The following is a 44767-nucleotide window of genomic DNA, read 5'->3' as shown; positions in this document are numbered from 1 at the left end:
TTTATAAAATAAATAAATTTTTATTAAAAACTTGACAGTTTATTTGGTATGTTATACAATTACATTATCTTGAAGTAGAATTGAGGTGAAATAGTATGGAGCCAGAAATCATTCAGTTAATCGACGAACATGGCCATGAAGTAGACTTCGAACTTATAGCATCATTTGACCTTGACGACACCAGGTATGCTGTGGTAGTCCCTGTGGATAGCGATGGGGAAGATGCTTATATTTTGAGAGTGGAACAAGATGAAAATGGCAATGATATCTTTGTAGGAATTGAAGACGATGATGAGTTCAATGATGCTGTCGAAGCATACAATGAGCTGATGGAAGAATATGAAGAGTATTATGATGATGGGTTTGATGAGGAAGAGTAAAATAAATTAGAGTGAAATTAGATTAAGATATACCGTTTTGGTATATCTTAATTTTATATATTCCCCAAATTGGGTGTAAAAAGCAAACTAGATTCTCAATTGAAATATCTTTATCTACTATGAAAATTCGATTTTGCTAAAAAATCAAAAAAAGTGGTTGACAATTGAAAATGAATATCATAAACTAATATTAGTTATGTTATTTGGCGGTGATATAGATGAATGAAATTGAAAAATTCAAAGAAAGATTAAAAGATAAGGGATATAAGTTGACAACTCAAAGGCGCGCTATATTGGATGTGATTTTAGAAAATCGGGATAAACATCTTTCCTCTGAGGAAATATATGACTTGGTAAGGTTAAAATATCCTGAAATAGGTCTTGCCACTGTTTATAGGACTCTTCAGGTATTTGAAGAATTAGATATTGTTTATAAATTAAATTTTGACGATGGTCGAAATCGATACGAGCTTAATCATAATGAAAACCATCAGCATCATCATTTGATTTGTTTAAAATGTGGAGCAGTTATAGAAATGGAAGGAGACCTTTTGGAGGAGTTGGAAAAGGCTATAGAAGAAACTAAAGATTTTGAAATAATAGACCACAACGTTAAATTCTTTGGTTATTGTAGCAAATGCAGGAAAAGTTATAGTTAACTTTAGGAGCCGGGGTTCAATGCCGAGGGCTAATTTGGTCCGTAAGCCTACAAATTCTTGAACGGACAATTTACCTTCTCAGGGTTGAAGTATTTTTTTAAATAAAGTATAATTTATATTAACTAGGGTAAGGTACGGGTAAGTGTTTTTGTTGTTTCTGGTAAAATAAAAGCTAAAAATATCTAATGAAAGGAGATAAGTATTTGGCACACAAGGCAAAACTCAAAATAATACCGTTGGGCGGATTGAATGAGATCGGCAAAAACATGACGGTTTTTGAATTCGGGAATGACATTATAGTTGTGGATTGTGGCCTTGCTTTTCCAGATGATGAAATGTTGGGAATAGACCTTGTTATTCCCGACATTACTTATTTATTGAAAAATAGAGAAAAAGTGAAAGCAATTATATTAACTCATGGTCACGAAGACCATATTGGGGCACTTCCCTATGTCTTAAAACAACTTAATGTTCCAGTGTATGGAACCCGTTTGACTATAGGTTTGGTAGAATATAAGTTAAAGGAGCAGGGCCTTTTAAAAGATAGTAAATTAATAACTGTAAAGCCAAGAGAGATCATCGAAATTGGCCAGTTTAAAGTTGAGTTTATAAGGACTTCTCATAGCATTGCAGATTCTGCGGCTTTAGCTATTCATACTGCTGTTGGGACGGTTTTCCACTCAGGTGATTTCAAAATAGACTTTACCCCTATAGGAGGAGAAGTACCAGACTTACACCGCTTTGCCCAGTTGGGGGAAAAAGGGGTACTTGTGATGTTATGCGATAGTACCAATATTGAAAGACCGGGCTATACCATGTCAGAAAGGACAGTAGGAGAGACTTTTGATAATCTTTTTAGAAAAGCAGAACGGCGAATTATAGTGGCGACTTTTGCTTCTAATATCCACAGAGTGCAGCAGATTATAAATTCTGCTCACAAGTACGGAAGAAAGGTTGCTATTTCAGGTAGAAGCATGTTAAATGTAGTCAATGTAGCGATGGAATTAGGGTATTTAATAGTTCCTGATGGCCTTTTAGTTGATATTGATGAAGCCAATAAATTACCATATGATAAAGTTGTCATTATAACGACAGGCAGCCAAGGTGAACCTATGTCAGCTCTTACCAGAATGGCTTCTTCTGAACATAAAAAACTAGAGATTGTACCAGGAGATACAGTGATTATTTCTGCTTCTGCTATTCCAGGGAATGAGAAACTTATTTCTCGCGTTATCAACCAATTATTTAAAAAAGGGGCTGATGTAATTTATGAAACATTGGCAGATATACACGTATCGGGGCATGCTTGTCAAGAAGAGATTAAACTACTTCACACATTAATAAAACCCAAATTTTTTATCCCTGTTCACGGGGAATACAGACATTTAGTTCAACATGCTAAGCTTGCAGAATCTTTAGGAATGCCTCCTCAAAATATTTTTGTAGTAGATAATGGGACAGTATTAGAGTTTACCAGAAATTCCGGAAGAATTGCAGGTACAGTTACAGCAGGGAAAGTGTTAGTAGATGGCTTGGGGGTTGGGGATGTAGGTAATATTGTTTTAAGAGATAGAAAACATTTAGCTCAAGATGGCTTGTTAGTAGTAGTGGTTACTATTTCTAAAGAAACGGGAGGAATTATAGCGGGGCCCGACATAATTTCCAGAGGATTTGTATATGTAAGAGAATCTGAAGATTTAATGGAGGATTCCAAAAATATTGTAAGAGATGTATTGTCAAAGTGTGAAAAAGAGGAAATTAGTGAATGGGCTACTATCAAATCGATGATAAAAGACAATTTAAGTAGTTTTTTATATGAAAAAACGAAGAGAAATCCTATGATATTACCAATCATAATGGAAATTTAGTCAGGAGGAGCTTAAAACATGAATGTCTACGATAAAGCTTATGAACTGGCTAATGCTATAAAACAGTTGCCAGAGTACAAAGCTTTAAAAGAGGCGTATCGAAAAATAAATGAAAATGAGCAAAACAAGAAGATGCTGGAGGATTTTAAAAAAAAGCAACTAGAAATCCAAGCTAAAGAGTTATCAGGTGAAAAAGTGGAGCCTAAAGAAAAAGAAGTTTTAGAAAAGCTGTGGGAGATATTGAACCTTAATCCTGATATAAGTTCTTACTTGTCTTTAGAATACACTTTTAGCAAAATGATGAATGATATATTAAAAATAATTACAGAACCAATGGAGATGAATTAAATGAAAAAGATAGATACTGGTTACATTGTAAAAGCAGGAGTTATTGCAGCTATTTACTTTGTGGTGACTATTCTTTTAGGAAACTTTTCTTATGGACCTATTCAATTTAGAATATCTGAAGCATTAGTTGTATTACCCATGGTAGAACCGGCAGCGATATGGGGGGTTTTTTTAGGATGTTTATTAGCTAATATAGGAAGCCCCTTTGGACTTATTGATATTTTAGGGGGAAGTTTAGTTACATTGGCTGCTGCCTACCTTACATCAAAGGCTAAAACTTTTTACAAAGCTATATTGCCTCCTATAATATTAAACGCTCTTAGTGTTTCAATATGGGTAAGTTATTTTACAAAAATGCCTTATTATCTTGTAGCTTTGTATATTGCTTTAAGCGAAGCTATTGTAACAGGTGTATTTGGGTATGTAGTGATTACAGTATACAAAAGATTAAAAGATAAGTATTCTTTATAAAAACAGGTAAGCGAAAAGCTACTTGTTTTATTTTTAATTAATTATATAATTTAGGTAAACCTACAAAGGAGAAGAAATGTAATGAACAATGTCGAATACAAAAGAAAAAGTAAATTTGCTGTGGTAGTAGTTGTTATACTTTTTTTCATTTTCTCTGCTCTTGTGTACTACCAAAGCCTTTTACAACCAGTAACTACCAAAAGTGATGCAACTTTAAAGATTGTAAATATTCCAAAAGGATATTCTACTGTTGAAATAGCCAAAGTGTTAAAAAAGAATAACTTAATTAAAAATGAGTGGTTTTTTATATGGCGAGCAAAAGTTTTAGGTGCTGATGGAAAATTACAAGCAGGAAAATACCTTTTAAGTCCTAACATGACTCCTGATGACATAATCAAAAAAATATTTGAAGGCAAAGCTCAAAAAGATACAATAAAAGTAACTATTCCTGAGGGTTATACTGTTAAAGATATTGCTAATAAATTATCCCAATTAGGTCTTGTAAATAAAGATAAATTTTTGGAAATTTCCAGAATGATACTTTTAACTACGATTTTTTAAAAGACGTGCCTAAAGATAGACCAAACAGATTAGAAGGGTATCTTTTTCCCGATACCTATCAAATACCTATAGAGGCTGACGAAAAAGAAATAATAAATATCATGCTTAAAAGATTTCAAGAGGTTTATAATAGTAATATAAAAGATATTGCAAAAAATATAGGAATGACTCCCGATCAGATTGTAATAATAGCTTCTATGATAGAAAAAGAAGCTGTGGTAGATAAGGACAGGCCTTTAATTGCAGGTGTTATATACAATCGTTTGGAAAAACATATGAAACTACAAATAGATGCAACTGTGCAGTATGCGTTAGGAAAACACAAAGATAAGCTTTTGTACAAGGATTTAGAAGTAGATTCCCCTTACAATACCTACCAACATTATGGACTTCCTATAGGTCCTATTTGCAATCCTGGACTTAAATCTATTAAAGCAGCTCTTTTTCCAGCTGAGCATGACTTTTACTATTATGTTGCAAAAAAAGATGGGTCTCATATTTTCAGTGTAACTTATGAAGACCATTTAAAAGCCCAAAGAGAAATTGAAGCAAGTGAAAATAATAATGTTAAATGAAAGGGTTGAGTTATGGAATTAACTGTAAATGATATAAAATTTATAAGAGAGACGGTTCATAAATTTGGTTATCCTTTAAATGAGATAGAAAAATACGCGAAAGAAAATTTTATTCCAATTGCAAAACCGGAAGTCGCTGATTTTTTAAGTTTTATTGTGAGGCTAAAAAAGCCTAATAATATATTAGAGATAGGAACTGCGATTGGCTATTCTACTATAATAATGGCGAAAGCTTGTTCTAAAGTTAGAATAGTCACTATTGAAAGAAATATAAATTTGGCTGAGATAGCTAAAGAAAATTTTAAAAAAGCAAAAGTAGAAGATAGAATAGAACTTATTTGTGGAGAAGCACAGCAGGTTTTTCCGAATTTGACTAAAAACTATGATTTGATATTTGTAGATGCAGCGAAAGGTCAGTATATAGAGTTTTACAAAGAAGTAAAAAGACTTTTAAGCAAAGAGGGCGTAGTCTTATGGGACAATATTTTGTACAAAGGATATGTTGTAAATGAGAAAAATGTAAAGCATAAAAGAAGGACGATTGTTTACAGAATGAGAGAATTTATAGAAATATTGCATCAAGATAAAACTTTGTACACAGTAATTTTGCCTTTAGGAGATGGATTAGCGGTAAGTTTTAAGGAGGAATAATTATGCTGGAACTTTTGGCACCAGTTGGAGATTTGGAAAGATTAAAAATAGCAATAAATTATGGAGCGGATGCAGTATACTTTGGAGGGAAACACTATAGTTTAAGAGCTTCTGTTGGTTTGACACTTGATGAGATAAAAGAAGCAATAAGGTATGTGAGGAAGAATGGAAAAAAAGCTTATATTACTATAAATATCTTTCCCCACAATGAGGATTTGGAAGGATTACCTGAATATATTAAATCAGTCGTTGACCTTGGCATAGATGCTATTATTCTTTCCGATCTAGGGATTTTTTCTATTGTAAAAGAAGTAGCACCTGAAGTAGATGTTCATATAAGTACACAAGCAAATAATGTGAATTATAAAAGCGCTCTGTTTTGGCATAATTTAGGTGCGAAAAGAATAATTTTGGCAAGAGAGCTTTCCTTAAAAGAGATAAAAGAGATTAGAGAGAAGACGCCAAAAACTTTGGAATTAGAGGCATTTGTCCACGGAGCTATGTGTATTTCTTACTCAGGAAGGTGCCTTTTAAGCAATTACCTTACAGGAAGGGATTCTAATAAAGGAGAGTGTGCACAACCTTGCCGGTGGAAATATTATCTTGTGGAAGAAAAAAGGCCAGGAGAGTATATGCCCATTTTTGAAGATGAAAGAGGAACCTATATTCTGAATTCTAAAGACCTATGCATGATAGAGTACCTCCCAGAACTTGTGGAGGCTGGAGTTAAAAGCTTTAAAATTGAGGGAAGAAATAAAAGTGCCTATTATGTAGCTGTAGTCACAAGAGCGTATAGAAAGGCAATTGACGATTACCTTGAAAAAGGAAAAGATTATGTTTTTGACAAAAAACTTCTCGAAGAGGTTTCTAAAGCGAGTCACAGAGGATTTACTACAGGGTTTTATTTTGGCAAACCAGGCCATGAGGCTCAAAATTATGAGTCTTCAAAATATATAAGGACTTATGATTTTGTAGGGATTGTAAAAAGATATGACCCAGATAGTAAAATTGCTGTTGTAGAGCAAAGGAATAGGATGTTTGTAGGTGACAAAATTGAAATTATAGGCCCTAAAGTACAGTTTGAGCAGCAAATTGAAAAAATGTGGGACGAGAAAGGAAATGAGATTGAAGTAGCCCCCCATCCTCAAATGATAGTGAAAATTCCAGTAAAATATCCTGTAGAAGAGTTTTTTTATTCTGCGAAGAGAAATTAAAAATATTAAAAATTAGCTTAAAATCTGCTCCTTTTGGGAATACTTTTTCCTGAAAGGAGCAAAGTTTTTATGGAAAAAAGAAATTATAGGATTGTTTTTTTGAGAATGGCTTTGTCAATATTAATGGTAACTTTGATTTTTAGACTTTTTTACATACAAGTAATCAAAGGAGATTTTTATTCTCAAAAGCGGTGGAACAAAAAATTAGAAGTTTTAAGATTTCTGAAAAAAGAGGAGAAATTTACGACAGAAATATGATTCCTTTTACAAATAGAGAATACAAAGAATATATATTTGCTATACCTAAAATGTTGACTGACAAAGAAAAAGCGGCAAAAATTATAAGTGAAATTGCTGCGGTAAATTATGAGAATGTGTTAGAGACCCTTCAAAGTGAAAAGGATTATGTGAAATACGAGGTTAAGGTTAATTTAAATGGCAAATTGCCTGCAGGGATTTTTAAGTTAGCATTGTCACAAAGGTATTCGCAAAATTCTTTAGCAAGGCATGTAATAGGATATGTAGGAGATAAAAAAATGGGTTTAGAAGATACTTTTGATGGAATTCTAAATAGCAAAAATGAAGACAGCATTGCAGTATTTACAGATGGGAATAATACAGATTATATAAAAGGATTGGGAGTAAGGTTAAAAACTTCTGAAAAAGAAGTTTTGGGGATAAAAACTACATTAGATTATCATATACAAAAAACAGTAGAGGATGTTCTTGACAAGAATAAGGTAGATGGAGCTGCAGTGGTAATAGATATAAAAACAGGTGATATACTTGCAATGGCAAGTAGACCTAATTTTGACCAAAATAATATTCAAGCTTATTTAAATAGCTCTAATGAAGAATTTATAAACAAGGCTGTCTCTCAATATCCTCCTGGTTCTATTTTTAAAATTGTAGTAGCTTCTGCAGCATTAGAATATGATAAAGTAGATTTGCAAGATACTTTTTATTGCAGTGGCGGGTATGATATAAATGGGGTAGTATTTCACGATTACAAAAGAGAGAGTCATGGAGTAATAAACATGGTAAAGGGCTTTGCAGTTTCCTGCAATACTACTTTTATAAAAATTGGGCAAATAACAGGAGCCAAAAATATTTTAGAGATGGCGAGAAAATTTGGAATTGAAAGTGATGACAGCCTGCCAATACCTGAGCAGATAGGGAAATTACCTACACTATCTGATACTTACGGAGCCGGAATAGGTAATTTGTCAATAGGGCAAGGGGATGTGCTGATTACTCCTCTTCAAGCAGCCGATGTTGTAGCCACAATAGCTAATGATGGAGTTAGAAATATACCGCGTTTAGTAACTGCAATAGTTGATGAAAATGGAAAAGAAATTAAAAAATTATCACAGAAAAAGTCTTACAGGGTGATAAGCAAAAACAACGCCAAAATTTTAAAAGAAATGATGAGACAAGTGGTTATTGATCCAGAAGGGACGGGGAAAAGGGCGGAGACTATTTATGGCAGTGCTGGTAAGACAGGTTCCGCAGAAGTCAGTAAAGAACTAAATATATACCATGCTTGGTTTACAGGTTTTGTTCCTTTTGATGAACCTAAATATGCAATTTCGATTTTTGTAAAAAATGGAGATACTGGAGGAACTAAAGCTGCCCCTCTTTTTAAAGAAATAGCGGAGGAAATAATGAAATATTGATGTACGTGCACCATTTTAAATAAAACACATATAATAGATGTGTAATGTTAAAAAAGGGGGTGGCAGCGATGTGGGAAGTTGTTGTTGCAATTTTGGCTTCAATTGTAAAGGAAATCTTAAATCTTGGCTACTTGACAAACACCAACTCTTTTCCCAATCCACTTACTCCAGAAGAAGAAAAGAAATATCTAGAAGCTTATAAAAACGGAGACGAGGAAGCTAGAAATATTTTGATAGAAAGAAACTTGAGGTTAGTAGCTCATGTTGTTAAAAAGTACAGTGGAACAGGTAAAGATATAGATGATTTAATATCTATTGGGACAATAGGGCTTATAAAAGCAATTTCTACTTTTGATTCCTCTAAAGGTACACATCTTGCCACATATGCAGCCAGATGTATAGAAAATGAAATACTTATGTCTATACGTGCGGAAAAAAAGATGAAAGGAGAGGTTTTTTTACAGGATCCTATTGGTGTTGATAAAGAAGGCAATGAAATATCTTTAATGGATGTCCTCGGCACAGAAGAAAATGAAATATCCGAACAGGTAGAGAAAAAAATTCAAATTAAAAAGTTATACAACAAAATGAACAACGTTTTAAAAAATAGAGAAAAGTTAATTATAGAAATGAGGTACGGGTTATATAATGGTAAAGTGAGAACACAAAGAGAAATAGCAAAGATGCTGGGTATATCTCGGTCATATGTTTCAAGGATTGAGAAAAGGGCTTTAAATAAGCTTTTTAAAGAGCTTACTATGTAAAACTGTTTGTATTGACAGTTTATTTTTTTTTATTATATAATTTTAACTAAATGAGGTGAAGATATGTATAAAAAGTTAATTCCTGATATTATCGTGGAAAATATCTATGATATCAATTTAGACTTTTTAAAAGAAAAAAGAATTACCAGTCTTGTCTTAGATATTGACAACACTTTAGTACCTCAAAAATCAAAATTTCCCGACAAAATGACTATTGAATGGCTTGAAAAAGTAAAAAAAGAGGGGTTTAAAATTTGCCTCATTTCAAATAACACTAAAAGAAGAGTGAATGAATTTAAAGAAAAGGTTGGTGTACCTGGAATAGCTTGGGCTATTAAACCGAGAAAAGGAGCTTTTAAAAAGGCTTTAAAGATTTTAGATGCTAAGCCTAATGAGACTGCTTTAATAGGGGACCAAATATTTACAGATATTCTTGGAGGAAAAAGAGCGGGCTTATATACTATTTTGGTTAAGCCTTTATCAAAAGACGAATTAGGATGGACTAAACTGATGAGAAAAGCAGAACAACATGTACTTAAAAGGGTTGAAAGATATGGAAATTAATTCAAAGACTAAATTGTTTGGTCTTATAGGTCATCCTGTGGAACATAGTTTATCACCTTTAATACATAACTACGCTTTTAAATCTTTAAATTTAAATTATGTCTACACTGTTTTTGATGTTTTTCCAGAAAAGCTTGAAGATGCAGTAAAAGGAATAAAAGCTTTGGGAATAAAAGGGGTTAATGTGACTATTCCTCATAAAGAAAAAATAATTAAATACTTAGATGTGGTTTCAGAAGAAGCACTTAAAATTGGCGCAGTCAATACTTTAGTCAATGAAGAAGGAATATTAAAAGGATATAATACGGACGTTTACGGCTTTATAGATTCATTGACAGAAGTAGAAGAAAAAATTAAAGGTAAAAAAGCTGTTGTGTTAGGAGCTGGAGGAGCGTCTAAAGCAGTTTGTGTTGCCCTAGCTTTAGAAAAAATAAATGAAATAGTAATTGCCAATAGAAATGTTGAAAAGGCAAAAGAATTGTCAGAATATATTAAAAGGGAATTTAAGGTTTCGTGTAATTACTGCAGTATAAATGAAGTAGAGAAAATACCTGAAATGGACATACTTGTTAACACTACAAGTGTAGGAATGTATCCTAATGTTGAAGATTCACCTGTTTGCGAAAAAGTGGTTTCACGGGCTAAATTTGTCTATGATGTTATATATAATCCTTTTGAAACTGTTTTTTTAAAATATGCTAAAAGAAATGGAATAAAGTATTCTAATGGACTTTCTATGTTGGTAAATCAGGCTAATTATTCTTTTAAATTATGGACGGGGGGATTTTTCGACAAAAATTTAGTATACAGGCGTTTAAAAGAAGGAATTACGAATAATTTGTAGAATATTTTATAAAGAGAGATGAAGTGAGGCTATAGGTGGCACTTTACGCCTCATGGATTGAATGGTGCAACCGGCTTTATGTCGGCTTTATTATTTTTGGAGGTATATTTTATGGTCAGGAAAAAGCTGGGAGAACTTTTGGTTGAGGCAGGGCTTATAACAGAAGAACAACTGAAACACGCAATAGAAGTTCAGAGTAAAACAGGAGAAAAATTAGGAAAAGTTCTTATTAAATCGGGGTATGTTACAGAAAGCCAAATACTAGAAGCTTTGGAGTTTCAATTGGGTATTCCCCATGTTGATTTGCACAAATATTATATTGACCCAGAGGTGGCAAAATTAATTCCCGAAGCTGTTGCTAAAAGACATACTATTATTCCTATAAAAAAAGATAAAGATGGTATATTGGTAGCAATGGCAGACCCTCTAAATATTTTTGCTATTGACGATGTGAAAATTATTACAAAGCAAAATGTAAAACCGTTAATTGCTTCTGAAAGTAGCATTCTAAAAGCTATCGATAGAATATACGGGAAAGAACAGGCAGAGAAAGCAGTACAGGATTTTAAAAAGGAATTCCAAAGTGAAGCTTCAAATGAGCTACCAAGTGAAATACTTGAGGAAGTGCAAAACGCGCCTGCTGTCCGCTTTGTAAATTCTATAATTGAACAGGCAATAAAAAATAGAGCTTCAGATATTCACTTTGAACCTACAGAAAAAGATCTGCGGATTCGATTTAGGATAGATGGTCAATTGACAGAAGCTATGAGAACTATAAAAAGCACTCATGCACCTGTTGTGACGAGGGTAAAAATAATGGCAAACATGAATATTGCAGAAAGAAGACTTCCACAGGATGGAAGATTTGAGTTTGTTTCAAACGAAAAAAATATAGATGTAAGGGTTTCATCTTTGCCTACTGTTTTTGGCGAAAAATTGGTTTTAAGGCTTTTGGATAAAGAAAATTTCGTGATGACAAAGGAACAGTTAGGTTTTGATAAAGAGGATTTAGTGCTTTTTGATAAACTAATAAAAAGACCTTATGGTATTGTGCTTTTAACTGGACCTACAGGTAGTGGCAAAACCACTACTTTGTATGCCATGTTAAAAGAACTCAACAAACCTAATGTAAATATAATAACTGTGGAAGACCCTGTGGAGTATTCTATAGAAGGAATAAATCAGGTGCAGGTTAATGAAAAAGCAGGTCTTACTTTTGCTACTGCTCTTCGGTCTATTTTAAGACAAGATCCAGACGTAATAATGATTGGAGAAATTAGGGATACAGAGACTGCAGAGATAGCTATTCGTTCTGCGATAACGGGGCATTTGGTTCTTTCTACTTTGCACACAAATGATGCAGCAGGAGCAATGACAAGGCTTATTGATATGGGTATAGAACCTTATCTTGTTTCTTCTGCTGTGGTTGGAGTTATAGCCCAAAGACTAGCGAGAAAGATATGCGATAATTGTAAAATTTCTTATAAAGCTTCAGAGAGCGAGAAAAAAAATATTGGGAGTAGAGGAAAAGAAAGACTTTACTTTATACAGAGGAAGGGGATGTCCTGTTTGCAATAAGACAGGGTATAGAGGAAGAATTCCCATATATGAGATACTGACTGTTACTTCTAACATCAGAGAACTTATAAACGCTAAAGCTTCTTCTGATGTAATTAAAGAACAAGCGGTGAAAAATGGAATGAAAACTTTAAGAGAAAGCGCCAAAAAATTTGTATTAGAAGGAAAAACCACAATTGATGAAATGTTAAGACTAACTTATGAGGGCTGAGGCATATGGATACAAAAGAACTGTTAAAATTAGTAGTTGAAAAAAAAGCTTCTGATTTACATATAACGGTGGGAGTACCTCCGGTTCTTAGAATTAATGGCTATTTAGAAAAAGTAGAAGATGAACCTTTTACTCCTGAGCAAACAGAAGAAATAGTTAAAGATTTATTGACAAGTGATCAATTGCAAAAACTAGAGCAAAATGGAGATATTGACTTGTCTTATTCAGCTGCAGGATTAGGAAGGTTTAGAATAAATGTATACAAACAGAGGGGAAGCTATAGCCTTGCAATAAGGTCAGTAGCTTTGCAGATTCCTTCCATAGAAGAATTGGGGCTTCCTACAATTCTTAAGGACTTGGCTTTAAAGACAAGAGGGCTTATACTGGTGACAGGACCTACTGGCAGCGGCAAATCTACCACGTTAGCTTCAATGGTAGATTGGATAAATTCTAAAAGGACTTGCCATATTCTTACCCTTGAAGATCCTATAGAATATTTACATAAACACAACAAAAGCATAGTAAATCAAAGGGAAATTGGTCATGATGCGGTATCTTTCGCTTCTGCTTTAAGAGCTGCCTTAAGAGAAGATCCAGATGTTATACTAGTTGGAGAAATGAGGATTTAGAAACCATTCAAATTGCCATAACTGCTGCTGAGACAGGACACTTGGTTTTGTCGACTCTTCACACAATAGGAGCCGTTAAGACTATTGACAGGATTATCGATGTTTTCCCACCTCACCAGCAGCAACAGATAAAGATACAGCTTTCTAATGTGTTGGAAGGCATTATTTCGCAGCAACTTATTCCCAAAAAAGATAACAGCGGTAGAGTAGTTGCAACAGAAGTTATGATTGCTACTCCTGCTATAAGAAATCTTATAAGAGAAGGTAAAACTTTTCAGATACAATCGGTAGTTCAAACAGGCAGCAAGTTTGGCATGATGACAATGGATATGTCTATTTTACACTTGTTAAAAACAGGAGTTATATCATTAGAGGATGCTTTGACCTATTGCGTAGACAAAGAGAATTTTTCTCGCATGATATAGAGGTGGTTATATGCCGTTATACGCTTACAGGGCGAGGGATATGGCAGGAAATCTCATTGTGGGAACTTTAGAGGTTGATTCTAAATCTCAGTGCATTGACGTTTTAAAGCAAAAAAATTATTATATAATTGATATAAAAGAAGAAATTGTAAAACAGGACATATTAGATTTTGGGTCTTTTAAAAGGGTAAAGATAAAGGATATTGCTGTTTTTTGTAGACAGTTTGCTACCTTGATAAATGCAGGCATTCCTATAGTGACTGCTTTGGCTACTATGAAAGAACAGGTGGAGAATAAAAGATTAAAAAATGCATTAAGAGAAGTCTATGAAGAAGTTCAAAAAGGAAAGTCTCTATCTGATGCGATGAAAAAACAGGGAGATGTTTTTCCTGTGCTTTTGTACAATATGGTAGAAGTAGGGGAAGTAAGTGGAACTTTGGATAAAGTTATGAATGAAATGGCAGACCACTATGAGAAAGAGAATGAATTAAATCAAAAAGTGAAATCTGCTTTGACTTACCCTGTGATTGTATCTTTTGTTGCAGTATTAGTTGTTATTTTTCTTTTGACAAATGTTTTACCTATTTTTGTAGGTTTGTTCAAAAATGCTGGAGTCCAGTTGCCTCTTCCCACTCGAATACTAATTGCTATAAGCAGTTCTATATCTCAATATTGGTACTTTTACACAGGAGTAATTTTGGTGATTTCTTATTCGATTTCGAGTTTTTTGAAGACACCTGAAGGAAGGCGCATTTATGACAGAATGCTTTTAAACATGCCAATCTTTGGCCCTCTAAACAAAAAGATTTTAATTTCCAGGTTTACAAGGACTTTAGGAACATTGATAAGTGCTGGTGTACCGCTTATGAAGGCAATGGAAGTAGTAGAAAAAGTTGTGGGTAATACAGTAGTAGCAGAAGGTCTTGGGAAAGCTCAAGAGGATATAAAAAAAGGCTTACCCCTTTCAGAACCTTTAAAAAGAATTGGCATTTTCCCGCCAATGGTGATTCAGATGATAAGTATTGGTGAAAGTTCAGGTTCATTGGACAGCATATTAAATAAAACTGCTGATTTTTATGACGGAGAAGTGGATACAGCTGTCTCACAAATGACAACTCTTCTAGAGCCATTAATAATTGTTATGCTGGCGACAGTGGTAGGATTTATAGTTATTTCAATTGTCATGCCGCTGTTCCAATTATACAATTTCATAGGTCAGTGATATTGGGAAAGGGGGTGAAAAAGGATGGAATGGTTTGTAAAAGCATTAAACAAGGATGAGAGAGGTTTTACACTAATTGAATTGATTGTTGTCATTGCAATTTTAGGGATACTGGCAGCAATCGCTGTGCCGAGAGTGACAACGTCATTGTCAAATGCGAAAACTAATGCTGATGAGGCAAATATAAAGATATTACAAAACGCAGTGGAGCGATATTATGTTGAGAAAGGGACGTATCCTTCAGAGTTGAATGATCTTGTTCCAGACTATATTGACAAAATACCAACTCCACAGCAAGGTGGAACATTTGAGTTGGATAGTAATCATAAGGTATATATAAAAAAATAACACCCCACGGGCACATTTTTGTGCCCTCCTTACTATTTTTTAGGAGGCAATTTTAATCATGAAAATGCTAATTTACATACTCATATTTCTATTCGGCACAATTATAGGAAGTTTTTTAAATGTAGTCATATATAGAGTTCCCAGAAAAGAGTCCATAATATACCCTTCCTCCCATTGTCCCAGATGTGGTCATGAATTAAATGGTATTGATTTAATACCAATATTGAGTTATATTTTACTTAAAGGAAGATGCAGGTACTGTGGAGAAAAAATTTCAATAAGATACCCTGTTGTGGAGCTGCTTACAGGAATTGTATTTGTAATAATTTACTCTAAATTTGGGTTGGACGTGAAGGCTTTTTCTTACATGTTTCTTTCTTCTGTGCTGATTTCAGCAAGTTTTATAGATTCGGAACATAAAATCATACCCAATAGCATAATAATAGCTGGATTTATAGGCGCTTTAATTTTTAGACTACTTATGTATAGTTATGGCTTTTTAGACTATATTCTGGGATTTTTATTGGGTGGGGGAGTACTTCTTCTCATCTCTCTTCTCTCAGGAGGGAAATGGGGGGAGGGGATGTAAAATTAATGGCTCTTATAGGCTTTTTTATAGGATGGAAGCTTGTGCTTTTAAATTTGTTGCTGGGTGTTGTGTTGGGAGCTTTGGCAGGTGTTTTACTTGTACTTTTTAAGATAAAGAGCAGAAAGGACTACATACCTTTTGCACCTTATCTGTCTTTAGGATGGCTTATTTCAATCTTATACGGATATGAGATTTTAAATTACTATTTAAAACTCATAAGAGGCTAAGCTTATGAAAAAAGAAGAAGGGTTAACTTTAATAGAACTGGTGACGGTTTTAGCTATTTTATCCGTTATAGTTCTTATAGTTATTCCTTCCTCTAACTTTTTTGATACGACAAGGTCAAATGTAAGGCTTACTCTTATTGCCCATGAGGTTGTAAATGACTTAAGATACATACAGCAAAAAAGTATTTTTGAAGGCGAAATTTTATATTTTAAAAGCAAATCAGATAATACAGGATACTACATAAACAGATATAATGACAATAAAAATATTAAGACAAAAAATTTGCCTAAAGGAATCAAAATAAGTAAAAAAGATGGCGGAAAAGTAGAAATATACTTTAATCAGATGGGAACTCCTATTGGAGCTTGTACAATAACTTTAAAAAATGATAAGGGAAGCGAAATTTACATAAGTGTAGCAGTCGTTACAGGGCGCATTATGATAAGTGGGAAAAACTATTAGGAGTGATTTTATGAAGATTTTAAAGGACAATAAAGGTATGACTTTAGTAGAAGTACTTGTCTCAATAGCTATATTTGCAATAATGGCAATACCTCTTTTGGGCATTTTTAGTCAATCTGCTGTTACTTCTGCTAATTCTAAGGTAAAGACAAAAGAAGCTACTATTGCGCAAACAATTGCAGAAAATATAAAATCGGGGATTGTAAAAGATAATTCAGATTTAGCCCAAATAGTAGATGACTTTGAAAAGGAAGGCTTTTTAACTTATGTAGAACGAAAAACTTCTATAGGAGATCTTTCTCAGTATCAAATCAAAGTAGGAAAAATTGGTTCAAACACTCCTATGTATATCCTTTATGTTATGGCGCCTAAAACGGAAATTACTTCTTATGTTTCAGTAGAAATACCTTCTGAAGAAGACCATAGTGGAGATGGTAGTGGTAGTAACGATGTAATAAAGCATGTAGTAGACTGATAACAATAGTAATAATTGCAACATGGACTGCTTTATTTTTAGGCTTCGTGGTAGTCACGTTAGGTTGGAATGAGTTTACCAAAACAAAAATTTTGACTATTGCAAACACGGTTGTTAACATGGTAAAAGAGGATGTTACTAGTTTAAAAGAAATAGGGACAAAAGCTTCAGAAATTGCCGGCGTTAAGATTCCATGGTGGTTAAAATGGTGGTAAAACAAGAAGAAGGATTTACCCTCATTGAACTTATTGTGACATTGGCAATACTCGGAGTGGTAATAGGAGTTTACTCTTTGCTGTATTATTCAGGATATAAATCTTTTGTAAGCACCCAGAATAATGTAGATGTAGAGCAAAATGTTAGGATTGCAATGAATTATATAGTGTCCTTGTTAGAAAAAGGGCCTTCTGAAGTTGAGATTATTGATAATGGCTGTGGTCTGTCTATAAAAAAGGTATTAACTAAAGAAGGGTATCGCGATTATAAAATAACTCTAGAAAGTCCTATTCTTTATATTCATATCAAAGAATCTGATACAGACAGCAGAGGGAGTAAGCTTCAATTAGCTGTTAATATTTATGATTTTAAGGTGACTACAAAAAATAGCAATATGGTGAATATTGAAATAACTGGGCAAAGTGATGATAAGGGTTCCAACAGGTTTTCTCTTTCTACAGAGGTTTTTTTAAGAAAGAGTGATATAAATGTTAAGTGAAAGAGGTTCTGCCTTAATTTTTACTTTAATGGTAATTTTGATTCTCTCGGTTTTAGCTGTAGCAATCTTAGAAATAACTATTACAAATTACAAAATTTCTTACGCATATGCTAATTCCATATCAGCTACATACGCTGCTGAAGCAGGATTAGAAAAGGCAAAGAGTGAGTTTAACTCTGATTTATTAAATACTTTGTCGAATATAGCAAGGACAAAAATTAATGCAAATGCGGGCAAAGTTTCAAATGAAGTTTTGACACAAGATATCTATAGAGATATAGCTTCATACCTTCAAGAAAATGTGTTTAGTAAATATCCTCAAACATGGTATTTAGGTGATAATGGCCAGAAATATACTGTAAAAAGTATTAGTTTAGATAGTAATTATGTTAGAATGACTTATACTATACACATATACGCCGAAGGGGAATATAGAAATTTTAAAAAAGAAGGATATGCTCAATTAATTATAAACTTAGAGTCACTAAGTCCACTTACTGTTTCTAAGTGGGAAATAAAATAAGGAGAGGGTTTTTTATGCATCTTAAAAATTACATGGAAGACGCTGTTGAGCAAATGATGGATGAGGTTTTGAAAGATTTAGACGTTTGTAAATGCTTACGATGTAGGATGGACATAAAGGCTTTAGCACTTAACAATTTGCCTCCAAAATATGTTGTATCAGAAGAAGGAGAACTGTATGTAAAGACAAATGAGTTGGTAAGGCAATTTGAGGTAGACATAATAAAGGCTATAACAATGGCTGCTATTAAGGTAAACAACAATAAGCGCCATTAGGAGGTAAAAAATGCTTGGAATTGAAATAGGGAATTTTAATACAAAATTATTAATTGCAGAAAAAAACAATAAATTTTTTGGTAAAAGGTTAATGATAAATACGCCTTCTAATGTGATAACTAATGGTAAAATTATTGATATAAATTCATTGGCAGATGTAATTAATGAGACTTTGAAAAGGAATAATGCCAAAGAAAAGCAAGTGTGTTTTACTATTTCCAGCTCAAATAATATAATAAGGGATTTAGAATTGCCATTAATGAAAGAAGAGGAAGTCGAAAAGGCCTTATACTATGAGATTGAGCAATACATTCCTGACACTGAAAGTTATGTAATAGATTATAGATATTTACCTAATATTGCGGAAAAAGACAAAATGATTAGAGTGCTAATTGCTTCGTCTCCTAAAGATATAATAGAAAAATATGTTAAATTAGCAGAGATGTTAAAATTAAAATTAGAAGCCATTGATATTTATAGCAATTCAATTTATAAAGCTTGTAAAAAGGTGAATTTAGCTGAGGGAATAGTGTCAGTTGTAGATATAGGGGCAGTTGTTACCAACGTGATGGTGATTGATAACGGAAATTACATTTTTAGTAGGAGCATAGAGTTTGGTGGAAATAAAATTACACAAATAATTGCAAATGCCTTTAATATAGATTTTCAAGCAGCAGAAGAATATAAAAGGGCAAAAAAAATTATTGGTGAAGAAAGCTATAAAGACATAGAAGAAACTATACTCTTCTCCTTTTCGGAATTGTTTCAACAGTTAAGCAGGGTATTTGACTTTTATTATGCTACATATCATAAAAATATACAAAAGATTATCATGATAGGCGGTACTTCTAAACTTTTCGGGTTGAGAGAATACGTGGAAAATTATTTTAGGATACCTGCTTTTGTGCCAGAAATAGAAGATTATTTATACTTTTTACCTGTTTATGGATGCCTTTTAAGGGGGGAGTAAATTGAAGGATATAAACCTCATACCAGCTGAACTAAAAGAACAAAAAATACGAAGAAAAAAGCAAATATCCTACCTTTTTTTTGTATTTGCTTTAATTACCATTATTTTTGCCTTAATAGCCTTTCCAATGGTGTATATCAATGAATTGTATCAAGATTTAAAATACGTAAATAATGAATTAGGCAAGTTTAAAAACATTTCACAGTTGCAGCAAAATGTAAAAGATTTATCTCTTTACATAGATAAGAAGAGAAGCATAATTAAAAAATTACAAAGCCAGAAACTGGATGCAATAAATATGTTGGAGAATTTAGCCTTAAATATACCTGAGAAAGTCTCTATTGACGTTTTGAAGTATGAAAATAATATTTTAGAAATAGATGGAGAAGCATTTTCAGAATCTGATATTGCAGCTTTTATGCTTAATCTTAGAGGTCTAAATTATGTAGAAGACGTGAAAATAGAATCTATAGATTTGACTGATAGAGGCCTTTTAAAATATATTTTGCATGTAAAAATCAAGGTGGTATCGTAGATGAGGCTTACCAAGAGAGAAAGAGTATTAATTTATTTTGCTATTGTACTTGGATTTTTAGCGCTTTATTATCAATATTATTTAGCTCCCAAAATTTTAGAAATACAAAATTTATCAGTTGAATTAAAAAGTAAAAAACAAATTTTAGAACAAGTAGCTGCTTTAAACAATAAAAGTTTAAAAGAAGGTTTAAAAAAGCAACAAACTCAACTAAAGGAATTAAGCATGATTTTACCAGAGGAGAGGGATATAGAAATTTTTCTTTTTAATTTACAACAAATGGTCAATGATACAGGTGTAAAGACAAAAAGCTTAGCTTTTGGAAACCCAGATCAACCTCAAGATGAAACTAATAATAGAAAAAAAGAAGATTTTGTAACAATACCTGTAAATATTACTGTTTCAGGTAATTATGATGAGATTATAGCTTTTCTGAAAGAAATACAAAATTCTAAGAGACTTTGTAACATTCAAAGTTTCTATATTGAAAAAGATACAAATCAGAAAAATCTTCTTTTGACTCTTCAAGTTTTTATTTATTCAATGAAAGACAGTGGTGGTGCTTCAATACCGATAGATTTTTTAAAAGGTAAAAGTGACCCTTTCAAGTCTCTGTATGATGATACCAGAAGTGAACAATCAAATAATGTAGAACAGCCTTCTGCTTCTCAATCTCCTCAAAACATAGATGTGAATAAGGTAATAACTGATACTATAGAAAAAGTTTTAAAAGAGAAAATACCTTCATTGCCTTAGGGAGGAAATATTCATGAAAAACATCGTTTTAACGGGTTTTATGGCTACCGGGAAAACTACTGTTGGCAAAAAAGTAGCTACCACTATGTCCTTTGGTTTTATAGATACGGATAAAATGATTGAAAAAATGGCAAATATGACTGTTTCAGATATTTTTGAAAAATATGGAGAAGAATATTTTAGAAAATTAGAAAAAATGGCAGTTAAAAAAGCAGCCCGATTAAAAAATTTTGTCATAGCTACGGGGGGAGGAGTTGTATTAAACCCTTCAAATGTTGTACAATTAAGAAAAAATGGTATAGTTATTTGCCTTAAAGCAAGGCCAGAAATTATAATGAGAAATATAGGAAAGAATAAAGAGAGGCCTCTTCTTATGGTGGATAATCCAGAAGAGAAAATAAGACAGCTTCTAAAAGAAAGAGAGCATTTTTATAGGTTTGCCGACTACACTATTGATGTCTCTGATATGACTATAGATGAAGTAGCAGATGAGGTTATAAAAGCTTACATTAGACTTAAGAAAGGATGAGGGGATTGACAATAAAATTTGGACCTTCTGGGAATTCTGATAGGTTCTACAAAGAAGGGCATAAGTCTTCTCTAGAGATGCCTGAATGGCTCCATAACATGGGACTTGATGCGTATGAATATTCTTTTTCAAGGGGAGTAAAAATTAGCGAAAAAATGGCTAAAGAGCTGAAAGAAAGAGCAGAAAAGTTTAATATAACTATTACTGTTCATGCTCCTTATTACATAAACTTAGCTACTACGGATAAAACCAAAATGGAGAATTCCAAAAGATATTTAATAGATAGTTTAATTGCAGGAAAATGGATGGGGGCTAAAAGGGTAACTTTTCATCCTGGTTCGGGAACAGAAGGGGGGAGAAAAGAGGCTTTAGAAAGAGCAAAAAAACTTTTAAAGGAAATTTTAAAAGAGATGGAGGATAAAGAACTCACCGATGTAACCATATGTCCAGAGACAATGGGAAAGAAAAACCAATTGGGTACTTTAGAGGAAGTAATGGAACTTTGCAATGTGGATGAAAGAATTATTCCAACAATAGATTTTGCCCATTTACATGCCAGAGACAGGGGAAGATTCAAGACTATAGATGATTATGCCGAAGTTTTAGACGTTATTGAAAAATCTTTGGGAAAGGAAAGGTTAAAAAGAATACACGTCCATTTTAGTAGAATTGAATATACAGATCAGGGAGAAAAAAGGCATTGGACACTAGCTGACACTCAATACGGGCCAGAATTTGAGCCTTTGGCACAGCTTTTCTATGAAAGAAAGATGCAGCCCATTGTTATATGTGAATCGAGAGGAACTATGGCAGAAGATGCTTTAAAACTTAAAAAGATATATTTAAATGTTGCCAAAAGGATGTCGGAAATATGAGAATTGTAGTAAAAGTTGGCACAAGCACTTTGACTTATGAAAATGGTAAATTGAATTTAGAAATAATGGAAAAGTTAGTAAGACAAATCGCTAATTTATTAAATAGGGGAGAAAATGTAATATTAGTAACCTCTGGAGCAATTGGGGCAGGTATGGGAAAATTAAATTTAAAGGAAAAACCTAAAACCATTCCAGAAAAACAATCTTTAGCGGCTATAGGGCAAGGGCTTTTAATCGAAATTTATGAAAAGTTTTTTAATGAATATGGAAAAATTACCGCGCAAGTTCTTTTGACTAAGGAAGATTTTAGCGACAGAAAAAGATATTTGAATGTCAGTTATACCTTGTCAAACCTACTAAGATGGGGCGTTGTGCCAATAATAAATGAAAATGATACAGTAACTGCTGAGGAAATTAAAATTGGAGATAACGACACTTTAGCGGCGTTGCTTGCTAGTTTAGTTGAGGCTGACCTTTTAATAATTTTAACTGACATCGATGGGCTTTATGATAAAGACCCACGAATTTACAAAGATGCAAAAATTATAGAAGTCGTAGAAGAGTTTTCAGAGGAATTGTTTAAAATTGCTGGTAGTGCTGGGACAAAAAGAGGGACGGGGGGGATGTATACAAAAATTCAAGCAGCGAAAATATGTTGGAATTCAGGAGTTAAGATGATTATAGCGAACGGGAAAATTGACAATGTATTAAACCGGATAACAAATGGCGAGAAAATTGGTACTACATTTTTGCCTATGAAAAAGCCAATAAGTAGCAGGAAAGTTTGGATTGCTTTTAATGCGAAAGTGAGTGGGAGACTTTTTATTGATGAAGGCGCAGCGAAAGCAATTGTAAAGCATGGGAAAAGCCTATTGCCAAGTGGAGTTGTAAAGACTGAAGGAGATTATGATGTAGGAGACTGTGTTGTAGTGTTTGACCATCAAGAAAAAGAAATTGCCAGAGGACTTATTAATTATTCTTCAGAAGAAGTTGAAAAAATAAAAGGCTGTAAAACTTATAATATAGAAAAAATACTAGGTTATAAGTATTATGATGAAGTAATCCATAGAGATAATCTTGTAATACTTGCAAGAGGTGAGAAGTATGGAAGTTGAAGTGAAGGCGAAGCAGGCAAAAGCTGCGGCTAGAAAAATGGCTGTTGTGGATGAAAATACAAAAAATTTGGCTTTGAATCACATGGCAGATGCTTTAATAAAAGATATAGGAAAGATACTCGAAGCTAATAAAAAGGATGTTTTAGAGGCTGAAAAGAGGAATATAAAAGCTTCTCTTATAGATAGATTAAAACTTGATGAAAAAAGAATTGAAGCTATGGCAAAAGGATTAAGAGAAATTTCTACTTTTCCTGATCCCGTGGGCAGTATAGAAAAGATGTGGAAGAGACCAAATGGACTTCAAATTGGCAAAATGAGAGTGCCAATTGGGGTAATAGGGATAATTTATGAATCTCGACCAAATGTGACGGCTGATGCGGCAGGCCTTTGCTTGAAATCGGGGAATGCGGTAATTTTAAGGGGAGGAAGTGACGCGATCAATTCCAACATAGCAATTTCTTCTATTCTTGCCAAGGCTGCTTACGAAGCTGGAATTCCTGAAGGGGCAATACAACTTATAGAGAATACTGATAGAGAGGAAGTAAACCGCATGATGAAGTTAAATGGTTTAATTGACCTCATTATTCCTCGAGGGGGAGCAAGTCTTATAAAAAATGTCATTGAAAATTCTACAGTTCCTGTGATAGAGACAGGAGTAGGCAATTGCCATATTTTTGTAGATGAAACAGCTAAGTTTAATATGGCGAAAGACATCATTGTGAATGCAAAAGTTCAAAGGCCAGGGGTATGTAATGCAGTAGAGACAGTTTTGGTTCACAAATCTATTGCAAAAGAATTTTTACCTTTAATGGTAGAAGAATTGACCTCTTTGGGAGTAGAAATAAGAGGATGTCAAATTACAAAACAAATATGTCCTCAAGTTAAAGAAGCTACAGATAAGGATTGGGAAACAGAATACTTAGACCTTATACTGGCTGTAAAAGTTGTGAATAGCATAGATGAAGCTTTAGACCATATTTCAAAGTATTCCAGGGGTCATTCTGAAGCCATTATTACAGAAAATTATGAAAATGCTATGATGTTTTTAAAATGTGTAGATTCGGCTGCTGTGTATGTAAATGCTTCTACTCGCTTTACAGATGGAGGAGAATTTGGTTTCGGGGCAGAAATAGGAATAAGTACACAAAAAATGCATGCGAGAGGGCCAATGGGACTTGAGGAGCTTACCACCTATAAATATGTAATTTTAGGTAGTGGACAAATTAGGGGATAAGATATATTATAGTAAAGTGAGGTGAGATTATGAAAAGAGTTTTGATAATTCATGGCCCTAATGTAAATTTGACAGGAAAAAGAGAAAAAGAGATCTATGGAGATATAAATTACGAAGAAATAAATAATATGATAAAAAGAGAGGCTGCGAAATTAGATATAGCTGTAAAGATTCAGCAATCTAATAGTGAAGGAGAAATAATTAACCTCATTCATTCTGCAGAAAACAATTTCGACGCTATAATTATAAATCCTGCAGCTTATACTCATTACAGTTTAGCAATTATGGATGCTATTGCAGCAGTATCAGTTCCAGTAATAGAAGTCCATATTTCAAATATCTTTGGAAGGGAGGAATACAGGAAGACTTCAGTTACTGCTTCTAAATGTAAAGGTGTGATAACAGGATTTGGACCTTATAGTTATGTCCTTGCTCTCAATGCAGTTAAGTATTTAGAGGATTCAATTGGGGGGTAAAAATTTTGAATAAAAGACTGCAAAATTTAAAAGAGTTGATGAGAGAGAAAAACATAGAAGCTTTTGTTATATACAAACCTGTTAATGTTACATATATCACAGGTTTTACTGGAGATGACAGTGTAGCTTTTGTTACTCATGATAGAGCTATTTTTATTACAGATGGAAGATATACTGAACAAGCAGTGAAGGAAGTCAAAAATTTTGAAGTTATAGAACATAAAAATGGCATAAAAGAAGTTTTAAAAGAATATATTAAAACATTAGGGATAAAAAAACTGGCCTTTGAAGAAAGTGTTTCTTACAGGCAGTATAGGGAATTAAAAGAGTTTTTGGAGATTGATCTAATACCAGAGGTTAATGTGGTTGAGACTTTGAGAATGGTAAAAGATGATGAAGAAATAGAAAACATAAAAAAGGCACAAAATATAACTGATAAGGCTTTTGAGCATCTGTTAAATTTCATTAAAGTAGGAATGACAGAAAAAGAAGTAGCATTAGAATTAGAGTACTTTATGAAAAAACAAGGAGCAGAAGCTCTATCTTTTGATACGATTGTAGCATCAGGTAAAAGGTCCTCTCTTCCTCATGGAAAAGCCTCTGAAAAAGTGATAGAAAAAGGTGATTTTGTCACAATAGATTTTGGATGTAAAGTAAATGGTTATTGCTCTGATATGACAAGAACGATTGTTATGGGAAGAGCGAGTGAGAAGCAAAAAGAGATATATAACGTAGTTTTAGAAGCACAGCAGAAAGCGATAGATAATTTAAAGGCAGGACTTATGGCAAAAGAGGCGGATTTGTTAGCAAGGTCTTTAATTGAAGAAAAGGGCTATGGAAAATATTTTACTCATTCTTTAGGGCATGGTGTAGGGCTTGAAATTCATGAGGCACCTAGCTTGTCCTTCAAAAAAGAAGAAATTTTAAAAGAAAGGGTAATTGTTACAGTAGAACCGGGGATATATATTCCCGATTTTAGTGGCGTAAGAATCGAGGATATGGTATTATTAAAAGAAGATGGTGTTATAAATTTAACCAAATCACCTAAATATTTAATTGAACTAAACTAAAACAATGGAGGGATTTTTTTGATCGCAGCGGGTGATTTTAGAAAAGGAGTAACTATTGAGGTTGACGGACAGGTTTTTACAGTTGTGGATTTTATGCACGTTAAACCTGGAAAAGGTGCTGCTTTTGTAAGAACGAAACTTAAAAATGTTATGACAGGGGCTGTTATAGAAAAAACTTTTAGCCCAACGGAAAGATTTGAGGAAGCAATTATAGAACGGAAGGAAATGCAATACCTTTATAATGATGGAGACCTTTATTATTTTATGGACACAGAAACCTACGAACAAATTCCTTTAAATTATGACAAAGTAGAAGATGCAATTAAGTTTATAAAGGAAAATATGACTGTTACAGTAAAGTTCTATAAAGGTGAAGCTTTTTCCGTTGAGCCTCCTACTTTTGTTGAGCTGGAAGTCGTGGAAACAGAACCTGGGTTTAGAGGAGATACTGCAACGGGCGGTTCTAAGCCGGCAACTGTAGAAACTGGTGCTGTCATCCAAGTTCCATTGTTTATAAATGTTGGAGACAAAATAAGAATCGATACTCGAACCGGAGAATATTTAGAGAGGGTATAAACGCAGCAAATTGTCGAATACTATTTTGTAAAGGAGGGTATGTGATATGGAATATTTAAACGAAAGAGTTCCTACTTAAGAGGATTAGCAGACGGTTTAGGGATAGATGACAGCACAAAAGAAGGGAAAATAATTTTGGCAATTTTAGATACTTTAGAAGATTTTGCAGATGCGATAAATGAGCTGGAAGCTTCTCATTCTGAATTGGACGATTATGTGGGAGAAATAGATGAAGACCTTTCTGAAATCGAAAATCACATATATGGCGATGAGGACTATGAGGATGACGACTATGAGTACGATTATGACGATGATGAGGATGAAGAGGATGAAGAGGAAGATTATGAAGAGTATGTGGAAGGAGAATGTCCTAATTGCCATATGTTGATGAGTGTAGAAGAAGAGCTTTTAGATGATGAAAATGCTGAGTTGGTATGCCCTCATTGCAATGAAACCTTAAAAGTAAAAGATTTGAAAATTGTAGATGACGACGACTAATGAAAATGCCCACTAGCGAAAAGTTAGTGGGTGTTTTTTATTCATAAATATCTAACCTTACAAATATAATTTTACAAGAGGAGGGACAGGTATATGAACGCAAGAAAAAATTTTGAAGAAGTTCTTTATGCTCTTCCTCCATCAGTAAGAGAGGTAATTACAAAAATTCCTGATGCCCTATTGCAAGAAGTAGAGGAAATACGCCTTAGAGTTAATAGACCTCTTACAGTTTATTTACGAAATGAAGAAAAGTTTGTATCAAAAGAAGGGACAATGTCTTTTTCACCTTCTTTGGCCTATATCGTTACTTCTGAGGATTGTGAAAAAGCTCTTCAGTTAATATCCAAATCTTCTCTTTATGCTTTTGAAGAAGAAATAAGAAACGGATATATTACCTTAAAAGGTGGTTACAGAGTTGGTATAGTTGGAAAATGCGTTTTAGAAAATGGTTATATAAAGACTTTAAAGAATATTTCTGGATACAATTATCGAATATCAAAAGATATAATAGGAGTGGCAGAGGAAATATTAAAATATTTAATTAGTACTTCTAACGGTGTACATAACATTTTAATAATATCACCTCCTCAATGTGGCAAAACCACCCTCTTAAGAGATATTGCAAGGTGGATAAGTAATGGAATAGATTTTTTAGGCTTTACGGGTAAAAAAGTAGGTATAGTAGATGAGAGGTCAGAAATTGCCGGCTGTTACAATGGCATTCCTCAATTGGATGTTGGAATAAGGACTGATGTTTTAGACGGATGTCCTAAGGCTCATGGAATGATAATGCTTATAAGGTCAATGTCCCCGCAAGTGGTAGTAACAGATGAGATAGGCAGAAAAGAGGACATAGAAGCGATTCATGAGGTGTTGAATACTGGTGTAAAGATTATAACTACAGTTCATGCTAACGACATTGAGGACCTCATGAAAAAACCTATTTTAAAAGACGTTATTTCTTTAAGATATTTTGAGCGTTATATAATTTTAAGCAATCGTTTAGGGGCAGGTACAGTAGAAAAAATATTAGATGAGAATTTTAATACTTTGTTTAAAGGGCCATATAGGAGAGGAAGGATTGACAAATGAAATTATTGGGAATGGTTTTGGTTATTTTTTCTACCAGTAGTTTGGGGTATTTGTTTGCTTTGAAATATAAAATGAGGCGCTGGATACTTAAAAGTATGATATCTTCGTTAAACCTTTTGAAAATAGAAATAACATATTCAAAAGCCCCATTAGGAGAAATACTCATGGAGATTTCCCATTCTTTAGATAAAAGTGTAAAATTCGCTTTTTTAAAGACAGATGATACTATCACAAAATGAAGGTTACACTGCAGGAGAAGCATGGGAGATTGCCTTAAAGGAATGGGACAATGGCTATCTAAAAAAAGAAGACATAGAAATTTTGAAATCTTTTGGATATGGACTTGGCAATTCTGACGTATACAACCAAGAAAAGAATTTTGATTTAGCTATTGAGCTTTTAAAAAGGCAACTTAGTAACGCAGAAGAAGAAAGTAAAAAAAATGAAAAACTTTACAAAAATATTGGGGTTTTAGCAGGACTGGCGATAAACATATTGTTTTTATAGAGGAGGATTATAATGAACATAGATATAATTTTTAAAATTGCAGCAATTGGCATTTTGGTAACAGTATTAAATCAAGTATTAATACGTTCAGGGCGAGAAGAACAAGCAATGATGGTAACACTAGCAGGAATAGTAGTAGTGTTGATGATGGTAATAAATATGATAAACAATTTGTTTAATACAGTAAAAACAATATTTCAACTTTATTAGGTGATAGAATGGAAATATTTCAAATTGTTATTTTGGGAATAATAGTTTTAATTATTTTGACAGTTCTAAAGGAAACAAATCCTGAAATGAAAATAATTTTAAGTTTGGTAACCGGAGTCATCATCTTTATGATGATTCTTCCAAAACTTAGCGCAATCGTAGAAATATTGAATACTCTTGCTAAAAAAAGTGGCCTTGACAATATTTATTTTATGACAACCTTAAAAATCATTGGAATAGCTTACATAACGGAATTCGGAGTTCAGCTGTGTCACGACGCGAATGAAAAAAATTTAGCTTCAAAGATAGAAATAGCAGGAAAAGCAATTATAATTTTTTTATCAATACCTATAATTGTTGCATTAATTGAGACAATTCTTTCAATAATACCGTGAGGTGTAAAAGATTGAAAAAGTTACTTTTTGTAATTTTAATGATTATGAGTTTATTAACTACTGCCAAAGCGGATACAGGACAACAGGACATAGAAAGGCAATTAAGAGGTATTGATACTTATCAGATTGACCGCTTTGTAAAAGAAACTAATCAAAAAAATGGCAATATATTTCCCTACGTTGATATAAAGACTTATATAGGAGATGTTATATCAGGAAAACAATCTTTTGATATAAACAAATTTTTAAAAATTTACTAAAATTATTTTTTAAAGAATTATATTCATCTGTAAAACTTTTAACACAACTTTTAATTTTAGCTGTAATTGGCGGCATATTGATGAATTTACACGGTTCTTTTGAAAATGAAAATATAAGTGAGATTGCTTTTTTAGCTGTTTATGGAATTTTTATCGTAATAGCGGTTAAAAGCTTTATAGAAGCTTTAGGAATCGGCAAAGAAGCAATTGACAGCATGGTTGATTTTATGCAATCGATGTTGCCTGTTCTTATAACTTTGCTGGTATCGGTCGGTGCTTTTACCTCTGCAGCATTTTTTCACCCTGTTGTCATTGTAACAGTTCAGTTTATAGCACATCTTATGAGGGATTTTATATTGCCTATTATTTTGCTCATGACAGCTGTAAAAATTGTAGGAAATATTTCTGAAAAGTTTAGCTTGAATAAAATGGGGGATTTTTTAAAGACCTTATCTACTGCTTCTATTTCCATTTTATTGAGTATTTTTTTAGGAGTAATAACTATACAAGGTTTATCTTCTTCAATGGCAGATGGTGTAATATCGAGAACGGCAAAATATACAGTAGGTGCTTTCTTACCAGTGGTGGGAGGACTTTTATCTGATAGTGTGGATGCAGTTATAGGGGCATCACTACTGATAAAAGGAGCTGTAGGTATTTATGGACTTATAGCAATTGTAATAATTTCCGCAATGCCTTTAATAAAGCTTTTTTCCCTTATAATTATTTATCGTTTTACCGCAGCAGTGATTGAGCCAATTTCAGACAAAAGAATAGTAAATTGCCTTTCAGAGGTGGCAACTTCTTTAACTTATGTTTTTGGGGTATTGGCTTCTGTTACTGTGATGATGTTTTTTACAATAACTGCCATTATAGGTACGGCAAGTATTACTACTATGCTGAGGTAGGTGGAACAATGGAGTTTATAGAAAACTGGATAACACAGATAATTTATATTGCAATTCTCTCGATAGTTTTAGAACTTTTAGTTCCTTCCTCTAGTTTAAAAAAATATGCTAAAGTTGCAATAGGTTTTGTAATTATGATTACTATCTTAAATCCATTGATTAATTTTTTAAAAGGAGGAGCAAATATAGAAGCCTACGTATTTAAAAATAATTATTTTTTAAAAAACATAGATGTTGAGCAAATTTCAAAAGAAGCACAAAAGCAGAGGAATAATTTAATTGTGGCAGAATACAAGAAAAGGTTGATTGAACAGATTAAAGAAAGACTTGTAAATCTGTATGAAATTGAAGGAGTGGAAGTGGATGTCTCATTTGTAGAAGACCTAAATGACAAAGAATTTGGAAAAATAAATGAAATAACCCTATCTTTCAAAAGTACCACAATGGCTTCTCAAAACTCAGTAGAAAACAAAAAATTTAACGAAGAAATTAAAAAAGCAATAAGTGCATTCTATAATGTACCGTTAAAGAATATAACTATAAAAGAGGAATAAATTGAAAGGAGGTACTTGAGTGGATTTTAATAAACTTAAAGATAAATTTTTAAAAGATAATAAAAAGTTAATGGAAAATTTGACTGTTATCTTTTTAATAGGTTTGATTTTGTTAATAGGTGCGAGTACTTTTAAACCTCGTCCTTCAAATAACAATGAAGATAAAGAATTGGTTATGGCTCAAAAAGAAAATAATAGTGAAGATTATGCTCAAAAATTAGAAAAGGACCTAGAAAATATATTGTCAAGAATTGAAGGAGTGGGAAATATTGAAGTCCTCATTACGCTAAACTCAGATGAAGAGGTGGTAGCTGCAATGGATGTGGTAGAATCCAGTACTACTACAAATGAAAAAGATAGTAGTGGCGCCGTAAGAGAGACCATTCAAACAGAATCAAACAACAAAGTAGTTACCTCTCAAGATACCTCTGGGCAAAATAAACCTATTGTATTAAAAAGGATAATGCCTGAAATAAGGGGAGTGATTGTAGTTGCAGATGGTGCAAAAGATCCAAAATTAAGATACGAACTTTCTTTGGCTGTCCAAACTGCTTTAGGTATTCCTGCTTATAAAGTTAAGGTGATATCTTCAAAATAAAAGTGAGGAGGAGTTTTTATGGTTTTTATGAGAAAAAAGCTTATAGCAATTATATCTCTTGTCTTGCTAATAGCTATTGCTTTTGTTTTAAACTATGGGTATACCAGCAAGAAAGACGAAGCCGCTAAAAATGAATACAGCCAGAATCTGGATTCTATTCAAACAAGTACTTCTTCTGCAAAGGAAACTAGTACAGAAAAAGATAAACTTTTTACTGGAATATTTACTACTTATAGAGAAGAAAGAGAAATAAATAGAAGCAGAAGTATTGATGCTTTAAAGGAAATAGTAGAAAATAAAAATACCAGCGAAACTACAAGAGAGGAGGCTCAAAAACAAATAATAAAACTTACAGAAATAACAAACCAAGAAATGATAATAGAAAATTTGATAAAAGCTAAAGGATTTCAAGATGCAGTTGTGATGATAGACAACGGTGTAGTAAATGTAATTGTTCAGGCTGATGAACTGTCAGAGGAAGAAGTAGCTCAAATTGTAGATATTGTCTCCCGACAGACAGGAGTTTCATTAGATAATATAAAAATCATGACAAGACTGGAATAAGAAAACTTAATTGTTTTTGAGTCTACAATTATGATATAATTTATTTTGACAAATATCTGTTTTCTCTAAAAATTTATGTATTTAAGGGGGTGAAATTTATGGAAGAAAATGTAAATACAAATGAAAATCAAGAGTTAGGAACTATTAAAATCTCTGAAGAAGTAGTTAGTATCATTGCAGGCTTGGCGGCAACGGAAGTACCTGGAGTGGCTGGAATGAGTGGGGGAGTTGTAAACGGTATTTCTGAAATGTTGGGAAGAAAGAATTTGGGTAAAGGCGTAAAAGTAGAAGTAGGAGAAAAAGAAGTGTCAATAGATTTGTACTTAATTGTGGATTATGGTGTTAGAATTCCTGAAGTAGCTTGGAATGTGCAAGAAAATGTCAAAAATGCTGTGGAAAATATGACAGGATTAAAAGTTGTTGAGGTCAATATTCATGTTCAAGGGGTAAATATGGATAAAGAAAATAAAAAACAAAATGAGCAAGTTAAAGAAGATTTAAACTAACCCTCTGCTTTACAGAGGGTTAGTTTAGATAGAGTTATGGTACAATATATGCAAGAGGTAAAATTCAAGGAGTTGGGAATAATGAACAGAACAGAAGCCAGAGAATGGGTTGTAAAAATGCTTTATCAATACGATATTTCAAGGTTTCCTATAAGCAAAATATTTGACAATTTTTTATAAAGAAAAAGATCCTGGTGACCAAAAAGAATACATAGAAAATACCGTTAAAGGAGCTATTGAACACTTAGAGGAAATTGATAAAGAAATAGAAAAATATTCTCAAAATTGGGCTCTTAACCGTATGCTAGAATAGATTTGGCTATTTTAAGATGCAGCATTTATGAAATGATTTATGGAAATATTCCTGTAAATATTTCCATAAATGAAGCTGTAGAAATAGCCAAGAAATACAGTACAGAAGATTCTCATGTGTTTATAAACGGCTTGCTGGGAGCCTTTGTAAGGGATAAAGGATTGGAAGTGGGTGAATCGAATGATAATTGATGGTAAGGAAATTTCTAAAAAGATAAGGGAAGAGGTAAAAAGAGAGATAAGGGAGTTTGGCTATAAGCCTAGATTAGCAATTTTGATGGCTGGAAATGATGAGTCTTCAAAAGTTTATGCAAACTCTAAAGTTAAAGCTTGTAAAAATGTGGGGATTGAAGCAGAAATTTATTATTTTTCGGAAAACGAAGAATCTAAGTTTTTTGACATCTTAAAATTTTTAAATGAAGATAAAAACACTCATGGTATAATGATAGAAATGCCTCTTCCCAAAAGTTTTAATGCCGAATTAGTCTACGATACTATAAACCCTTATAAAGACGTGGATGGCATATCTAATTACAACATGGGAAAGTTATTTGCCGGAAAACCTCTTTTTATACCTTGTACTCCTAAAGCAATTTTATATATACTGGAAAGCATTAATACTCAATTTGTGGGAAAACATGCTGTTGTAGTAGGAAGAAGCAATATTTTAGGGAAACCAGTAGCTAAGCTTTTATTAGACAAAAATTGTACGGTTACTGTGTGCCATTCAAAAACAAAAGACTTGGCTTATTATACTAGACAGGCGGATATTTTAGTACTAGCGGCTGGTAAGATGAAGTTGGTGAAGGAAGATATGGTTAAAGAAGGAGCAATACTTATAGATGCGGGTATAAACGTTTACCAAAATAATATATATGGAGATGCAGATTTTGAAAAGGTAAAAGATAGATGCTCTTCTATAACACCGGTACCAGGTGGAGTTGGACCAGTTACTACTGCAATGATACTCAAAAACACTTTGGAGGCCTTTAAATATGCAATTGAAGGCGCTTGAAGTCAGAGAAATTACAGATTATATCAAAAAAATGATGGACAATGATATAATTTTAAGAAATGTACGGGTTAGAGGAGAAATTTCTAATTTAAAATACCACAGCACAGGAATATATTTCACTTTGAAAGACGAAATAGCCTCATTAAAATGTGTGATGTTTAACGAATATGGAAAGCTTTTAAATTTTACTTTGCAAGATGGTATGTCAGTGATTGTGACAGGTAGAATAACTGTATATGAGAAAAATGGAACTTATCAACTGTATGCTCAAAGTATACGATCTGATGGAATTGGGGCTTTATATTTTGCTTTTAATAAACTTAAAGAGAAACTGCAAAAAGAAGGACTTTTTGATTCTGACAAAAAGAAGCCTATTCCTAAACATCCTAAAAAGATTGCTGTGGTGACTTCTCCAACAGGGGCTGTAATACGAGATATAATAACAATTTCTAAAAGGAGAAATCCCACAATAGATATTTTAGTAGTTCCTGTTTTAGTACAAGGAATCTCAGCTGCCGATGAGATATGCAATGCTCTTCGAATTTTGAACAAAAGGAAAGACATTGATGTGATTATTTTAGCAAGAGGTGGAGGATCCTTAGAGGAAATTTGGCCTTTCAATGAAGAAAAAGTGGCAAGATGCATTTATGCATCTCGTATACCAGTTGTTTCTGCAGTAGGACACGAGACAGACTTTACTATTTCTGATTTTGTGGCAGATTTAAGAGCTCCTACTCCTTCTGCTGCTGCAGAAATTGTAGTGCCAGATATAAAGGTTTACCAAAGAGAGATATTTTTATTAAAAACAAGGCTTATAACATTAATGATGGCAGAGTTAAAACGTAAGAAGAAAGAGTTGGAGAGCCTTAGAAGGGCTCTTTACTTTAACAGTCCTATTAAGAGAAATGAAGTTTTAAAGCATAAAATCGAAAGTTTAAAAAGCTCTTTGTGCAAGGAAATGCTTTCTATATATAATAGGAAGAAAAACGATTTTTTGATTTTGACAGAAAAATTAAATTCTTTAAGTCCATTAAACGTGCTTACAAGAGGCTATACAGTTATTTTAGACAAGCAAGAAAAAGTTATTTCTTCTGTGAAAGACATAACACCTTATGAGGAAGTAAAAATTTTATTTAAAGACGGTAATGCTAAAGCAATTATACAAGAGGTGAAAGAAGATGCAAGAGGAGTTGAGTTTTGAGGAAGAGATGACAAAATTAGAAGAAATTTTAAATAAATTAGAAAAGGGAAATTTATTATTAGAAGAATCTTTTAACTTGTTTAAAGAAGGCATTGAAATTTCCAAGAGATTAGAAAAGAAATTAAGAGAGGTTGAAGGAAAAATAACTCTTCTTATAAACGAAAGCGAGGAAGTTGATTTTAAAGAGGAGGAAAAGGATGTTTAAAGAGCAACTAAAAGAAAAACAACAGCTTATTGAAAAAGAATTACACAGGATATTAGAAGTGGAAGAAAACCCACAAATAATCTACGAGGCCATGAAATATAGTGTATTTGCTGGTGGAAAAAGGTTAAGACCAGTATTATGCCTTTCTTCTTGTGAACTTTTTGAAGGAGACATAAAAAAAGCCCTTCCTGTAGCTTGTGCAATAGAGCTCATTCACACTTATTCCCTTATACACGATGACCTTCCAGCTATGGATAACGACGATTTGAGAAGGGGAAAGCCTACAAATCACAAGGTTTACGGTGAAGCTATAGCAATACTGGCAGGAGATGGACTTTTAAATTTGGCCTTTGAAGTCCTAATAAGGCATGCTTTAGAAAATCCCCATGATTATCAAAGGATTTTAAAAGCTACAGATGAAATTGCGCGAGCCTCAGGTTGCAAAGGAATGATTGGTGGACAAGTGGTGGATATACTTTCACAGAACACAAAGCTTACTTATGAAGAATTAAAATTTATGCATGAACATAAAACAGGTGCTTTGATAGAAGCATCTGTTTGTGCAGGAGCTTACATTGCTGGTGCTATAGAAGAAGATATTCATGCATTAAGAGAATATGCAAGTTTGATAGGTCTTGCTTTTCAAATAAAAGACGATATATTAGATGTAATTGGAGAAGAAGAAAAATTGGGCAAAAAGGTTGGTAGTGATAGAGAAAAAGGCAAAGTTACTTTTGTCAATATCTTTGGCTTAAAAAAATCCCAGCAAATGGTTGTAGAACTTACACAAAAGGCTATAGAGATTTTAGATAGATTTGGAGAAAAAGCACTCTTTCTTAAAGAATTGTCTAATTATTTAATTGAGAGAGTAAATTGAAGAATAAAGGAGTATTGACACTACTTTTTAAAAGGAATGAGTTTTTTGATACGTAAGGGAGTATAGTAGCCTTTTAATCACTTTGTATAGGTTTGATATTGATATTTTTATTATGTTATAATTAAGATACCTTGAAGAGAAAGGCAAAGTGGTGCAGTATCCTAGTCAGAGGCGCTAATCCCGAAGACGGGCCTAAAAATCCGTCAAGGGCACATCGATGAAGTTCCTGGTGCTGGCTTTCAACGCCCAGTTGGGGGCTGGTGCTGGGAGTTAAGGAGGGGGGGCGATCCACAATGGCATGTGGGCGTTGACCCTTCCTCCGCGGAGACCCACCTGCGTGGCTCTTAAGCTATGGGGTGGGATGAACCTGTCGCGCGGCCATAAAGCTGCGGACAGTGTAGCCTGCCTTGAGTGATTCGGGTGGATATCAGTTTTAATTTAAGCAGTAATTCAATGAGCTCTTGAATTACTGCTATTGCTGATGAAACCCGAATTGCAAAAGAGGATAGGGATTAGTCCCTCTGGTGAGGAAAACTCCTAGGCTGTGCCTTGCCGGCGGCATATTGGGGATTACAGTGCGGGCTAAGTGGCAATCCAGTCTTACCTTTGGCAACAAGGTAAAAGCGGGCTTAAAGGGGAACCGCTGAACGGTGACGTTCAGTGCCTGCTTGGGAAATCCTACTGGACCTAAGCCGCAAAGTTTACTCAATATGCTACCACTTTGCCTACATATACCATAGGAGGTTCTTTTTTTATTATGAAAAACAAAAGCATAAATATGGATTATAAATGGATTTTACATATATCTATTATAACCTTTTTTCTTGCTACCATATTAAATTTTTTTCTGATGTTGCATTGAAAGAAAGCAATCTCATTGTAGCCTTTTGCGTTCTTGGTTTTATAGTGTTAATTGGTATAATTTTTGATGTAATAGGTACAGCAGTGATTTCAGGCAGAGAAGAACCCTTTCATGCAATGGCAGCTAAAAAAGTATTTGGGGCAAAGGAAGGCATAAAACTTCTCAGAAATGCTAATATAGTAGCTAATTTTTGCAATGACGTTGTGGGAGATATTTCCGGGATTGTATCTGGGGCTGCTCTGATGGCGATAATTGTAAAATTTACTTTTGAGGGAGCTAAAGGCTCTATTTATACTGCAATTTTAGGAGGTCTATTATCTGCCATTACCATTGGAGGAAAGGCTGTGGGGAAGAACATAGGTATAGCTAAAAGTCAGTCTATTGTGTATGGAGTTGCTGTGATGCTGGCGTGGATTGAAAAAAAAACAGGTATAAAGATTTTGCCAGATTTTAAGAATAATAAAAGGAAGAAAAGAAAGTGAGGGTCTTTAAATGCTTGAACAAATTGATAGCCCTTATGATCTAAAAAAATTAGACAAGAAGGATTTTCTCCTGCTTTGCAGAGAAATACGCCAATTTTTAATAGAAAAGGTGTCTAAAACGGGGGGCCACTTAGCATCAAACCTTGGAATTGTTGAACTTACTATTGCACTTCATTATGTTTTTGATTCTCCGGTTGACAAAATAATTTGGGATGTTGGGCACCAATGCTACGTACATAAAATGCTTACGGGAAGGAAAGACCAATTTGACACTTTGAGAAAATTCAATGGCCTTTCTGGCTTTACTAAAAGGGCAGAAAGCGTGCACGATGTATTTGGAGCTGGTCACAGCAGTACCTCTATATCTGCAGCATTAGGTATAGCCAAGGCAAGAGATTTGAAGGGTGAAAAATACTCTGTAGTAGCAGTAATTGGGGATGGAGCTTTAACTGGTGGTATGGCTCTTGAGGCATTAAACGATGCAGGAAGGTCTGAGACAAATTTGATTGTTGTATTAAATCACAATGAAATGTCGATTTCTGAAAACGTGGGCAGTTTATCTTTGTATTTAAGCAAGCTAAGAACAGATCCTACTTATAATAAATTAAACAAGAAGTTGATAATTTACTCAATATTGCGCCTCCAATTGGGAAAAGTCTGCATAAATACATCGAAAAGATAAAAGATTCTGTAAAACAGTTAGTAGTGCCGGGAATGTTTTTTGAAGAGATGGGTTTTACATATTTAGGACCTATTGACGGACATGATGTTGGAGGCTTATAGAGGTTTTAGAAAGAGCAAAAAGAATGAAAGGACCTATTTTAATACATGTTGTTACCAAAAAAGGTAAGGGCTACAAATTTGCAGAAAAATTTCCAGAGAAATTCCATTCTGCAGCTCCTTTTGACATACAAACGGGGAAGTTTGTAAATGAGGAACAGGAGACTTATTCTGACGTATTTGGAAAGACTCTTACTGAAATGGCATTAAAAGATGACGAAATTGTTGCAATAACTGCTGCCATGCCAGAAGGAACAGGACTTATTCATTTTGCAAAATTAATACCTGAAAGATTTTTTGATGTTGGAATAGCAGAGCAACACGCTACTACCTTTGCAGCAGGAATGGCAGTGCAGGGATATAAGCCTTACTTTGCAGTGTATTCTACTTTTTTGCAAAGGGCTTATGACCAGATTATCCACGATGTATGTATACAAAAATTGCCTGTTGTTTTTGCAATTGACAGAGCAGGGATTGTAGGGGAAGATGGTGAAACCCATCAAGGAGTTTTTGATTTATCTTATTTAAGGCCAATTCCTAATATAGCGATTATGTCTCCAAAAGACGCAAATGAATTGGTTGAAATGATTAAATTATCAAGAAATCTTGACTTTCCTGTTGCTATAAGGTATCCAAGAGGAAAAGCAGGAAAATTTGATATTACAAGAGAATGCAGTATAGAGTTTGGAAAGGCAGAATTGGTTTGTGAAGGAAAAGAGATAGCGATTTTTGCATTAGGAAGAATGGTAGAAAAGGCATTAAAGGCGAAAGAAATTTTAAAAGCCTCTGATTTGCAACCATTTATTGTTAATTTGAGATTTGTCAAACCTTTAGATGAAGAGCTAATTTTGGATATTTCAAACAAAGTTAAATTTATTGTTACAGTAGAAGACAATGTAATAGTGGGTGGCGTTGGAAGTGCTATACTAGAGCTTTTGAATTCTACCGGAATACATAAGCCAGTTTTACGTTTGGGATTTCCTGATAAATTTATTGAACAGGGAGATGTGGAAAGTTTGTTTAAAAAATACAATTTGGATGCCGAGTCTATCGCAAATACTATACTACAAAAATATAAGGAAATGAGGTAAATATGGCGTCAAAAAAAGAAAGATTGGATGTTTTACTAGTTCAAAAAGGTTTTTTCTCTTCAAGAGAAAAAGCAAAAGCTTCTATTATGGCAGGAGAAGTATATGTTGATGGCAAGAAAATTGAAAAAGCTGGAGAGTTTGTCAACATAGATTCTTCAATCGAGGTAAAAACTAACTCTTTACCTTATGTAAGTAGGGGTGGACTAAAGTTACAAAAAGCGATAGAAACTTTTAATATTGATGTGACTGGGAAGATTGCCTTAGACATTGGAGCTTCTACAGGAGGTTTTACTGACTGCCTTTTGAAACATGGTGCTATAAGAGTATATGCTGTAGATGTAGGATACGGGCAATTGGATTGGAGTTTAAGAAATGACCCTCGGGTTATAAATATGGAAAAGACTAATATAAGATTTTTAAAGACATTGCCTGAAATAGTGGATATAATCACAATAGACGTCTCCTTTATTTCCCTTGAACTTGTAATACCTTCTGCAGATAAATTTTTAAAATCAGAGGGAGACTTGATAGCTTTAATAAAGCCGCAATTTGAAGCGGGGAGAGAAAAAGTAGGCAAAAAAGGTGTTGTAAAAGATCCCGCTGTTCATAAAGAAGTGATTGAAAAAATTGTGACCTTGTTTCAAAAATATAATTACGGTATAATAGGCATTACCTATTCTCCTATAAAGGGTGCAGAAGGCAATATAGAATATTTAATTTGCGGTAAAAAAGAAATTAAAAATCAATTCAACTTTGACATTGCGAAAATTATAGAAGAGGCTTTTAAAACTTTGGACAAATAAAATATTTAGCAGGAAAATTTGTTTTTTTGTAGAATATGATAAATGTGGTGATATTATGATGAAAAAAGTCGGTGTTATTCCCAATATTAATAAAGATAAAGACTTAGAAGTAACTAAATCCATTGTAAAATGGCTACTGGAGCATGATTCTGAGCCATATCTTAACGAAATAGTTGCTTCTAAAATGGGTTATGATAAATACGGTAAAAAATCCACAGATATATATAGTAAGTCCGATTTTATAATTGCACTAGGAGGAGATGGCACTATTTTAAATGTAGCGAGGCTTTGTGCACCTTTTGGCACGCCTATTTTTGCCGTAAATTTGGGTCACCTTGGATTTCTTACAGAGGTAGACATGAATGAGGCGTTTATTTCTTTAGATAAAATATATAAGGGAGAATATACAGTCGAAAAAAGGATGATGCTGGAAGCAAATATAGTTAAAAATGATATGGAAATCATTAATTTTAGAGCTTTAAATGATATTGTTATTACAAGAGGAGCTTTTTCAAGAATGGCTCGCATAAATGCCTATGTAAATAACAATTACGTAGATACCTATTTAGCAGATGGAGTAATAATTGCAACTCCTACTGGTTCAACTGCTTATTCGCTTTCGGCGGGCGGACCTATTGTATATCCTACTGTTGAAGTTATAATAATAACACCCATCTGCCCTCATACTTTGTATTCAAGGTCTATAATAGTTTTACCAGAGGATGTTATAAGATTGGAAATAAGCGAAGAAAATCACGATTTAATGATAACAACCGACGGGCAACAGGGATTTAAACTTGATTATAGAGATATAATTTACATTAAAAAGAGCAATGAATATACCAATCTTATAAAAGTAAAAAATACCAATTTTTTTGATTTGTTGAGGGACAAACTTACAGAAAGATAAAATGAGGTGATGGCTAATATGATGAAAATAGCTCGGCACGCTAAAATTCTTGAAATAATCTCTGAAAAAGAAATTGAAACACAGGAAGAGCTAGCAGCTGAACTTCAAAAGCAAGGTATTGATGTAACTCAGGCTACTGTGTCAAGAGATATAAAAGAATTAAGACTTATAAAAGTGTTAACAGAAGATGGGAAAAGATATAAATACGCACCGATGGGAAAAGTAGACAGCCATATCACAGATAGGCTAATGACTCTATTGTCTGAGTCTATAATTAGTGTTGATTATGCAGGAAATATCATAGTTATAAAAACGTTATCAGGCACAGCTCCTGCAGCAGCAGAAGCTATCGACACATTAAATTGGAATAATATAGTTGGCACATTAGCAGGAGATAATACTATTTTTGTTTTAGCGAGAAATGAAGAAGCTCTTCAAGAGTTGTTGGAGAAATTCAAAAAGTTAATTAAGTGATTTCTGGGGGTTTTGCTATGCTTTTAGCACTTAGCATTCAAAACGTTGCATTAATTGACAAGGCAGAGTTGCAATTCGAGGAAGGATTCAATGTATTAACTGGTGAGACAGGAGCAGGCAAATCTATAGTTATTGATTCGGTCTTGCTGCTTTTAGGCGGTCGGGGCAGCAAAGAGATAATACGCACAGGTGAAGAAAAAGCTATTGTAGAGGGCGTATTTTTTGTGGATTCCAATAAAGATAAAATTGTAGAAATTTTAGAAGAAATAGGTTTGGAGTTAGAAGAGGATGACACTTTAATAATAAATAGGGAAATTACAAAAAACGGAAGAAGTTATTGTAGAATAAATGGCAGAATAGTGCCTCTTTCTTTTTTGAGTAAAATAGGAGCTTTCTTAGTAGATATTTTAGGCCAACATGAGCATCAGTTTCTTTTAGACAATACTAAACATCTTTTTATCTTAGATAACTTTGGGGATGAGGAGTTTAAAGCTTTAAGAGAAAAATTTAAGGAGCTATTAAAAGAATACAACAGGATACAAAAAGAGATTTCAAGTTTTTTTAAAGATGAGAAAGAAAAAAATGAAACAATTGAGCTTTTGAAATATCAAATTGAAGAGATTGAAAGGGCAAGTTTAAGCGTAGAAGAAGAAAGTCAGTTGTTAGAAAAAAGAAATTTATTATTAAATTTCGAAAAATTATTCACCGCTATGAATTCTAGTTACAAATTTTGTACGAAGGTAGTGGGAGCTTTTCTGTTTTAGATAATTTACATGTTGCAATTAAAAATTTAGAAACTGCTCTTACTATAGATGAAAAGTTAAAAATTTTGAAAGATAAATTGGAGAATATCCTATATGAATTAGAAGACTGTGCTTTGCAGATACGGGATTACTTGAAAGGCTTAGATTTTAACCAGCAAAGTTTAGAGGAAATTGAAATGCGATTAGATCAAATAAATTTCTTGAAAAGAAAATATGGACCTACAATACAGCAGATTTTAGAATTTAAAGAAAATAAAAAAAGGGAATTAGAGGATATATTAAATTTTGAAGAAAAGCAGCAAGAATTAAAGCTTAAGCAACAAAAATTATGGGAAAAAATTTTAGAAGTTGGTGAAGCATTACATCTCAAAAGGAAGCAAATGGCAGAAAATATAGAAAAAAATATAAATCAAATTTTAGTTGAACTTAATATGCCAAATGCTTATTTTAAGGTGAATATAGAAAAAATGGGAGAACCTACTGAAACTGGATTTGATAAGATTGAATTTTTAATCTCTACAAATAGAGGAGAGCCTCTAAAGCCTTTATCTAAAATTGCTTCTGGTGGTGAACTTTCAAGAATTATGCTGGCATTAAAAACTATTCTTGCTTCGGCAGATGGAATTTCTACTTTGATTTTCGACGAAGTTGATACGGGAATAAGCGGAAAAACTGCCCAATTAGTGGCGGAAAAAATGGCATATCTTTCTAAAAAACATCAATTGATCTGTGTTACTCACCTACCTCAAATTGCTTCTATGGCAGATACTCATTATCGAATTTCCAAAATAGAAAGAAAGGAAAGGACTTATATTAATGTGGAAAAACTTGATTATCAAGGAAAAATAAATGAATTAGCCCGTATTATGGGAGGCTCCCGTGTTACTCAGACTACTTTAGACCATTCAAAAGAATTACTAGATATTGCATCTCAATTTAAAAGCAAAATTTAATATTTTGGTTTGACCTCACTTCCTTTTACTATCGGCTAATATATTGACAGTATATAAAACTTTAAAAAAGGTTAAGTTAATTTTAGATTAAATAAGCCACAAAAAAGGAAGTGAGAAAATGCCAAAAAATACAGTAAAGTTGTTACTTTTTATATCCTTAAGCTTTTTTTTAGTATTTGCAAACTATTTTACTCCTATACAAGATATAGCAAAAACCCCCTCAAGTTTTAAATTTTTTCAAGGGGAAAAAGTCAATTATAACTTTAATATACCAATAAAAGTAAGTTTTCAGGCTGATAAAAAAGGTTTTTTGAAAATTAATGATACAGAAGGTAAAAATGTTTTAAATTTAAAAAAACCAATTACAATAGAAGCTGTAAACACCGGTACAGTAAATTTGGATTTTAAGCTATTTGGAATATTTCCTATAAAACATATTAGTGTCGATATTGTTCCGCCTACAAAAGTAGTTCCAGGTGGTCAAGCAATAGGGGTTAAGCTAAACACAAAAGGCGTATTAGTAGTAGGTTATTCAGATATAATGGGAGAGGATAGTAAAATTTATAGTCCTTATAAACAAGGAAAAATACAGATAGGAGATATAATATTAGAGGTCAACGGTAAGGAAATAAAACGTGCAGAAGACATTACTAACATTGCAAATAAATTAAAGGGAAAAGCTTTAAAATTAAAAATAAACAGGAAAAACCACATTTTTTATACTAGTATTTGTCCTGTAAAATCAAAAGAGGATAAACAATACAGAATAGGTCTTTGGGTAAGAGATCACACTGCTGGTATAGGAACCTTAACCTTTTATTATCCTACGACAAAGATATATGGAGCTTTAGGCCATGCTATAACTGATGTAGACACTGGCACATGTTATCAGTAGAAAACGGTGAGATTATGAATTCTCGAATTACTTCTATTGACCAGGGAAGAAGAAGTAGGCCGGGGGAATTAAAAGGGATTTTTTTAGAAGAAGTTGATACAATCGGTAATATACTCAAAAATACTGAATTTGGAATTTATGGGAATATGTATAAAGATTTTAATAATGATTTGTATGGAGAGATTCCTATAGCATATCAAAGCCAAATAAAAGAAGGACCAGCGAAAATATTAGCTACCATTGATGGTACAGGTATACAGGAATTTGATATTGAAATTATCAAAAAGTATATCAAGAAACTCCTAGTTCTAAAAGCATGATAATTAAGATTGTTGACAAGAATTTATTAAAAAAGACTGGAGGCATAATACAAGGTATGAGCGGTAGCCCTATTATACAAGATGGGAAACTGGTTGGAGCAGTTACTCACGTTTTTGTTAATGACCCAACAAAAGGTTATGCTGTTTATGCAGAATGGATGATGAGGGAAATGAATAATCTACTTAATAATAAACAGGTCTTTACAAATAATTAAAATTTTTCGGGAAAAAGAAGGAAATTCATATATTATGTAGAATAATAAATATTATACTAATATTAGCAATGGGAGGTTAAATAATTGGTTAAGAAAGTTAGAGTAGGAATAGCGGATGATAACAA

At 33.2% G+C, this 44767-nt stretch carries 40 protein-coding genes and 15 pseudogenes (1 of these 55 running past the window's edge); all 55 read left to right on the top strand.

Annotated elements, in window-relative coordinates:
- The first annotated feature begins 95 nt into the window (after positions 1 to 95).
- A complete protein-coding gene (locus JCM7501_RS04765; protein WP_012995110.1) occupies positions 96 to 380 on the top strand; it encodes a DUF1292 domain-containing protein in 285 nt (94 codons plus the stop codon).
- Between the two features lie 218 nt (positions 381 to 598).
- Complete coding sequence (locus JCM7501_RS04760) at positions 599 to 1039, top strand: Fur family transcriptional regulator (RefSeq protein ID WP_012995111.1); 441 nt, start codon at positions 599 to 601, stop codon at positions 1037 to 1039.
- Positions 1040 to 1242: 203 nt separating this feature from the next.
- Entirely contained in the window at positions 1243 to 2907 is a 1665-nt protein-coding gene (locus JCM7501_RS04755; RefSeq protein WP_012995112.1) for a ribonuclease J, read from the top strand.
- Positions 2908 to 2925: 18 nt separating this feature from the next.
- A complete protein-coding gene (locus JCM7501_RS04750) occupies positions 2926 to 3255 on the top strand; it encodes a YlbF family regulator (RefSeq protein ID WP_012995113.1) in 330 nt (109 codons plus the stop codon).
- Positions 3256 to 3726, top strand: a complete 471-nt coding sequence (locus JCM7501_RS04745) for a QueT transporter family protein (RefSeq protein ID WP_028991955.1) — start codon at positions 3256 to 3258, stop codon at positions 3724 to 3726.
- A gap of 81 nt (positions 3727 to 3807) precedes the next feature.
- Positions 3808 to 4862: pseudogene (gene mltG, locus JCM7501_RS04740) on the top strand (endolytic transglycosylase MltG).
- 12 nt (positions 4863 to 4874) lie between these two features.
- The gene (locus tag JCM7501_RS04735; protein ID WP_028991953.1) at positions 4875 to 5513 is read left to right on the top strand and encodes an O-methyltransferase; all 639 of its coding nucleotides are present in this window, start codon (positions 4875 to 4877) and stop codon (positions 5511 to 5513) included.
- 2 nt (positions 5514 to 5515) lie between these two features.
- Positions 5516 to 6743 (top strand): annotated as a pseudogene (locus tag JCM7501_RS04730) (peptidase U32 family protein).
- Between the two features lie 53 nt (positions 6744 to 6796).
- A pseudogene (locus JCM7501_RS04725) lies at positions 6797 to 8403 on the top strand (peptidoglycan D,D-transpeptidase FtsI family protein).
- A 68-nt stretch (positions 8404 to 8471) separates the two neighbouring features.
- Positions 8472 to 9167: an RNA polymerase sporulation sigma factor SigK gene (sigK, locus tag JCM7501_RS04720; RefSeq protein ID WP_013150253.1), complete on the top strand. Its 696-nt coding sequence runs from the start codon at positions 8472 to 8474 to the stop codon at positions 9165 to 9167.
- A gap of 63 nt (positions 9168 to 9230) precedes the next feature.
- On the top strand, positions 9231 to 9731 hold the full coding sequence (locus tag JCM7501_RS04715; RefSeq protein ID WP_012995120.1) for a YqeG family HAD IIIA-type phosphatase: 501 nt from the start codon (positions 9231 to 9233) through the stop codon (positions 9729 to 9731).
- Positions 9721 to 10575, top strand: coding sequence for a shikimate dehydrogenase (gene aroE / locus JCM7501_RS04710; protein WP_028991951.1), 855 nt, complete (start codon positions 9721 to 9723; stop codon positions 10573 to 10575). The genes JCM7501_RS04715 and aroE overlap by 11 nt, the downstream gene beginning before the upstream one ends.
- 111 nt (positions 10576 to 10686) lie before the next feature.
- A pseudogene (gene gspE / locus JCM7501_RS04705) lies at positions 10687 to 12364 on the top strand (type II secretion system ATPase GspE).
- Between the two features lie 5 nt (positions 12365 to 12369).
- Positions 12370 to 13418 (top strand): annotated as a pseudogene (locus tag JCM7501_RS04700) (type IV pilus twitching motility protein PilT).
- A gap of 10 nt (positions 13419 to 13428) precedes the next feature.
- On the top strand, positions 13429 to 14640 hold the full coding sequence (locus JCM7501_RS04695; RefSeq protein WP_028991950.1) for a type II secretion system F family protein: 1212 nt from the start codon (positions 13429 to 13431) through the stop codon (positions 14638 to 14640).
- A gap of 24 nt (positions 14641 to 14664) precedes the next feature.
- A complete protein-coding gene (locus tag JCM7501_RS04690) occupies positions 14665 to 14988 on the top strand; it encodes a competence type IV pilus major pilin ComGC (RefSeq protein ID WP_028991949.1) in 324 nt (107 codons plus the stop codon).
- A 58-nt stretch (positions 14989 to 15046) separates the two neighbouring features.
- Positions 15047 to 15804: pseudogene (locus tag JCM7501_RS04685) on the top strand (prepilin peptidase).
- A 4-nt stretch (positions 15805 to 15808) separates the two neighbouring features.
- A complete protein-coding gene (locus JCM7501_RS04680; RefSeq protein WP_028991947.1) occupies positions 15809 to 16267 on the top strand; it encodes a prepilin-type N-terminal cleavage/methylation domain-containing protein in 459 nt (152 codons plus the stop codon).
- 10 nt (positions 16268 to 16277) lie between these two features.
- A pseudogene (locus tag JCM7501_RS04675) lies at positions 16278 to 16957 on the top strand (type IV pilus modification PilV family protein).
- The gene (locus tag JCM7501_RS04670) at positions 16948 to 17457 is read left to right on the top strand and encodes a PilW family protein (RefSeq protein ID WP_028991945.1); all 510 of its coding nucleotides are present in this window, start codon (positions 16948 to 16950) and stop codon (positions 17455 to 17457) included. The pseudogene JCM7501_RS04675 and the gene JCM7501_RS04670 overlap by 10 nt, the downstream one beginning before the upstream one ends.
- Entirely contained in the window at positions 17447 to 17980 is a 534-nt protein-coding gene (locus JCM7501_RS04665; RefSeq protein WP_028991944.1) for a pilus assembly PilX N-terminal domain-containing protein, read from the top strand. Before JCM7501_RS04670 ends, JCM7501_RS04665 begins: the two co-directional genes overlap by 11 nt.
- Positions 17981 to 17994: 14 nt before the next feature.
- Entirely contained in the window at positions 17995 to 18255 is a 261-nt protein-coding gene (locus JCM7501_RS04660) for a late competence development ComFB family protein (protein WP_028991943.1), read from the top strand.
- A gap of 10 nt (positions 18256 to 18265) precedes the next feature.
- Entirely contained in the window at positions 18266 to 19225 is a 960-nt protein-coding gene (gene pilM / locus JCM7501_RS04655) for a type IV pilus assembly protein PilM (protein WP_028991942.1), read from the top strand.
- Between the two features lies 1 nt (position 19226).
- A complete protein-coding gene (locus JCM7501_RS04650) occupies positions 19227 to 19760 on the top strand; it encodes a PilN domain-containing protein (RefSeq protein WP_028991941.1) in 534 nt (177 codons plus the stop codon).
- Complete coding sequence (locus tag JCM7501_RS04645; RefSeq protein WP_028991940.1) at positions 19761 to 20516, top strand: type IV pilus inner membrane component PilO; 756 nt, start codon at positions 19761 to 19763, stop codon at positions 20514 to 20516. It begins immediately after the preceding gene.
- Between the two features lie 13 nt (positions 20517 to 20529).
- Positions 20530 to 21045 (top strand): shikimate kinase, encoded by a 516-nt coding sequence (locus tag JCM7501_RS04640; RefSeq protein ID WP_028991939.1) that lies wholly within the window; start codon positions 20530 to 20532, stop codon positions 21043 to 21045.
- Positions 21042 to 21920 carry a TIM barrel protein gene (locus JCM7501_RS04635; RefSeq protein ID WP_028991938.1) on the top strand — a complete coding sequence of 293 codons (879 nt, stop codon included), beginning with the start codon at positions 21042 to 21044 and terminating at the stop codon, positions 21918 to 21920. The genes JCM7501_RS04640 and JCM7501_RS04635 overlap by 4 nt, the downstream gene beginning before the upstream one ends.
- On the top strand, positions 21917 to 23035 hold the full coding sequence (gene proB, locus JCM7501_RS04630; RefSeq protein ID WP_028991937.1) for a glutamate 5-kinase: 1119 nt from the start codon (positions 21917 to 21919) through the stop codon (positions 23033 to 23035). Before JCM7501_RS04635 ends, proB begins: the two co-directional genes overlap by 4 nt.
- On the top strand, positions 23025 to 24269 hold the full coding sequence (locus JCM7501_RS04625) for a glutamate-5-semialdehyde dehydrogenase (RefSeq protein WP_028991936.1): 1245 nt from the start codon (positions 23025 to 23027) through the stop codon (positions 24267 to 24269). Before proB ends, JCM7501_RS04625 begins: the two co-directional genes overlap by 11 nt.
- Positions 24270 to 24298: 29 nt before the next feature.
- Entirely contained in the window at positions 24299 to 24745 is a 447-nt protein-coding gene (gene aroQ / locus JCM7501_RS04620) for a type II 3-dehydroquinate dehydratase (protein WP_028991935.1), read from the top strand.
- Between the two features lie 5 nt (positions 24746 to 24750).
- Positions 24751 to 25815 carry a M24 family metallopeptidase gene (locus JCM7501_RS04615; protein WP_028991934.1) on the top strand — a complete coding sequence of 355 codons (1065 nt, stop codon included), beginning with the start codon at positions 24751 to 24753 and terminating at the stop codon, positions 25813 to 25815.
- An 18-nt stretch (positions 25816 to 25833) separates the two neighbouring features.
- The gene (efp, locus tag JCM7501_RS04610) at positions 25834 to 26391 is read left to right on the top strand and encodes an elongation factor P (protein ID WP_012995141.1); all 558 of its coding nucleotides are present in this window, start codon (positions 25834 to 25836) and stop codon (positions 26389 to 26391) included.
- Between the two features lie 46 nt (positions 26392 to 26437).
- Positions 26438 to 26889: pseudogene (locus tag JCM7501_RS04605) on the top strand (CD1247 N-terminal domain-containing protein).
- A 93-nt stretch (positions 26890 to 26982) separates the two neighbouring features.
- Positions 26983 to 27981, top strand: coding sequence for a stage III sporulation protein AA (gene spoIIIAA, locus JCM7501_RS04600; RefSeq protein WP_028991932.1), 999 nt, complete (start codon positions 26983 to 26985; stop codon positions 27979 to 27981).
- A pseudogene (gene spoIIIAB / locus JCM7501_RS15590) lies at positions 27978 to 28488 on the top strand (stage III sporulation protein SpoIIIAB). The gene spoIIIAA and the pseudogene spoIIIAB overlap by 4 nt, the downstream one beginning before the upstream one ends.
- A gap of 12 nt (positions 28489 to 28500) precedes the next feature.
- Positions 28501 to 28698 carry a stage III sporulation protein AC gene (gene spoIIIAC, locus JCM7501_RS04590; RefSeq protein WP_012995145.1) on the top strand — a complete coding sequence of 66 codons (198 nt, stop codon included), beginning with the start codon at positions 28501 to 28503 and terminating at the stop codon, positions 28696 to 28698.
- An 8-nt stretch (positions 28699 to 28706) separates the two neighbouring features.
- A complete protein-coding gene (gene spoIIIAD / locus JCM7501_RS04585) occupies positions 28707 to 29093 on the top strand; it encodes a stage III sporulation protein AD (RefSeq protein ID WP_012995146.1) in 387 nt (128 codons plus the stop codon).
- A gap of 11 nt (positions 29094 to 29104) precedes the next feature.
- Positions 29105 to 30261 (top strand): annotated as a pseudogene (gene spoIIIAE, locus JCM7501_RS04580) (stage III sporulation protein AE).
- 8 nt (positions 30262 to 30269) lie between these two features.
- The gene (spoIIIAF, locus tag JCM7501_RS04575) at positions 30270 to 30815 is read left to right on the top strand and encodes a stage III sporulation protein AF (protein ID WP_012995148.1); all 546 of its coding nucleotides are present in this window, start codon (positions 30270 to 30272) and stop codon (positions 30813 to 30815) included.
- Between the two features lie 19 nt (positions 30816 to 30834).
- Positions 30835 to 31413 carry a stage III sporulation protein AG gene (gene spoIIIAG / locus JCM7501_RS04570; RefSeq protein WP_013150269.1) on the top strand — a complete coding sequence of 193 codons (579 nt, stop codon included), beginning with the start codon at positions 30835 to 30837 and terminating at the stop codon, positions 31411 to 31413.
- Positions 31414 to 31431: 18 nt separating this feature from the next.
- Complete coding sequence (locus JCM7501_RS04565) at positions 31432 to 31977, top strand: SpoIIIAH-like family protein (RefSeq protein WP_028991930.1); 546 nt, start codon at positions 31432 to 31434, stop codon at positions 31975 to 31977.
- Between the two features lie 98 nt (positions 31978 to 32075).
- Positions 32076 to 32483, top strand: a complete 408-nt coding sequence (locus tag JCM7501_RS04560; protein WP_012995151.1) for an Asp23/Gls24 family envelope stress response protein — start codon at positions 32076 to 32078, stop codon at positions 32481 to 32483.
- 81 nt (positions 32484 to 32564) lie between these two features.
- Positions 32565 to 32987, top strand: a pseudogene (gene nusB, locus JCM7501_RS04555) (transcription antitermination factor NusB).
- A complete protein-coding gene (locus JCM7501_RS04550) occupies positions 32977 to 33810 on the top strand; it encodes a bifunctional 5,10-methylenetetrahydrofolate dehydrogenase/5,10-methenyltetrahydrofolate cyclohydrolase (RefSeq protein WP_028991929.1) in 834 nt (277 codons plus the stop codon). The pseudogene nusB and the gene JCM7501_RS04550 overlap by 11 nt, the downstream one beginning before the upstream one ends.
- A complete protein-coding gene (gene xseA / locus JCM7501_RS04545) occupies positions 33791 to 35011 on the top strand; it encodes an exodeoxyribonuclease VII large subunit (RefSeq protein WP_028991928.1) in 1221 nt (406 codons plus the stop codon). The genes JCM7501_RS04550 and xseA overlap by 20 nt, the downstream gene beginning before the upstream one ends.
- Positions 34989 to 35216: an exodeoxyribonuclease VII small subunit gene (gene xseB, locus JCM7501_RS04540; protein WP_012995155.1), complete on the top strand. Its 228-nt coding sequence runs from the start codon at positions 34989 to 34991 to the stop codon at positions 35214 to 35216. Before xseA ends, xseB begins: the two co-directional genes overlap by 23 nt.
- Positions 35209 to 36093, top strand: a complete 885-nt coding sequence (locus JCM7501_RS04535; RefSeq protein ID WP_013150273.1) for a polyprenyl synthetase family protein — start codon at positions 35209 to 35211, stop codon at positions 36091 to 36093. Before xseB ends, JCM7501_RS04535 begins: the two co-directional genes overlap by 8 nt.
- 757 nt (positions 36094 to 36850) lie before the next feature.
- Positions 36851 to 37437 (top strand): annotated as a pseudogene (locus JCM7501_RS04530) (hypothetical protein).
- 10 nt (positions 37438 to 37447) lie between these two features.
- Positions 37448 to 39308: pseudogene (gene dxs / locus JCM7501_RS04525) on the top strand (1-deoxy-D-xylulose-5-phosphate synthase).
- 2 nt (positions 39309 to 39310) lie between these two features.
- Positions 39311 to 40111, top strand: a complete 801-nt coding sequence (locus JCM7501_RS04520) for a TlyA family RNA methyltransferase (protein WP_012995159.1) — start codon at positions 39311 to 39313, stop codon at positions 40109 to 40111.
- 58 nt (positions 40112 to 40169) lie between these two features.
- Positions 40170 to 41021, top strand: a complete 852-nt coding sequence (locus tag JCM7501_RS04515) for an NAD(+)/NADH kinase (protein ID WP_028991927.1) — start codon at positions 40170 to 40172, stop codon at positions 41019 to 41021.
- A gap of 18 nt (positions 41022 to 41039) precedes the next feature.
- Positions 41040 to 41495 (top strand): arginine repressor, encoded by a 456-nt coding sequence (locus JCM7501_RS04510; RefSeq protein ID WP_012995161.1) that lies wholly within the window; start codon positions 41040 to 41042, stop codon positions 41493 to 41495.
- A gap of 17 nt (positions 41496 to 41512) precedes the next feature.
- Positions 41513 to 43212: pseudogene (gene recN / locus JCM7501_RS04505) on the top strand (DNA repair protein RecN).
- A 118-nt stretch (positions 43213 to 43330) separates the two neighbouring features.
- Positions 43331 to 44642 (top strand): annotated as a pseudogene (gene spoIVB, locus JCM7501_RS15825) (SpoIVB peptidase).
- A gap of 84 nt (positions 44643 to 44726) precedes the next feature.
- A protein-coding gene (gene spo0A, locus JCM7501_RS04495; protein WP_028991924.1) for a sporulation transcription factor Spo0A crosses the window boundary here: on the top strand, positions 44727 to 44767 show its 5' end (the start). 742 nt of this gene lie beyond the right edge of the window; 41 of the gene's 783 nt are visible here — the first part of the coding sequence; the start codon lies at positions 44727 to 44729; its stop codon lies beyond the right edge, outside the window.

The organism is Thermoanaerobacter thermocopriae JCM 7501 (assembly GCF_001310975.1).
In the GTDB taxonomy this organism is placed as follows: domain Bacteria; phylum Bacillota; class Thermoanaerobacteria; order Thermoanaerobacterales; family Thermoanaerobacteraceae; genus Thermoanaerobacter; species Thermoanaerobacter thermocopriae.
Note: the sequence above shows the minus strand (reverse complement) of the source record. Positions and strands in the feature narration are given on the sequence as shown.

What these genes read in the sequence shown, in the direction of transcription:
- JCM7501_RS04765 (WP_012995110.1), top strand. Translation starts at nt 96, where the DNA reads ATGGAGCCAGAAATCATTCAGTTAATCGACGAACATGGCCATGAAGTA.
- JCM7501_RS04760 (WP_012995111.1), top strand. Translation starts at nt 599, where the DNA reads ATGAATGAAATTGAAAAATTCAAAGAAAGATTAAAAGATAAGGGATAT.
- JCM7501_RS04750 (WP_012995113.1), top strand. Translation starts at nt 2,926, where the DNA reads ATGAATGTCTACGATAAAGCTTATGAACTGGCTAATGCTATAAAACAG.
- JCM7501_RS04745 (WP_028991955.1), top strand. Translation starts at nt 3,256, where the DNA reads ATGAAAAAGATAGATACTGGTTACATTGTAAAAGCAGGAGTTATTGCA.
- JCM7501_RS04735 (WP_028991953.1), top strand. Translation starts at nt 4,875, where the DNA reads ATGGAATTAACTGTAAATGATATAAAATTTATAAGAGAGACGGTTCAT.
- sigK (WP_013150253.1), top strand. Translation starts at nt 8,472, where the DNA reads ATGTGGGAAGTTGTTGTTGCAATTTTGGCTTCAATTGTAAAGGAAATC.
- JCM7501_RS04715 (WP_012995120.1), top strand. Translation starts at nt 9,231, where the DNA reads ATGTATAAAAAGTTAATTCCTGATATTATCGTGGAAAATATCTATGAT.
- aroE (WP_028991951.1), top strand. Translation starts at nt 9,721, where the DNA reads ATGGAAATTAATTCAAAGACTAAATTGTTTGGTCTTATAGGTCATCCT.
- JCM7501_RS04695 (WP_028991950.1), top strand. Translation starts at nt 13,429, where the DNA reads ATGCCGTTATACGCTTACAGGGCGAGGGATATGGCAGGAAATCTCATT.
- JCM7501_RS04690 (WP_028991949.1), top strand. Translation starts at nt 14,665, where the DNA reads ATGGAATGGTTTGTAAAAGCATTAAACAAGGATGAGAGAGGTTTTACA.
- JCM7501_RS04680 (WP_028991947.1), top strand. Translation starts at nt 15,809, where the DNA reads ATGAAAAAAGAAGAAGGGTTAACTTTAATAGAACTGGTGACGGTTTTA.
- JCM7501_RS04670 (WP_028991945.1), top strand. Translation starts at nt 16,948, where the DNA reads ATGGTGGTAAAACAAGAAGAAGGATTTACCCTCATTGAACTTATTGTG.
- JCM7501_RS04665 (WP_028991944.1), top strand. Translation starts at nt 17,447, where the DNA reads ATGTTAAGTGAAAGAGGTTCTGCCTTAATTTTTACTTTAATGGTAATT.
- JCM7501_RS04660 (WP_028991943.1), top strand. Translation starts at nt 17,995, where the DNA reads ATGCATCTTAAAAATTACATGGAAGACGCTGTTGAGCAAATGATGGAT.
- pilM (WP_028991942.1), top strand. Translation starts at nt 18,266, where the DNA reads ATGCTTGGAATTGAAATAGGGAATTTTAATACAAAATTATTAATTGCA.
- JCM7501_RS04645 (WP_028991940.1), top strand. Translation starts at nt 19,761, where the DNA reads ATGAGGCTTACCAAGAGAGAAAGAGTATTAATTTATTTTGCTATTGTA.
- JCM7501_RS04640 (WP_028991939.1), top strand. Translation starts at nt 20,530, where the DNA reads ATGAAAAACATCGTTTTAACGGGTTTTATGGCTACCGGGAAAACTACT.
- JCM7501_RS04635 (WP_028991938.1), top strand. Translation starts at nt 21,042, where the DNA reads ATGAGGGGATTGACAATAAAATTTGGACCTTCTGGGAATTCTGATAGG.
- proB (WP_028991937.1), top strand. Translation starts at nt 21,917, where the DNA reads ATGAGAATTGTAGTAAAAGTTGGCACAAGCACTTTGACTTATGAAAAT.
- JCM7501_RS04625 (WP_028991936.1), top strand. Translation starts at nt 23,025, where the DNA reads ATGGAAGTTGAAGTGAAGGCGAAGCAGGCAAAAGCTGCGGCTAGAAAA.
- aroQ (WP_028991935.1), top strand. Translation starts at nt 24,299, where the DNA reads ATGAAAAGAGTTTTGATAATTCATGGCCCTAATGTAAATTTGACAGGA.
- spoIIIAA (WP_028991932.1), top strand. Translation starts at nt 26,983, where the DNA reads ATGAACGCAAGAAAAAATTTTGAAGAAGTTCTTTATGCTCTTCCTCCA.
- spoIIIAC (WP_012995145.1), top strand. Translation starts at nt 28,501, where the DNA reads ATGAACATAGATATAATTTTTAAAATTGCAGCAATTGGCATTTTGGTA.
- spoIIIAD (WP_012995146.1), top strand. Translation starts at nt 28,707, where the DNA reads ATGGAAATATTTCAAATTGTTATTTTGGGAATAATAGTTTTAATTATT.
- spoIIIAF (WP_012995148.1), top strand. Translation starts at nt 30,270, where the DNA reads ATGGAGTTTATAGAAAACTGGATAACACAGATAATTTATATTGCAATT.
- JCM7501_RS04565 (WP_028991930.1), top strand. Translation starts at nt 31,432, where the DNA reads ATGGTTTTTATGAGAAAAAAGCTTATAGCAATTATATCTCTTGTCTTG.
- JCM7501_RS04560 (WP_012995151.1), top strand. Translation starts at nt 32,076, where the DNA reads ATGGAAGAAAATGTAAATACAAATGAAAATCAAGAGTTAGGAACTATT.
- JCM7501_RS04550 (WP_028991929.1), top strand. Translation starts at nt 32,977, where the DNA reads ATGATAATTGATGGTAAGGAAATTTCTAAAAAGATAAGGGAAGAGGTA.
- xseA (WP_028991928.1), top strand. Translation starts at nt 33,791, where the DNA reads ATGCAATTGAAGGCGCTTGAAGTCAGAGAAATTACAGATTATATCAAA.
- xseB (WP_012995155.1), top strand. Translation starts at nt 34,989, where the DNA reads ATGCAAGAGGAGTTGAGTTTTGAGGAAGAGATGACAAAATTAGAAGAA.
- JCM7501_RS04535 (WP_013150273.1), top strand. Translation starts at nt 35,209, where the DNA reads ATGTTTAAAGAGCAACTAAAAGAAAAACAACAGCTTATTGAAAAAGAA.
- JCM7501_RS04520 (WP_012995159.1), top strand. Translation starts at nt 39,311, where the DNA reads ATGGCGTCAAAAAAAGAAAGATTGGATGTTTTACTAGTTCAAAAAGGT.
- JCM7501_RS04515 (WP_028991927.1), top strand. Translation starts at nt 40,170, where the DNA reads ATGAAAAAAGTCGGTGTTATTCCCAATATTAATAAAGATAAAGACTTA.
- JCM7501_RS04510 (WP_012995161.1), top strand. Translation starts at nt 41,040, where the DNA reads ATGATGAAAATAGCTCGGCACGCTAAAATTCTTGAAATAATCTCTGAA.